The sequence below is a fragment of the Pedobacter ginsengisoli genome (genome assembly GCF_002736205.1).
Lineage (GTDB): Bacteria > Bacteroidota > Bacteroidia > Sphingobacteriales > Sphingobacteriaceae > Pedobacter > Pedobacter ginsengisoli_A.
This window is the reverse complement of the sequence record NZ_CP024091.1, coordinates 5189950-5247620: the sequence shown is the minus strand read 5'-3', so window position 1 is coordinate 5247620 and position 57671 is coordinate 5189950. Positions and strand designations below refer to the sequence as shown.

General features: G+C 36.7%; 54 protein-coding genes and 5 tRNA genes (2 of these 59 only partly in view). 22 read left to right on the top strand and 37 right to left on the bottom strand.

Features of this window, described 5'->3' with window-relative positions:
- A protein-coding gene (dnaE, locus tag CPT03_RS22270) for a DNA polymerase III subunit alpha (protein ID WP_099440872.1) crosses the window boundary here: on the bottom strand, positions 1 to 1452 show its 5' portion. It extends 2976 nt beyond the left edge of the window; only the first 1452 of its 4428 coding nucleotides appear in the window; its start codon is at positions 1450 to 1452; the stop codon falls past the left edge of the window.
- 94 nt (positions 1453 to 1546) lie between these two features.
- Positions 1547 to 2077: a lipocalin family protein gene (locus CPT03_RS22265; RefSeq protein WP_245869917.1), complete on the bottom strand. Its 531-nt coding sequence runs from the start codon at positions 2075 to 2077 to the stop codon at positions 1547 to 1549.
- A gap of 99 nt (positions 2078 to 2176) precedes the next feature.
- On the opposite strand from CPT03_RS22265, the gene mdh reads away from it, so the two are divergent.
- Together mdh and CPT03_RS22255 are read left to right on the top strand one after the other, a co-directional pair.
- Positions 2177 to 3115 carry a malate dehydrogenase gene (gene mdh / locus CPT03_RS22260; RefSeq protein WP_099440871.1) on the top strand — a complete coding sequence of 313 codons (939 nt, stop codon included), beginning with the start codon at positions 2177 to 2179 and terminating at the stop codon, positions 3113 to 3115.
- A 23-nt stretch (positions 3116 to 3138) separates the two neighbouring features.
- The gene (locus tag CPT03_RS22255; protein WP_099440870.1) at positions 3139 to 3561 is read left to right on the top strand and encodes a retropepsin-like aspartic protease; all 423 of its coding nucleotides are present in this window, start codon (positions 3139 to 3141) and stop codon (positions 3559 to 3561) included.
- Between the two features lie 240 nt (positions 3562 to 3801).
- On the opposite strand, the gene gyrB is transcribed toward CPT03_RS22255, so the two are convergent.
- Entirely contained in the window at positions 3802 to 5760 is a 1959-nt protein-coding gene (gyrB, locus tag CPT03_RS22250) for a DNA topoisomerase (ATP-hydrolyzing) subunit B (RefSeq protein ID WP_099441222.1), read from the bottom strand.
- Between the two features lie 213 nt (positions 5761 to 5973).
- On the opposite strand from gyrB, the gene CPT03_RS22245 reads away from it, so the two are divergent.
- The 3 genes from CPT03_RS22245 to CPT03_RS22235 all read left to right on the top strand — a co-directional run bounded on the left by CPT03_RS22245 (position 5974) and on the right by CPT03_RS22235 (position 7902).
- A complete protein-coding gene (locus tag CPT03_RS22245) occupies positions 5974 to 6570 on the top strand; it encodes an OmpH family outer membrane protein (protein WP_099440869.1) in 597 nt (198 codons plus the stop codon).
- A 65-nt stretch (positions 6571 to 6635) separates the two neighbouring features.
- A complete protein-coding gene (locus CPT03_RS22240; RefSeq protein WP_099440868.1) occupies positions 6636 to 7118 on the top strand; it encodes a nucleoside deaminase in 483 nt (160 codons plus the stop codon).
- 58 nt (positions 7119 to 7176) lie between these two features.
- Positions 7177 to 7902 carry an EcsC family protein gene (locus tag CPT03_RS22235; protein WP_099440867.1) on the top strand — a complete coding sequence of 242 codons (726 nt, stop codon included), beginning with the start codon at positions 7177 to 7179 and terminating at the stop codon, positions 7900 to 7902.
- Here the strand turns inward: CPT03_RS22235 and CPT03_RS22230 are convergent, their stop codons facing one another.
- Positions 7903 to 8304, bottom strand: coding sequence for an RNA-binding S4 domain-containing protein (locus CPT03_RS22230; protein WP_099440866.1), 402 nt, complete (start codon positions 8302 to 8304; stop codon positions 7903 to 7905).
- Between the two features lie 128 nt (positions 8305 to 8432).
- Between CPT03_RS22230 and CPT03_RS22225 the strand changes: the two genes are divergently transcribed.
- On the top strand, positions 8433 to 9251 hold the full coding sequence (locus CPT03_RS22225) for a 2,3,4,5-tetrahydropyridine-2,6-dicarboxylate N-succinyltransferase (RefSeq protein ID WP_099440865.1): 819 nt from the start codon (positions 8433 to 8435) through the stop codon (positions 9249 to 9251).
- Between the two features lie 42 nt (positions 9252 to 9293).
- Here the strand turns inward: CPT03_RS22225 and CPT03_RS22220 are convergent, their stop codons facing one another.
- Positions 9294 to 10436 carry a glycosyltransferase family 4 protein gene (locus tag CPT03_RS22220; protein WP_099440864.1) on the bottom strand — a complete coding sequence of 381 codons (1143 nt, stop codon included), beginning with the start codon at positions 10434 to 10436 and terminating at the stop codon, positions 9294 to 9296.
- Between the two features lie 152 nt (positions 10437 to 10588).
- On the opposite strand from CPT03_RS22220, the gene CPT03_RS22215 reads away from it, so the two are divergent.
- Genes CPT03_RS22215 through miaA form a run of 4 tightly spaced genes read left to right on the top strand, consistent with a single transcriptional unit; the run spans position 10589 to position 14216 of the window.
- Positions 10589 to 11155, top strand: coding sequence for an L-threonylcarbamoyladenylate synthase (locus tag CPT03_RS22215; protein WP_099440863.1), 567 nt, complete (start codon positions 10589 to 10591; stop codon positions 11153 to 11155).
- Positions 11156 to 11181: 26 nt separating this feature from the next.
- Entirely contained in the window at positions 11182 to 12588 is a 1407-nt protein-coding gene (locus CPT03_RS22210) for a CCA tRNA nucleotidyltransferase (protein ID WP_099440862.1), read from the top strand.
- Between the two features lie 57 nt (positions 12589 to 12645).
- Entirely contained in the window at positions 12646 to 13299 is a 654-nt protein-coding gene (locus CPT03_RS22205) for an IS1096 element passenger TnpR family protein (RefSeq protein ID WP_099440861.1), read from the top strand.
- Positions 13300 to 13307: 8 nt separating this feature from the next.
- On the top strand, positions 13308 to 14216 hold the full coding sequence (gene miaA / locus CPT03_RS22200) for a tRNA (adenosine(37)-N6)-dimethylallyltransferase MiaA (protein WP_410522617.1): 909 nt from the start codon (positions 13308 to 13310) through the stop codon (positions 14214 to 14216).
- On the opposite strand, the gene CPT03_RS22195 is transcribed toward miaA, so the two are convergent.
- From CPT03_RS22195 to rpsU, 18 genes are all read right to left on the bottom strand, one after another.
- On the bottom strand, positions 14213 to 14527 hold the full coding sequence (locus CPT03_RS22195; protein WP_099440859.1) for a DUF3467 domain-containing protein: 315 nt from the start codon (positions 14525 to 14527) through the stop codon (positions 14213 to 14215). The two genes, miaA and CPT03_RS22195, sit on opposite strands and share 4 nt — an antisense overlap.
- An 85-nt stretch (positions 14528 to 14612) precedes the next feature.
- Positions 14613 to 18899 carry a DNA-directed RNA polymerase subunit beta' gene (gene rpoC / locus CPT03_RS22190; protein ID WP_099440858.1) on the bottom strand — a complete coding sequence of 1429 codons (4287 nt, stop codon included), beginning with the start codon at positions 18897 to 18899 and terminating at the stop codon, positions 14613 to 14615.
- A 94-nt stretch (positions 18900 to 18993) separates the two neighbouring features.
- The gene (gene rpoB, locus CPT03_RS22185; protein WP_099440857.1) at positions 18994 to 22797 is read right to left on the bottom strand and encodes a DNA-directed RNA polymerase subunit beta; all 3804 of its coding nucleotides are present in this window, start codon (positions 22795 to 22797) and stop codon (positions 18994 to 18996) included.
- A gap of 154 nt (positions 22798 to 22951) precedes the next feature.
- The gene (gene rplL / locus CPT03_RS22180) at positions 22952 to 23326 is read right to left on the bottom strand and encodes a 50S ribosomal protein L7/L12 (RefSeq protein WP_008243131.1); all 375 of its coding nucleotides are present in this window, start codon (positions 23324 to 23326) and stop codon (positions 22952 to 22954) included.
- A gap of 62 nt (positions 23327 to 23388) precedes the next feature.
- Entirely contained in the window at positions 23389 to 23910 is a 522-nt protein-coding gene (rplJ, locus tag CPT03_RS22175; protein ID WP_099440856.1) for a 50S ribosomal protein L10, read from the bottom strand.
- A 2-nt stretch (positions 23911 to 23912) separates the two neighbouring features.
- Complete coding sequence (rplA, locus tag CPT03_RS22170) at positions 23913 to 24611, bottom strand: 50S ribosomal protein L1 (RefSeq protein ID WP_084291015.1); 699 nt, start codon at positions 24609 to 24611, stop codon at positions 23913 to 23915.
- Between the two features lie 23 nt (positions 24612 to 24634).
- A complete protein-coding gene (gene rplK / locus CPT03_RS22165) occupies positions 24635 to 25078 on the bottom strand; it encodes a 50S ribosomal protein L11 (protein WP_008243137.1) in 444 nt (147 codons plus the stop codon).
- A 71-nt stretch (positions 25079 to 25149) separates the two neighbouring features.
- Positions 25150 to 25692, bottom strand: a complete 543-nt coding sequence (gene nusG, locus CPT03_RS22160; RefSeq protein ID WP_099440855.1) for a transcription termination/antitermination protein NusG — start codon at positions 25690 to 25692, stop codon at positions 25150 to 25152.
- A gap of 9 nt (positions 25693 to 25701) precedes the next feature.
- Positions 25702 to 25899, bottom strand: coding sequence for a preprotein translocase subunit SecE (secE, locus tag CPT03_RS22155; protein WP_099440854.1), 198 nt, complete (start codon positions 25897 to 25899; stop codon positions 25702 to 25704).
- 13 nt (positions 25900 to 25912) lie between these two features.
- Positions 25913 to 25983: transfer RNA gene (locus CPT03_RS22150), tRNA-Trp, on the bottom strand.
- 117 nt (positions 25984 to 26100) lie between these two features.
- Entirely contained in the window at positions 26101 to 27288 is a 1188-nt protein-coding gene (gene tuf, locus CPT03_RS22145) for an elongation factor Tu (protein WP_099440853.1), read from the bottom strand.
- A 120-nt stretch (positions 27289 to 27408) separates the two neighbouring features.
- A tRNA-Thr gene (locus CPT03_RS22140) sits at positions 27409 to 27480 on the bottom strand.
- 87 nt (positions 27481 to 27567) lie between these two features.
- A tRNA-Gly gene (locus tag CPT03_RS22135) sits at positions 27568 to 27640 on the bottom strand.
- A 10-nt stretch (positions 27641 to 27650) separates the two neighbouring features.
- Positions 27651 to 27733 (bottom strand) — tRNA-Tyr (locus tag CPT03_RS22130).
- Positions 27734 to 27741: 8 nt separating this feature from the next.
- Positions 27742 to 27814 (bottom strand) — tRNA-Thr (locus tag CPT03_RS22125).
- Between the two features lie 209 nt (positions 27815 to 28023).
- Entirely contained in the window at positions 28024 to 28371 is a 348-nt protein-coding gene (gene hpf / locus CPT03_RS22120; protein ID WP_048907302.1) for a ribosome hibernation-promoting factor, HPF/YfiA family, read from the bottom strand.
- 16 nt (positions 28372 to 28387) lie between these two features.
- Complete coding sequence (locus tag CPT03_RS22115) at positions 28388 to 29272, bottom strand: tyrosine-type recombinase/integrase (RefSeq protein ID WP_099440852.1); 885 nt, start codon at positions 29270 to 29272, stop codon at positions 28388 to 28390.
- Between the two features lie 129 nt (positions 29273 to 29401).
- Positions 29402 to 29596 carry a 30S ribosomal protein S21 gene (rpsU, locus tag CPT03_RS22110; protein WP_008243148.1) on the bottom strand — a complete coding sequence of 65 codons (195 nt, stop codon included), beginning with the start codon at positions 29594 to 29596 and terminating at the stop codon, positions 29402 to 29404.
- A 155-nt stretch (positions 29597 to 29751) separates the two neighbouring features.
- Between rpsU and CPT03_RS22105 the strand changes: the two genes are divergently transcribed.
- Positions 29752 to 30123: a hypothetical protein gene (locus tag CPT03_RS22105; protein WP_099440851.1), complete on the top strand. Its 372-nt coding sequence runs from the start codon at positions 29752 to 29754 to the stop codon at positions 30121 to 30123.
- A gap of 102 nt (positions 30124 to 30225) precedes the next feature.
- Here CPT03_RS22105 and CPT03_RS22100 read toward each other — a convergent pair whose 3' ends face one another.
- On the bottom strand, positions 30226 to 31398 hold the full coding sequence (locus tag CPT03_RS22100) for an acyl-CoA dehydrogenase family protein (RefSeq protein WP_099440850.1): 1173 nt from the start codon (positions 31396 to 31398) through the stop codon (positions 30226 to 30228).
- Positions 31399 to 31593: 195 nt separating this feature from the next.
- Between CPT03_RS22100 and CPT03_RS22095 the strand changes: the two genes are divergently transcribed.
- Entirely contained in the window at positions 31594 to 32643 is a 1050-nt protein-coding gene (locus CPT03_RS22095; RefSeq protein ID WP_099440849.1) for an ATP-binding protein, read from the top strand.
- Here the strand turns inward: CPT03_RS22095 and CPT03_RS22090 are convergent, their stop codons facing one another.
- From CPT03_RS22090 to CPT03_RS22080, 3 genes are all read right to left on the bottom strand, one after another.
- A complete protein-coding gene (locus CPT03_RS22090; protein WP_099440848.1) occupies positions 32644 to 33381 on the bottom strand; it encodes a LuxR C-terminal-related transcriptional regulator in 738 nt (245 codons plus the stop codon). It lies immediately after the preceding gene.
- A gap of 207 nt (positions 33382 to 33588) precedes the next feature.
- On the bottom strand, positions 33589 to 34116 hold the full coding sequence (locus CPT03_RS22085) for an adenine phosphoribosyltransferase (RefSeq protein WP_099440847.1): 528 nt from the start codon (positions 34114 to 34116) through the stop codon (positions 33589 to 33591).
- Between the two features lie 2 nt (positions 34117 to 34118).
- Positions 34119 to 35006: a ComEA family DNA-binding protein gene (locus CPT03_RS22080; RefSeq protein WP_099440846.1), complete on the bottom strand. Its 888-nt coding sequence runs from the start codon at positions 35004 to 35006 to the stop codon at positions 34119 to 34121.
- Positions 35007 to 35139: 133 nt separating this feature from the next.
- Between CPT03_RS22080 and CPT03_RS22075 the strand changes: the two genes are divergently transcribed.
- Entirely contained in the window at positions 35140 to 36891 is a 1752-nt protein-coding gene (locus CPT03_RS22075) for a lysophospholipid acyltransferase family protein (RefSeq protein WP_099440845.1), read from the top strand.
- Between the two features lie 264 nt (positions 36892 to 37155).
- Positions 37156 to 38316 (top strand): hypothetical protein, encoded by a 1161-nt coding sequence (locus CPT03_RS22070; RefSeq protein WP_172954209.1) that lies wholly within the window; start codon positions 37156 to 37158, stop codon positions 38314 to 38316.
- 3 nt (positions 38317 to 38319) lie between these two features.
- On the opposite strand, the gene CPT03_RS22065 is transcribed toward CPT03_RS22070, so the two are convergent.
- The 10 genes from CPT03_RS22065 to rpsT form a co-directional block, all read right to left on the bottom strand.
- Positions 38320 to 38856, bottom strand: a complete 537-nt coding sequence (locus CPT03_RS22065; protein ID WP_099440843.1) for a hypothetical protein — start codon at positions 38854 to 38856, stop codon at positions 38320 to 38322.
- A gap of 128 nt (positions 38857 to 38984) precedes the next feature.
- Complete coding sequence (locus tag CPT03_RS22060; RefSeq protein WP_099440842.1) at positions 38985 to 40418, bottom strand: hypothetical protein; 1434 nt, start codon at positions 40416 to 40418, stop codon at positions 38985 to 38987.
- A 113-nt stretch (positions 40419 to 40531) separates the two neighbouring features.
- The gene (locus tag CPT03_RS22055; protein ID WP_099440841.1) at positions 40532 to 43327 is read right to left on the bottom strand and encodes a TonB-dependent receptor; all 2796 of its coding nucleotides are present in this window, start codon (positions 43325 to 43327) and stop codon (positions 40532 to 40534) included.
- A 112-nt stretch (positions 43328 to 43439) separates the two neighbouring features.
- Positions 43440 to 43940: a DUF962 domain-containing protein gene (locus tag CPT03_RS22050; RefSeq protein ID WP_099440840.1), complete on the bottom strand. Its 501-nt coding sequence runs from the start codon at positions 43938 to 43940 to the stop codon at positions 43440 to 43442.
- Between the two features lie 103 nt (positions 43941 to 44043).
- A complete protein-coding gene (rny, locus tag CPT03_RS22045; protein ID WP_099440839.1) occupies positions 44044 to 45597 on the bottom strand; it encodes a ribonuclease Y in 1554 nt (517 codons plus the stop codon).
- A 276-nt stretch (positions 45598 to 45873) separates the two neighbouring features.
- Positions 45874 to 46164, bottom strand: a complete 291-nt coding sequence (locus CPT03_RS22040; RefSeq protein WP_068891351.1) for a cell division protein ZapA — start codon at positions 46162 to 46164, stop codon at positions 45874 to 45876.
- A 32-nt stretch (positions 46165 to 46196) separates the two neighbouring features.
- Complete coding sequence (locus CPT03_RS22035; RefSeq protein WP_099440838.1) at positions 46197 to 46487, bottom strand: hypothetical protein; 291 nt, start codon at positions 46485 to 46487, stop codon at positions 46197 to 46199.
- A 52-nt stretch (positions 46488 to 46539) separates the two neighbouring features.
- Positions 46540 to 48939, bottom strand: a complete 2400-nt coding sequence (pheT, locus tag CPT03_RS22030; protein WP_099440837.1) for a phenylalanine--tRNA ligase subunit beta — start codon at positions 48937 to 48939, stop codon at positions 46540 to 46542.
- An 81-nt stretch (positions 48940 to 49020) separates the two neighbouring features.
- Positions 49021 to 49719 carry a RadC family protein gene (radC, locus tag CPT03_RS22025; protein ID WP_099440836.1) on the bottom strand — a complete coding sequence of 233 codons (699 nt, stop codon included), beginning with the start codon at positions 49717 to 49719 and terminating at the stop codon, positions 49021 to 49023.
- A gap of 70 nt (positions 49720 to 49789) precedes the next feature.
- The gene (gene rpsT / locus CPT03_RS22020) at positions 49790 to 50044 is read right to left on the bottom strand and encodes a 30S ribosomal protein S20 (RefSeq protein ID WP_099440835.1); all 255 of its coding nucleotides are present in this window, start codon (positions 50042 to 50044) and stop codon (positions 49790 to 49792) included.
- A gap of 427 nt (positions 50045 to 50471) precedes the next feature.
- Here rpsT and CPT03_RS22010 point away from each other — a divergent pair, with 427 nt between their 5' ends.
- From CPT03_RS22010 to rodA, 8 genes are all read left to right on the top strand, one after another.
- On the top strand, positions 50472 to 51050 hold the full coding sequence (locus CPT03_RS22010; protein WP_099440833.1) for a phosphoribosylglycinamide formyltransferase: 579 nt from the start codon (positions 50472 to 50474) through the stop codon (positions 51048 to 51050).
- 14 nt (positions 51051 to 51064) lie between these two features.
- Positions 51065 to 51490 (top strand): c-type cytochrome, encoded by a 426-nt coding sequence (locus tag CPT03_RS22005; protein WP_099440832.1) that lies wholly within the window; start codon positions 51065 to 51067, stop codon positions 51488 to 51490.
- A gap of 124 nt (positions 51491 to 51614) precedes the next feature.
- Positions 51615 to 53141 (top strand): bifunctional phosphoribosylaminoimidazolecarboxamide formyltransferase/IMP cyclohydrolase, encoded by a 1527-nt coding sequence (gene purH, locus CPT03_RS22000; RefSeq protein WP_099440831.1) that lies wholly within the window; start codon positions 51615 to 51617, stop codon positions 53139 to 53141.
- Between the two features lie 89 nt (positions 53142 to 53230).
- The gene (locus tag CPT03_RS21995; RefSeq protein ID WP_084291510.1) at positions 53231 to 54253 is read left to right on the top strand and encodes a rod shape-determining protein; all 1023 of its coding nucleotides are present in this window, start codon (positions 53231 to 53233) and stop codon (positions 54251 to 54253) included.
- 43 nt (positions 54254 to 54296) lie between these two features.
- A complete protein-coding gene (gene mreC, locus CPT03_RS21990) occupies positions 54297 to 55136 on the top strand; it encodes a rod shape-determining protein MreC (RefSeq protein ID WP_099440830.1) in 840 nt (279 codons plus the stop codon).
- 82 nt (positions 55137 to 55218) lie between these two features.
- Positions 55219 to 55641: a rod shape-determining protein MreD gene (locus tag CPT03_RS21985; protein WP_317044320.1), complete on the top strand. Its 423-nt coding sequence runs from the start codon at positions 55219 to 55221 to the stop codon at positions 55639 to 55641.
- Complete coding sequence (mrdA, locus tag CPT03_RS21980; protein WP_099440828.1) at positions 55641 to 57587, top strand: penicillin-binding protein 2; 1947 nt, start codon at positions 55641 to 55643, stop codon at positions 57585 to 57587. Before CPT03_RS21985 ends, mrdA begins: the two co-directional genes overlap by 1 nt.
- A protein-coding gene (rodA, locus tag CPT03_RS21975) for a rod shape-determining protein RodA (protein ID WP_099440827.1) crosses the window boundary here: on the top strand, positions 57580 to 57671 show its 5' end (the start). Its footprint extends 1183 nt past the window's final position; only the first 92 of its 1275 coding nucleotides appear in the window; its start codon is at positions 57580 to 57582; its stop codon lies beyond the right edge, outside the window. The genes mrdA and rodA overlap by 8 nt, the downstream gene beginning before the upstream one ends.

Below are 57671 nucleotides of genomic sequence, written 5' to 3'. Positions count from 1 at the left end.
ACCTATGTAATAAGTGTTATTGGTAGCAACCATTTTCACGTTGTGTTTACGTGCTAGCGAGACAAGAGAAACATTTACAATGTTCTCATCATCTTGATTATGGCGCATCAGCTCGATATAAAAATCGTCGCCAAATTGCTCTTTCCACCATAGCAAAGCCTCTTCTGCCTGGCGCTCTCCAATATTCAGCAATTTGCTCGAAATCTCTCCATACAAATTACCAGACAACACAATGATATCTTCTTTATACTGCTCAATAACAGCCCTGTCTATCCTTGGGACATAGTAAAATCCTTTGGTATAAGCAATGGACGACATTTTTGCCAAATTATGGTAGCCGTTTTTATTTTTAGCAAGCAATACAATCTGGTAACCATCATCTTTACGCTTTTTGTCTTCATGGTTTTCGCATACAAAAAACTCACAGCCAACAATCGGTTTCAAAATTACCTCAGATGCCTCTTCTCCCTTTTCCAGAGCAGCAGCGTTTTTAGCTTCCGCGGCCTTGTTATGATTAAGCACCTGGCTTACAAAATGAAAGGCCCCCATCATATTTGCATGATCAGTCATTGCCACAGCAGGCATTTTCTCGGCCGCAGCAGCCTTTATAAGCGCGGGGATATTAATAGTAGATTGTAGAACAGAAAACTGCGTATGGTTATGCAAATGCGCAAATGAGGCATTTTTAAGTTCTTCCTTATTACCGGCAAGCTCTTGTTTAGAAGGCCCACCACTAGTTTTTTGTAATCTTTTTCTGATATCATCAGAAGCTGATTTAAGGTTTATATGTGTTAAACCAATCCGGTTAATTACTCCCGGGTTCTTTTCTTTAAAAAGACGTAAATAATTTTGATCGGCCTGCAACTGTTCCGGTTTAAAAGCATCTACTTTCAATAGCTGAAAAAAACAGCGTGTAGTTGCCTCAACATCGGCGGTAGCATTATGCGCTTCCGAAAATGGCTCACCAAAAAGGTATTCGTGTAATTCTGTTAAATTAGGCAACTTAAACCTGCCCCCCCTACCACCGGGTAGGCGTAAAAGCTCGGCTGTTGTTTCTGTACAGGTATCAAGAACGGGCATTTGCGCCATGGGGCTTTCAACCCCCATTCTATGAAACTCGCAGCCCATAATATTAACGTCGAAACCTATATTCTGACCAACAATAAATTTAGCTTTTGAAAGTGCTATATTAAATTTCTCTAAAACTTCTTGTAGCTCAATCCCTTGCTCCTGAGCAAGCTCAGTTGATATACCGTGTATCCGCTCAGCATCATAAGGGATGTTAAATCCATTAGGATTTACAAGATAATCCTGGTTTTCGATAAGATTGCCAAACTCATCATGAAGTTGCCATGCAATTTGGATACACCTTGGCCAGTTATCTGTATCAGTAATAGGGGCATTCCAATTGCGCGGTAAACCTGTAGTTTCGGTGTCAAAAATCAAATACATAGTGCAATTAAATTACTCGTTTCGGAAATCAAGAATGGAAGTCCAAAAATACGTATTTTTTGCCTGTGATATAAGTGGTTTATAAATTTAAAGATCAGGCCAGGGCTGTCTCAGCAGAAGGAAGAATGTGATGTTCCTGAGACACAAGCTTTGACGTATCGTAACCGCGTTTTTTGCATCTTTCAATAATTTCTGCAAGCAGGCTATCAGCCATGCCAGGCTTACGCGACAAAATAGAAAGATGCCTGTGCTTAGGATGCCCAACTACCGCATACGAATAATCGTCGGCCAGTTCAACAACCCAGTAATAAACTTTAAAAGGCCATACATACTGCGCTTTTAAAATAGCATTATTACTCCCTCTGGTTACAAAAAGTTTTGATCTGGTATATCTTTGTTCATCAGTTCCTACAATTTTATAGGTGGTAAACACAGCATAATAACCATCAGGATGTATTACATAAGTTTCAGTTGTTTGATACCAGTCTTTATCCATAATAGTAGGTATAGAACATAGTGAATACCACTTGCCTGCATACGACATTATATCAACTTTTTGTACCGGTATATTTTCCATAAGCCCCCCTATTTTTCCATCGATAAGCAAATGTAAATTCTTTATCATAAAACCAGTAATAAAGAATAAAGTTTTAAAAACCATTTTTTAAACTCATGTATTTTTCTAACTTCGAAAAGAAGGTAACTAATGTAAAAAACTATATTTATGAAGATAACGGTTGTAGGTGCAGGTGCCGTTGGCGCTACCTGTGCAGATAATATTGCCAGAAAAGAATTAGCTGAAGAGCTGATTTTACTGGACATTAAAGAAGGTTTTGCAGAAGGCAAGGCAATTGATATGATGCAAACGGCCGCTTTATTAGGCTTTGACACAAAAATTACCGGTGTTACCAACGACTATGCCAGTACCGCAGGTTCTGAAGTTGTGGTAATAACCTCGGGCCTACCCCGTAAACCCGGAATGACCCGCGAGGAGCTAATTGGCATTAACGCTGGCATTGTAAAAGGTGTTGCCGAAAATATCTTAAAGCACTCACCAAACACAATTATCATTGTAGTTTCGAACCCAATGGACACCATGAATTACCTGGCGCTAAAAACCTCAGGTTTACCTAAAAACCGCGTAATAGGAATGGGTGGTGCCTTAGATTCATCGAGGTTTAAATATTACCTTAGCCAGGAATTAGACTGTTCGCCGGCTGATCTTAACGCTATGGTTATTGGCGGACATGGCGATACCACTATGATCCCTTTAATTAACCATGCTACCTGGAATAGCATCCCTGTTACTCAATTTTTAAGTAAAGAACAACAAGATAAAGTTGTTGCCAGCACAATGGTTGGTGGCGCTACTTTAACTAAACTGATTGGCACATCGGCCTGGTACGCACCTGGTGCCGGTACAGCCTCAATGGTTGAAAGCATTGTTCGTGACCAGAAAAAACTAATCTCGTCTGGGGTATTTTTAGATGGCGAATACGGACAGAAAGACATTTCATTAGTTGTTCCGGTTATTCTTGGTAAAAACGGTGCGGAAAAAATACTTGACATTAAATTAAATGATACGGAACAAGCCACTTTTAATAAAAGTGCTGATGCTGTTCGTAGTATGAATGATGTACTTCATGATATGAAACTCGTTTAAAAAGGGCATACAGATTTGATTAAATGAGACCAATCTCAATACCCTTAATATTAATAAGCTTACAAGACGACGGTTTCCACCTACTGGTGGAAATTGTTGTTTTTGGACAAAAGTTATTTGCCGTTGTTGATACGGGTGCATCAAGATCTGTTTTTGACAAAACTTTTGTTAAAGAACATCTTAAAGAGCTGGAACATAGCGAAGAAACACAAGCCACAACATTATTTTCAACCTCCAGCACATTACAGGCAGTTATTCCATCAGTAAAAATTGGCAGCTTGGTATTAAAAGATTATGAAACCGTAGCCCTTGATCTGGAAACTGTAAATCAGGCCTACGAAAACCTGGGCCACCCTCCTATTATCGGCATTTTAGGCAGTGATTTGCTATTGAAATACCAGGCAGTAATAAACTATAAAAAAATGAAACTTTATTTATATAAATAATTTTTTTGTTTTTTTATATAGGGATCAAATAGGGAGTTGATAGGGACTTAACAGGGATAAGAAAGGGAAAATTCCCTATTAAGTCTTTTTAAGATCCGTACTAAAACCTTTTATAAATTTTATATACAAGTTAATTTTCAGATTTTCTGAGCTTACCACAAATCAGCACTAAATATTGATTGCATAAAAAAAGAGCCCCTTAAACAGGAGCCCTTTTTTGTATTTATGAATGTTTAAAAGCTAAGCATCAATTTTAGCATATTTTGCATTTCTTTCAATAAACTCTCTTCTAGGAGCAACATCATCACCCATAAGCATAGAGAAAGTATGATCGCACTCTGCTGCATTTTCTATAGTGGCCTGCATTAAAGTACGTGTTGCAGGGTTTAGTGTAGTATCCCATAATTGTTCGGCGTTCATCTCACCCAAACCTTTATAACGCTGGATATGTACACTTTCTTCTTTACCTGCACCTTTTAATCGCTGTACGGCAGCATCGCGTTGCTGATCGTTCCAGCAATATTCAAATTCTTTCCCTTTTTTAACCTGATACAAAGGTGGAGCTGCAATATATACATAACCAGCCTCTATCAGCGCTTTCATATATCTGAAGAAGAATGTAAGAATTAAAGTAGTGATGTGAGATCCGTCGATATCAGCATCCGTCATGATTACAATTTTATGGTAACGAAGTTTAGTAAGGTTTAATGCTTTGTCATCTTCAGGAGTACCAATACTTACACCAAGTGCGGTAAACATATTTTTGATCTCATCATTCTCATAGATCTTATGTTCCATCGCTTTTTCAACGTTAAGGATCTTACCTTTTAGCGGAAGAATAGCCTGAAAGTTACGATCTCTGCCTTGTTTAGCAGTTCCACCTGCGGAGTCTCCCTCCACCAGGTATAGCTCGCATTTTTCCGGATCGCTATCTGAACAATCGGCAAGTTTACCCGGAAGGCCTGAGCCTCCCATAACACTCTTGCGTTGTACCATTTCGCGAGCTTTACGCGCCGCAGCACGGGCAGTAGCCGCAAGAATTACTTTGTTAACAATTGATTTGGCTTCTCTCGGATATTCTTCCAGGTAAATACCAAGGGCCTCACCCACAGCAATATCAACCGCACCCATAACCTCAGAGTTACCTAATTTGGTTTTGGTTTGACCTTCAAACTGAGGTTCCTGAACCTTAACAGAAATTACTGCAGTTAAGCCTTCTCTAAAGTCATCACCTGTAATTTCAAATTTAACACCTTTAAGCAATCCTGATTTATCAGCATATGCTTTTAAGGTTCTGGTTAAACCTCTTCTAAAACCGGCAATGTGTGTACCACCCTCATGAGTATTAATGTTGTTTACATACGAGTGAACGTTTTCTGCATAGCTGTCGTTGTATTGCAAAGCAAGTTCAACCGGAATGCCATTTTTAATTCCCTCAACATAAATTGGCTCAGCAATTAATGAAGGTCTGTTACCATCAAGGAATTGAACAAACTCTTTTAATCCTCCTTCAGAATGGAACAGCTCTGTACGGAAAGTTCCGTCGTTATTTAACTCGCGTTCATCTGTTAGTGTTAAACTGATACCTTTATTCAGGAAAGATAATTCTCTTAATCTAGAAGCCAGGGTATCATAACGATACTCAGTTGTTTGGGTAAAAATGGTTGCATCAGGAGTAAACGTAACTATTGTACCACGTTTATCGGTATCGCCAATAGATTTTACATCATACAACGGTTTACCAATGTTGTATTCCTGAACCCATATTTTTCCTTCTCTATGAACTTCTGCCCTTAAATGAGTTGACAATGCGTTTACGCAACTTACCCCCACACCATGTAAACCTCCCGATACTTTATAAGTATCTTTATCGAATTTACCGCCGGCGTGTAGCACCGTCATTACAATTTCAAGTGCCGATTTTTGCTCTTTTGTGTTAATTCCTGTCGGAATACCACGTCCGTTATCTTCAACCCTTATCGAGTTGTCTTTAAGAATATTTACATAAATGGTATCGGCATGTCCTGCCAATGCCTCATCAATCGAGTTATCTACAACCTCATACACCAAGTGGTGTAAACCTTTTACTCCTGTATCGCCTATATACATCGAAGGGCGCTTCCGCACCGCTTCTAAACCTTCTAAAACCTGTATATTATCTGCCGAATAATTTGAATTAGGATCCTTTTCTTCGCTCATATTTTTTAATAAAACAATTAGACTCAAATTTAACCATTTATGGCCAATTAACCGCAAATGTGGATAACTATTTGACATAAAACAGGTCAAAAACCTCCGAAAAAAAACAGTTCTTTAGGATACTAAATTTGAAATTTTATATTTGTTGAAATTTATAGCTCAGAAATGAGCAGGAGGATAGTTTATAACCCGGAAAAAACAAATTAAATATTAATGAAAACAAAATCAACATTAGGCAGTATAGCTACTGCTGTAGCCATAGTTTCTTTAATGGCATCATGTCAGAACAAAGAAGAAAAGGCCGGCGCAGCTGCGAAATCTGAGCCAACTACTGTTTCAAATAACGAGAAAATTGTTTACGTGAATTCAGATTCACTATTAACAAAATATCAGTATTTTAAAGACATTAAAGTAAAATTAGAAGCAAAATCTAAAACTGCACAAGCCGATCTGGGTGCTAAACAACAGGCATTTCAACGCGAGGTTGCTGCTTACCAACAACAAGCAAATACTTTACCTGCCGACCAAAGAGCTAAAACTGAAGAAAGATTAGCACGTAAACAACAGGAATTACAGGCTTATCAGCAAAATGCAGGTGCTGCGCTTCAAAATGAGCAGGCTTCTGAAAACGAAAAGCTATACGATAAAGTTGCTGATTACCTGAAAGGTTATGCAAAAAAGAAAGGCTACAAAATGGTGTTGACTTATTCTAAAGGAAACAGTGCAATTCTATTTGCTGATGAGAGTTTGGATGTAACCAGCGAAGTTATTATTGGCTTAAATGACACTTACAAACCAGCTGCAAAATAATGCAGGTTTATTAAAATTTAAGATGCCCCGAATTATCGGGGCATTTTTTTTGCATAACAATTATCATGGACAAATTAAAAGAGCACGAGAAATTCATGAAGCTGGCGATTCAGCTTTCTGAAGAAAATGTTTTAGAAAAATTGGGTGGCCCCTTTGGTGCAGTTGTAGTAAAAAATGGAAAAGTTATAGCCAAAAGTGCCAACATGGTTACCACTAATAATGACCCTACTGCGCATGCCGAGGTAACTGCTATAAGGCTGGCCTGCAAAAAACTAAAAACTTTTGATTTAAGCGGATGCGTAATTTATACCAGTTGTGAGCCATGCCCTATGTGCCTGAGTGCAATTTATTGGGCCAGAATTGATACAATTTACTATGCCAATACTAAAATAGATGCGGCAGATATAGGTTTTAGTGATAAGTTTATTTACGACGAAATCCATAAATCTATGGCTGAAAGGACGCTTCCTTTTAAACAATTACTTAGAGATGAAGCACAGAAGGCGTTTAAACTTTGGAGTAAATCACCAGAAAAAACAGAATACTAGTGTAACTTGTAGCTGTTTTGGCGTGTCTAACTTACAATAATGCTCAAAATGTGGCAGAATGGACAATTACAAGCAAAAGATAGAAATTGAACTGGAGTTTTGGAAAAGAGATATTCTAAAAAAACCATCTGTTCTGAGTAAGGTTACTGATGGCATTCAGAAAAAGATTAACAATTATATTCCTGACAAGGTTCATAACGCCATTACTACAGCAATAAAGGCTATGACCAAGGCTGTCCTTTTCGGGTCAACCTACACTACTTCCGCAATGCCTTCAACAGGAATGAGTTTGATACATAGGGAGGCGCTGATCCGCGAAAAAATTGACAGTTACTGCAAAACGGGTGCAGCCGAAGGTGGCATAACTGGTGCCGGCGGCTTTTTGATGAGCATGGCCGATTTTCCGATACTTATTGGCATAAAGATGAAAATGCTTTTCGAAATTGCTGCTTTATACGGCTTTGATGTAAAGGATTTTAGAGAGCGTCTATATATTCTTCATATTTTTCAGCTTGCTTTTTCGAGTAAGGAGGGGGCCGCCAAGGTATTTATTCAGATGCAGAACTGGGATCAAAAATTATTAGTACTGCCCGAAAGTTCAGAAAATTTTGACTGGAAAACTTTTCAGCAAGAGTATCGCGATTATATTGATATTGCTAAACTGGCGCAATTACTTCCGGTTATTGGGGCTGCAGTTGGTGCGGTTGCCAATTACCAGTTAATTAAAAAACTTGGAAAAACGGCTACACAGGCTTATCGGATGCGACTGATTAATAAAGAGTAGTTATTCATTATCGTCAAACATCCCCCCTATCAGCTCGTCGGTTTCGCGCCTGTCCTTTTTAGTTGGCCTGCCAGATCCTCTGTCTCTTTTTAATGCCGGGGCATGAAATACGGATTTAAAAGCATGAGTTTCTTCAACGGGGGTAATGTCGTTGTATTTAGTTACCGCAATTTTAGATTCAACCCTGTTGTACAACAGTTCTACAACCTCTATTACTTTTTTTTCAATCCCTTTTGATACCTGATAAACATCGCCGGGTTTTACAATAGCAGATGGTTTCAGATTTTGGCCATTAAATTTAACACGTCCAGCCTTACAGGCCTCTGTAGCTAAACTTCTGGTCTTAAATAATCTTATTGCCCATAAGTATTTATCAATCCGTAATTTTTCCTTCTCAGTCATAAAAAATCAAAAATACGCAAGAAACGCCATGAATTTATAATTGGGAATAAAAAAACAATAATTATATGGCAAAAAACAATGTTCGATACATAAAATTCGTTTATTTTGTCAAAAAATAAACAAACAACATGATAGCAGAATTAAAAAAGTTAGTAGAAGCCGCTTGGGAGGATAGAACTTTATTAGAATATACGGAGCATTGTGAAGCAATTGAAACCGTAGTTATGCAGTTAGATAAAGGTGAATTGCGCGTTGCTGAACCTATTCTAAATTCATGGGGTGTAAATGAATGGATCAAAAAAGCTGTTATTCTTTACTTCCCTATCAGACAGATGAAAGTAACTGAAACAGGACCTTTTGTGTTTCATGATAAAATGAAACTAAAAACCAATTATAAAGAGCTTGGAGTAAGAGTAGTGCCTGGTGCAAGTGCACGTTATGGTGCTTATTTGGCTAAAGGTGTAATTATGATGCCTTCTTATGTAAATATTGGTGCTTATGTTGATGAAGGTACAATGGTTGACACCTGGGCTACTGTTGGCTCATGTGCACAAATTGGAAAACATGTTCACTTAAGTGGTGGGGTTGGTATTGGTGGTGTTTTAGAGCCTATTCAGGCTGCACCGGTTATTATTGAAGACAACTGCTTCTTAGGATCAAGAGCAATAGTTGTTGAAGGTGTTCGTGTTGAGAAGGAAGCTGTATTAGGAGCTAACGTTGTATTAACGGCATCAACAAAAATTATTGACGTTACCGGAAGTACTCCTGTTGAGCATAGAGGTATTGTACCTGCACGCTCTGTAGTTATACCGGGAACTTATGCAAAGAAATTCCCTGCCGGAGAGTACCATGTTCCATGTGCTTTAATTATTGGCAAACGTAAAGAATCAACTGACAAAAAGACTTCACTTAACGACGCATTAAGAGAAAATAATGTTTCTGTATAGGAAACTGAAATCATTTTAAATTTATATAAAGAGCCTGGTTGATCAATTTTGACCAGGCTTTTTCATTACAGCCTGATAGGTTTTCATTATCTGTGCTGCACAATTTCTGTTACTGAACTTTTCGGCATGAACAAACCCCTTTTTAATCATATCCTGCACATCTGCCCCACCTTTTAAAATTTTTATCATGGCATCTGCAATTTCCGAATAGCTATCAGGATTAACATATGATGCAGCATTCCCCCCTGCTTCTGGCAAGCAACTAACAGAAGATGTAATAACAGGTGTACCTACACTTAAAGCTTCCAGAACGGGAATACCAAAACCTTCAAAATAAGAGGGGTAAATTAGTGCTTCTGAAAGGCTGTATATGGCTGGCAAATCTGCAGAGTCTACATCGGCAAGAAAAGTGATTTTACCGGTCAGGTTGTTTTTTTCTATAAAACTGTCAACCTCGCTTTTATATTTACCACTCCCCTTTCCGATAACAATTAAATTAACGTCATTATTACTTTCTAACATCTGAACCGCCTTACAGATATTTAGCAGGTTCTTTCTTTCTATTATTGATCCAATGGAAAGGAAAAACTTTTCTGGCAGACTAAACCTGGCAGCTATTGAACGTTTCTGGTCTTCAGATATTGATGGGTTAAAACTACTATCGCAACTTTGATAGCATACGTCTATTTTATCGGGGTCTGTTTGATAAAAATCAATAATATCCCTTTTGGTTTGCTCACTGATAGCTACAATACGATCGGCATGCTGGCAGGCATATGTGAATTTTTTTCGGTAGACTTTAACATCTAATGGGTTGTGCTGTTCCGGGAAATGCTCAAAAATAAGATCGTGTATGGTAACCACTGTTTTAATGCCGGTTTTATTAATGCTTACCGGAATTTCATGGCTTAACCCATGATATAGTTCAATTCCAAGATCCAACAAATCACTTACCACCCATTTACTTCTCCATAAGGATGAAAATTTACGAGCAAAAAATCCTTGTGGTAAAACCTGATGTATATTATTACCAGCTAACGAGTATTCTTTTGATGGTTTAGGGTTAAACAAAAAGTATTCATTATCCGGGTAAAACCCAGCCAGGTCTTTTATCAGCGTTCGGCTATAATTTCCTAACCCGGTATTGTTATGATAAGCTCTCTTTGCATCGAAGGCAATTTTCATCAGAGAATAATTTGTTTGCACCAGTGATGAAGCCTATCAAGTGTGGGGCTTCATGCACATTTTAAAATTGAGGCGAAATATACAACAAATTAAAAACTGAGGTCAATAAAAAACGAAATTTACCTACTTTTATAGGCTAAAAGAAATTCTATATGTTGAGTGATCAGATTAAACAGGCGCTAACTGTATTAAAGGATGGCGGCGTAATTCTATATCCTACAGACACCGTATGGGGTTTAGGCTGTGATGCCACCAATGAGCAGGCTGTAGAAAAAATAAATGCCATTAAAGGACGTAGCAGTGATAAAAGTTTTATCATTTTATTGGATACTGAAGCTAAGTTACAAAGCTATGTTACCGAAATACCTGATGTGGCCTACGATTTGATTGAATATGCAGAAAGCCCACTTACTATTATTTTTTCGGGAGCAAAAAACCTTGCAAAAAATGTAATAAATAGTGATGGAAGTGTTGGTGTAAGAGTGGTAAAGCATGACTTTTGTGAGCAGTTAGTACAGCGTTTCAGGAAACCAATTACATCAACCTCGGCCAATTTATCAGGCCAGCCTACACCAGCTTCTTTTGATCAGATAAGCGATGAGATTAAGGATGCTGTTGACTATATTGTTGATTGGGAACAAGATTTAAATACGGAAAAGAAACCATCGACCATAATGAAATTAGCTGCCAGCGGACAGTTTTCCTTTATTAGAAGGTAAGTTTTAGTACTTTTGCAAACTCAATAATGGAAAAACATCTACAACATCCTGTTTTTAAAGTTCTTGCGGGAATAGCAGCGAAACATAATATTGAAGCCTATGTTATAGGTGGTTATGTACGTGATATTTTTTTGCAAAGACCATCAAAAGACATTGATATTGTAGTACTTGGAAACGGAATCGGTTTTGCAGAATTAGTTGGTGCCCAACTGAAAACCAAAGTAGCCGTTTTTAAGAATTTTGGTACGGCAATGCTCAAATTCCAAGATCTGGAAATAGAATTTGTAGGTGCCAGAAAGGAATCTTATCGCGCTAATTCGCGTAAGCCGATAGTAGAAAATGGTACAATTGAAGATGATCAGCTCAGGAGAGATTTTACTATAAATGCACTGGCAATTTCGCTAAATAAAGATAGTTACGCAAAGCTTGTTGATCCTTTTGGCGGAACAGAAGATCTTAAGAATAAATTAATCAGAACTCCACTGGACCCTGAACTTACTTTTTCTGATGATCCTTTGCGTATGATGCGTGCTATTCGCTTTGCCAGTCAGCTGGGCTTTACCATTGATGAGGCAGCAATAAATGCGATCAAAAAACAAAAAGAACGCATTTCTATTGTTTCAAAAGAACGAATTACTGATGAACTAAATAAGATTATTCTTTCTCCACTCCCATCAATAGGATTTAAATATTTATTTGACACTGGTCTTTTGCATCTGATATTTCCTCAAATGGCCAACCTCTATGGTGTTGATATCATTAAGGGAAAAGGACATAAAGATAATTTTTACCATACCTTACAGGTGCTCGATAATATTTGTACGGCAACGGATGATTTGTGGTTACGCTGGGCGGCTATTTTACACGATATTGCCAAACCGGCAACCAAGCGTTTTGAGGATGGGCATGGCTGGACTTTTCATGGTCATGAAGATAAAGGCGCGCGCATGGTACCTCAAATTTTTGCACAGCTTAAACTTCCGCTTAATGAAAAAATGAAGTATGTTCAGAAGCTGGTTCAACTACACCTTCGCCCTATTGTACTGGCCCAGGAGGTAGTAACCGACTCAGCAGTTAGAAGACTTCTTTTTGATGCAGGCGAGGATATTGAGAGTTTAATGTTGCTTTGCAATGCCGATGTAACCACTAAAAACGAATACAAAGTAAAAAAATACAGAAACAACTTTGAACTGGTTAAACAAAAGCTCAGAGATGTTGAAGAACGCGATAAGATCAGAAACTGGCAACCACCTATTACAGGCAACGATATTATGGAAGTATTTGGTTTGGGAGCAGGGAAAGAAGTAGGTATCATCAAAAATGCCATTCGTGAGGCTATCTTAGAAGGTGAGATAAGCAACACTTATGATGAAGCATTACAGTTTATGCTTAAAAAAGCACACGAACTGGGGCTTTTACCGGTAACTCGTTAATACAATTATATAAAGTATATTTTATTTTTTAATTTTATAGCTAGAAAATAAGCTCAAATGGCAATTTATAGATTTAGAATAAGTTTCGAAGATTTCGATGAAGTAGTAAGGGAAATAGATATTAAATCGACCCAAACATTTGAAGATTTACATAAAGCAGTACACCGCTCAACCGGTTACTCTGCCGAAAAATCTTCTTCCTTCTTTGTGAGTACAGACAATTGGATAAAAGGTGATGAAATAGCCTATTTACCTAATCAGCGCAAAATTGACAGGGGCATCGCTTTAATGGAAACTTCTAAGCTAAGCAGCTTTATTGAAGACCCACATCAAAAATTCTATTATATATATAATTTTGACCGTCCTTTTGATTTCCATGTTGAGTTAATTAAAATTGTTCTGGAAACTGATCCCAACATCGAATACCCATATCTTGTTAAAAGTACCGGAGAAGCCCCTAAAATTATTGACAAGAGTAATTTTGGAGCTGTTGCTGTTTCATCAAATCCTGTCTCTACAGATTTCGATTTCTTAAATGAAATGGATTTTGTTCCTGAAGATACCGATGAACTTGAGGCTATGGGTGGCAGAGGTATCAATACTGAAGAGAAAGATGAGGACACTGAAGATGAATCTGAAGACGAAGCAGATGAGTTTTCTGACAATGACAATTACGAAGATGAAGAATACAATAACAAAGAGGATTATTAATGCCAGCTATGGCTTCAGATAAAACTTTAATTGTTATTGTAGGCCCAACAGCAATAGGAAAAACTGCTTTAGCGATAGAAATAGCTAAGCAGTTTTTTACTGAAATTATCTCTGCAGATTCCAGGCAATTCTTTAAGGAAATGGAAATTGGTACCGCCAAACCTTCTGCCGAAGAATTGGCTGCCGCTCCTCATCATTTCATTAATTCTCATAGTGTAAGCACATTATTTAGTACTGGCGATTTTGAAGTACAAGCCCTGAAACTAATAGACGAATTGTTTAAAAAACATAATGTTCTGGTAATGGTGGGTGGCTCTGGTCTTTATATTGACGCGGTGTGTAAAGGGCTTGATGACCTTCCTGCCACAGATATTAATATTCGTGAACAGCTCAATCAGCAGCTTGCAACAGAAGGGCTTGAACCAATAAAAGATCGGTTAAGTAAGAGTGATCCTGAGTATTATGCTAAAGTAGACCAGAATAATCCGCAACGACTGATTAGAGGATTGGAATTTTTCCTTTCAACGGGGATGAAACTATCTTCATTTCTTACGAACAGTCAAAAAGCAAGGCCTTTTAATATTATTAAAATTGGCTTAAATACAGACCGGGCTGTACTTTATAATAGAATCAATTTGAGGGTAGACCAAATGATAGATTCAGGCTTATTGGAGGAAGTACAATCCTTAAAAGATTATAAGGGCTATAACGCCTTAAATACAGTAGGCTATTCAGAACTCTTTGCTTATCTTGATGGAGAGATTGATCTGGAACAAGCAATAGATATGATAAAACAAAATACACGTCGCTTTGCCAAAAGGCAGCTAACATGGTTTAGAAGAGATGACCACACCATCTGGTTTGAGCCAAACCAGGTTGATGAAGTCATCACTTACATTAAGCAATCTTTAGTTTAGGCCTGAGCGGTTGGACCACCAAAGTTCATTGGAAAACCGGGAGGCTCTTCCTGTGTTTTAATACGCCCATTTATCGCTTCATATTTTTCTATATTATCTTGCATTGCCGCTAACAACCTTTTAGCATGTTCCGGGGTAAGAATAATACGCGACTTTACTCTTGCCTTAGGCACGCCAGGCATTACCCTTATAAAATCAAGTACAAATTCTGTATTTGAATGAGTGATAATGGCAAGGTTCGAAAATATCCCCTCAGCAACTTCTTCAGAGAGTTCAATGTTTAACTGGTTCTCGTTATTTTGTTCTTCCATATAACAAACTTAGATATTTTTTATAGTATAAAAAAAGTCCCCCGACTTTTAAAGAAGGGGGACTTGTAGAAAAATGTATTTAAAATTAGGCTTCTATTTCTTCTTGTTTAGAAGCTAATAATTTATCGTATTCTTCTTGAGATCCAACAATGATACGCTCATATCCACGTACACCAGTACCAGAAGGAATTAAGTGTCCAACAATTACGTTTTCTTTCAATCCTAACATACTATCGCGTTTACCAGCAATAGCTGCTTCATTTAATACTTTAGTAGTTTCCTGGAACGATGCTGCTGAGATAAATGATTTTGTACCTAGTGATGCACGGGTAATACCTTGCAGTACTGAACTAGCTGTTGCAGGTCTTGCATCACGAACTTCAACTTGTTTCAAATCTTTACGTTTCAATTGAGAATTTTCGTCTCTTAATTTACGTAATGAAAGAATCTGACCAGGTTTAACTGTATTTGAATCACCAGCATCTACTACAACTTTTTTGTCGTAGATCTCATCATTCTCAATCATAAAGTCCCAACGATCTACAGAGTTATTTTCTAAGAAACTGGTATCCCCAGGATCTTCGATATGTACTTTCTGCATCATTTGGTGTACAATAACCTCAAAGTGTTTATCATTGATTTTCACACCTTGTAAACGATAAACCTCCTGGATACCATTAACAAGATATTCTTGTACAGCCGCAGGGCCTTTAATTGCAAGGATATCAGCAGGTGAAATAGAACCATCAGATAATGGCATACCAGCTTTCACAAAGTCATTATCCTGTACAAGGATGTGTTTAGACAATGGAACAAGGTATTTTTTAACCTCACCATCTTTAGATTCGATAGTCATCTCACGATTACCACGTTTCACACCACCTAAAGTTACCACACCATCAATCTCTGTTACTACAGCAGGGTTAGATGGATTACGTGCTTCGAACAACTCGGTTACACGTGGTAAACCACCTGTAATATCCCTTGTTTTTCCAGTTGCACGAGGTATTTTAACTAAAATCTGACCAGTTTTAACTGTATCTCCTTCATCGATTGCAATGTGGGCACCTACAGGGATGTTATATCCTCTGATCAGTTCACCTTTTTTGTCAACAACTTTAACCGAAGGATTCTTAGTTTTATCACGTGTATCAATAATTACTTTTTCACGGTGACCAGTCTGCTCATCTGATTCTTCACGGAAGGTAACTCCCTCAATGATCGCCTCAAATTCAATTTTACCTGCAAATTCAGAGATAATTACAGCGTTGTAAGGATCCCATGAACAAATTCTGTCTCCTTTAGCTATTTTCGCTCCATCCTCAACGTACAAGAATGCACCGTAAGGGATATTGCTGGTCATGATGATTTTGTTTGTTTCCGGCTCAACAATTTTAAACTCTCCTGAACGACCTAAAACAATTTGTTTTACGCCTTCTTCCGTATCGTTTTCAACTGTACGAACGTTTTCAAATTCAATAACACCATCAAATTTAGCAGTGATCTGTGATTCTGCAGCAATGTTAGATGCAGTACCACCCACGTGGAATGTACGTAGTGTTAACTGTGTACCCGGCTCACCGATTGACTGTGCAGCAATTACACCTACAGCCTCGCCTTTTTGAACACGTTTACCAGTTGCTAAGTTACGTCCATAACAAAGGGCACAAACACCTCTTTGATTTTCGCAAGTTAATACAGAACGAATTTCAATACCTTCAAGTGGAGATTCCTCAATTGCTTTAGCAATATCTTCATCAATATCTTGTCCGGCTGCCACTAATAATGATCCATCTAATGGATTGAATACATCATGTAGTGAGATACGGCCTAAAACTCTATCGAATAATGGCTCAACGATATCCTCATTATCTTTCAATGCTGTAGTATACATACCTCTCAATGTACCGCAATCTTCAGAATTAACGATCATATCCTGTGCAACATCATGTAAACGACGTGTTAAGTAACCAGCATCGGCAGTTTTTAATGCCGTATCCGCCAAACCTTTACGAGCACCGTGAGTAGAGATAAAGTATTCTAATACCGATAATCCTTCTTTAAAGTTAGATAAGATCGGGTTTTCGATAATCTCACCACCAGAACCTGATTTTTGAGGTTTCGCCATCAAACCACGCATACCGCATAACTGACGGATCTGCTCTTTCGAACCACGGGCACCAGAATCCAACATCATATATACTGAGTTAAATCCTTGGTTATCGCTCGATAACTGATTCATCACGAATGATGTTAAACGGTTATTGATACGAGTCCAGATATCGATAATTTGGTTGTAACGCTCATTGTTGGTAATGAATCCCATGTTATAGTTATTCCTTACCTCCTCAACCTCTGCAGAAGCCTGTTCTAATAAAGTATGTTTTTCAACCGGAATGTTTACGTCTTGCAAGTTAAACGATAAACCTCCTCTGAATGCCATTTGGAAACCTAATTCTTTAATGTCATCAAGGAATCTTGATGCACGAGCCATACCGGTAATTTTAACAACCTCACCGATAATATCTCTTAAAGATTTTTTAGTTAATAATTCATTGATATAACCAACTTCTTCAGGAACCATTTGATTAAATAGTACACGTCCAACAGTTGTTTCTGTTAATTTATTAACTATAGATCCATCTTCAATTTTAACATTTACTTTAACTTTAATAAATGCGTGAAGATCAATTCTTTTCTCATTGTAAGCAATGATTACTTCTTCAGGAGAATAGAATACTGAATCTTGTCCTTTAACTACACGTTTTTCGTCAGTTCTACGGCCTTTAGTAATATAATAAAGACCCAAAACCATATCCTGAGAAGGTACAGTAATAGGAGTACCATTTGCAGGGTTTAGAATGTTGTGTGCAGCAAGCATTAATACTTGTGCTTCTAATATTGCGGCGTGCCCTAATGGTAAATGTACTGCCATCTGGTCACCGTCAAAATCCGCGTTAAATGCAGTACAAACTAACGGGTGTAATTGAATTGCTTTACCTTCAACCAACTTAGGTTGGAAAGATTGTATACCCAATCTGTGCAATGTAGGCGCACGATTCAGTAATACAGGATGTCCTTTTAAAACATTTTCAAGAATATCCCAAACTAGTGGATCTTTTCTGTCTACAATTTTCTTAGCAGATTTTACTGTTTTAACGATACCTCTTTCTATCATCTTACGGATGATAAATGGTTTGAATAGCTCAGCAGCCATATCTTTAGGTAAACCACATTCATGTAATTTAAGGTTAGGCCCTACAACAATTACAGAACGAGCAGAATAATCCACACGTTTACCTAATAAGTTCTGACGGAAACGACCTTGTTTACCTTTCAGGATATCTGAAAGAGATTTTAAAGCACGATTACCTTCAGTTTTTACAGCGTTTACCTTACGTGAGTTATCAAATAACGAATCAACAGCTTCCTGTAACATACGCTTTTCGTTACGTAAAATTACTTCCGGAGCTTTGATCTCGATCAAACGTTTCAAACGATTGTTACGGATAATAACACGACGATAAAGATCATTTAAATCAGAAGTCGCGAAACGACCGCCTTCAAGAGGTACTAATGGACGCAATTCTGGTGGAATAACCGGAACGATCTTAATGATCATCCACTCTGGATTATTCTCAATACGTGATCTTGAGCCACGGAATGCTTCAACAACCTGTAAACGTTTTAATGCTTCGTTTTTACGTTGTTGAGAAGTTTCATTAGCAGCCTGGTGACGTAAGTTATATGATAATGTATCTAAATCAATACGTTTTAATAAATCCTCTAATGCTTCAGCACCCATTTTGGCTACGAATTTATTAGGATCTTTATCATCCAGGTATTGGTTCTCTTTAGGTAATTTATCAAGAATATCTAAATATTCTTCCTCAGTAAGGAAATCCATATACTGAATACCTTCCTCAGCCATTAAACCTGGTTGAATTACTACATAACGTTCGTAGTAAATGATCAGATCTAATCTTTTAGTAGGCAAACCTAATAAGTAACCGATTTTATTTGGTAATGAACGGAAATACCAGATATGCGCAACAGGAACTACCAGATTGATATGTCCCATACGCTCTCTACGCACTTTCTTTTCAGTTACCTCAACACCACAACGATCACAAACAATACCCTTATAACGGATACGTTTGTATTTACCGCAATGACATTCGTAATCTTTTACGGGACCAAAAATACGTTCGCAAAACAAACCATCACGTTCAGGTTTGTAAGTACGATAATTGATGGTCTCAGGTTTCAACACCTCACCACTTGAGCGCTCTAAAATAGCCTCAGGCGATGCCAAACTAATGGTTATCGATGTGAAATTGCTTTTTAATTTATTATCCTTTTTGTAAGACATAGCTCTTTTGTTTTTGCAGATAGTTGTTAGTATCTAGTATTTAGTATTTAGACAAGACATCTAATTACTAAATACTAATTACTAATACTGTCTACTAGTCTAACGTAATATCTAAACCTAATCCACGTAACTCATGTACCAATACGTTGAACGATTCTGGTACACCTGGTGTAGGAAGGTTTTCGCCTTTTACAATCGCTTCGTAAGTTTTAGCTCTACCGATAACATCATCCGACTTAACAGTTAATATCTCTTGTAGAATGTTGGCAGCACCAAATGCTTCCAATGCCCAAACCTCCATCTCACCAAAACGCTGACCACCAAATTGAGCTTTACCACCCAATGGTTGTTGTGTAATTAATGAGTATGGTCCGATAGAACGTGCGTGCATCTTATCATCAACCATGTGTCCTAGTTTCAACATGTAGATAATACCTACAGTTGTTGGCTGATCAAATTTCTCACCAGTTAAACCGTTATTTAAGTAAGTTCTTCCAGAAGCAGGCAATCCGGCTTTAGCAATCCACTCTTCCACTTCATCATGCTTAGCACCATCAAAAATTGGAGTTGCAAATTTAACACCCAATTCTTTACCGGCCCATGCCAATACAGTTTCGTAGATCTGACCAAGGTTCATACGTGAAGGTACACCAAGTGGGTTCAACACAATATCAACAGGAGTTCCATCTTCTAAGAACGGCATATCTTCATCACGTACAATACGAGCAACAATACCCTTATTACCGTGACGACCAGCCATCTTATCACCTACCTTTAACTTACGTTTTTTAGCTACATAAACCTTAGCCATCTGAACAATACCTGAAGGCAGCTCATCACCCACACTAATCGCAAACTTATCACGTTTGTAAGCACCTAGCTCTTCGTTTACACGAATACCATAGTTGTGCAATAACAATTTAATCTGCTCATTCTTGTCGTCATCAGTAGTCCATTTGTATGGATTAATGTGCGCATATTCTAAATCAGCTAAACTCTTTTGAGTAAACTTAGCTCCTTTAGGGAATAATAATTCCTTGTAAACATTATATACACCCTGAGATGTTTTACCGTTCACAATCTGGAACAATTTATCTACAAGCTCATTTTTAAGATTTGTAGTAGCAAGTTCATATCTCTTGTCTAATTTATCTATTGCTGATTTTTCTTCAGCTTTAGTAGTTTTCTTAGCTCTAGAGAATAACTTAGTATCAATTACAACACCTTTAATAGAAGGCGGAGTTTTTAGAGATGCATCTTTAACATCACCTGCTTTATCTCCAAATATTGCACGTAGTAACTTCTCTTCTGGTGAAGGATCAGACTCACCTTTAGGAGTGATCTTACCTATAAGGATATCGCCTTCTTTAACTTCAGCACCAATACGGATAATACCGTTCTCATCTAAATCTTTAGTAGCTTCTTCAGAAACGTTAGGGATATCTGGTGTTAATTCCTCTTCTCCACGTTTTGTATCACGTACTTCCAATTCAAATTCTTCGATGTGTAATGAAGTAAAGATATCTTCACGAACAATACGCTCGTTAATTACAATCGCATCCTCAAAGTTATATCCTTGCCAAGGCATGAAAGCAACTTTTAAGTTTCTTCCTAATGCCAACTCACCATTTTCAGTAGCGTAACCTTCACAAAGTACTTGTCCTTTTACAACTTTCTGACCTTTCTTAACAATTGGTTTTAAGTTGATACAAGTATTCTGGTTGGTTTTCTTGAATTTGATTAATTTATAAGTTTTGCTATCACCTTCAAAAGATACCAAACGATCTCCATCGTTTCTCACATATTTAATAGTGATTTCATTTGCATCAACATATTCAACAACACCATCGCCTTCAGCATTGATCAGTGTTCTTGAATCACGTGCTACGCGACCTTCCAAACCTGTACCAACAATTGGAGCTTCAGGACGTAACAAAGGTACGGCCTGACGTTGCATGTTTGACCCCATCAAAGCCCTGTTCGCATCATCATGCTCAAGGAAAGGGATCAATGAAGCAGCAATGGAAGTAATCTGATTAGGCGCCACGTCCATTAAATCTAATTTCTCAGGCTCAATGATCGGGAAGTCACCCTCATAACGTGCTTTTACACGAGGGGTACTGAAATTACCTTTATCGTCATACTCAGCATTTGCTTGTGCAATTGTTTTACCATCTTCATCCTCAGCAGAAAGGTAGATAACAGGTTCGTCAACAGACACAACACCATTATCAACTTTTTTATAAGGAGTTTCAATGAAACCTAAGTTGTTTATTTTCGCATGAACACAAAGAGACGAAATCAAACCGATGTTTGGTCCCTCTGGAGTTTCAATTGTACATAAACGACCGTAGTGAGTATAGTGAACGTCACGTACCTCGAATCCGGCACGCTCACGTGAAAGACCACCTGGGCCTAAGGCTGACAAACGACGTTTGTGCGTAATCTCTGCCAAAGGATTTGTTTGGTCCATGAACTGAGACAACTGGTTTGTACCAAAGAAAGAGTTAATAACCGACGATAAGGTACGGGCATTAATTAAGTCTGTTGGAGTAAATACCTCGTTGTCGCGAATGTTCATACGCTCGCGGATAGTACGTGCCATACGTGCTAAACCAACACCAAATTGGGCGTATAATTGCTCACCTACTGTACGAACACGACGATTCGACAAGTGATCAATATCATCCACTTCTTCTTTAGAGTTGATCAATTTGATCAGGTATTTAACAATAGCAATAATATCAGCTTTTGTTAAAACCTTTACATGATCAGGAGTATCCATTTTCAACTTACGGTTGATACGGTATCTACCTACATCACCTAAATCATAACGTTTATCTGAGAAGAACAAACGCTCAATAATACCTCTTGCAGTTTCCTCATCAGGTGGTTCTGCATTACGCAAAGCACGATAGATATTTTCTACAGCCTCTTTTTCAGAGTTAGAAGTATCTTTTTGTAATGTATTATATATAATGGTATAATCAGCCTGGCTTGCCCCATCATCTTTAGATAAGATAATAGTTTTAACACCAGCATCAATGATCATATCAATATGGTCATCTTCTAAAACAGTATCCCTGTCTAAGATCACTTCGTTACGATCTATAGAAACCACCTCACCAGTATCTTCATCAACAAAATCTTCAACCCATTTTCTTAATACTCTTGCCGCAAGCTTACGACCGATATATTTCTTTAATCCAGATTTGCTAACTTTAACTTCATCAGCTAAGTCAAACAATTCAAGGATATCTTTATCAGAATCATAACCAATAGCACGCAATAAGGTGGTAACCGGGAACTTTTTCTTACGATCGATGTAAGCATACATGACGTTATTTACGTCGGTAGCAAACTCAATCCAAGATCCTTTGAAAGGAATTACACGGGCAGAATAAAGTTTAGTTCCGTTAGTGTGACGGCTTTGACCGAAGAACACACCCGGAGATCTATGTAATTGCGAAACAATTACACGCTCAGCGCCGTTAATCACAAAAGTACCTTTAGGAGTCATATAAGGTATGGTTCCTAAATACACATCTTGAATGATCGTTTCAAAATCTTCGTGTTCAGCATCATTACAAGAAAGCTTAAGCTTCGCCTTTAATGGAACACTATAAGTTAACCCACGGTCAATACACTCAGGTATATCATAACGTGGTGGGTCAATAAAATAATCAAGGAACTCAAGAACAAAGATGTTTCTTGAATCGGTGATTGGGAAATTTTCAGCAAACACCTTAAATAAACCCTCAGTATGACGGTTATCTGAAGTTGTCTCGATCTGAAAAAATTCTCTGAATGATTGCAACTGCACATCTAGAAAATCTGGGTAATCTATAATATGCTTACTACGTGCAAAATTTACTCTTTGGTCGACTTTATTTGCCAATGGACTAAAGTTAATTTACTTTAAGAATAAACTATTTGTTTGGTTAGCCGTTAAACAATTTCACCAACCAAACAAGATGAAATGTTTATAAACAGGTATAGACTCCGACTATACAGTCGGAGTCTATGGTTAAAGTTATATTAAAATTAAGTGATTACTTAATTTCAACTACAGCTCCAGCTTCTTCTAATTGTTTTTTCAAAGCTTCTGCTTCGTCTTTAGCAACACCAGCTTTTAATTCTTTAGGTGCACCGTCAACTAAGTCTTTAGCTTCTTTCAAACCTAAACCAGTTAAGTCTTTTACCAATTTAACAACTGCTAATTTCTGACCACCAGCTTCTTTCAAAATTACATCGAAAGTTGATTTTTCTTCAGCTGCAGGAGCAGCATCACCAGCAGGACCTGCAACAGCAACTGCAGCAGCAGCTGGTTCAATACCGTACTCGTCTTTTAATATTTGAGCTAATTCGTTAACTTCTTTAACTGTTAAGTTTACCAATTGCTCAGCAAACGCTTTTAAATCTGCCATTTTTATAGATTTTAAAAATTTACGTAATAATAATTTGTTTAATATGAACTTTTAAGGTGTTCTTAACCTTCTCTTTCTTGAAGAGTTTTAACAATTCCTGCAATTTTGTTACCGCCAGACTGTAAAGCCGAAATAACGTTTTTAGCTGGTGATTGTAATAATCCAATGATATCTCCAATAAGCTCTTCTCTTGATTTCAAGCTTACTAAAGTATCTAATTGGTTATCACCAATAAATACTGTTGAATCGATATATGCTGCTTTAAGCTGAGGCTTGTCAGATCCTTTTCTCAAGGCTTTGATCAGCTTAGCTGGACCATTACCTACAGTAGAGAATAATAATGCTGACTGGCCTTTAAGGGCAACAAAGATTTCTGATGCATCGCCTTCTAATCCTTCAATCGCTTTTTTGATTAAAGTATTTTTAGCAACCTGCATTTCAATCCCGCTTTCGAAACATTTGCGACGGATACTGTTTACTTTCTCAACAGATAAGCTTGATGTATCGGTAATATAAAAATTACCGTATTCCTGCATCTTCCCTTGAAGAGCCGAAACAACTTCGTTTTTTTCTTCTCTGTTCATAATTAGATCCCCGCTACTGATTTAGTTTCAATTGCAATTCCAGGACTCATTGTTGAAGAAACATGAATGCTCTTAAAATAAGTTCCTTTTGCAGCAGATGGTTTTAACTTAGAAATTACCTGAAGTACTTCTAAAGCATTTTCATATATTTTTTCTGCTGGGAATGATACTTTTCCTACTGAAGCGTGTATAATACCACTTTTGTCAACTTTAAAATCAATCTTACCGCCTTTTACATCAGTAACTGCTTTACCAACTTCGTTAGTTACAGTACCTGATTTAGGGTTTGGCATAAGGTTACGTGGACCTAAAACGCGGCCCAGTTTACCTACTTTTGCCATACAAGCAGGAGTAGTGATAATAATGTCAACATCAGTCCATCCACCTTCAATCTTGGCTACATATTCGTCTAAACCTACAAAATCTGCGCCTGCCGCTTTAGCTTCTTCTTCCTTATCAGGAGTACAAAGAACTAAAACACGAACAGTTTTACCTGTACCGTGTGGTAAAGTTGCAATACCACGTACCATTTGATTGGCTTTACGTGGATCTACACCTAAACTAACATCGATATCAACCGATGCATCAAATTTAGTAGTAGTTATTTCTTTAACCAAAGCAGCCGCATCCTTTAAAGAATACGTTTTACCAGATTCTAGTTTAGCATGTGCCTTTTTTTGATTTTTTGTTAATTTAGCCACTGTTGTAAACTGTTTTTTGTTAATTAATTTGTCCAAGGTGCATCACCGCTAACGGTGATTCCCATACTGCGTGCTGTACCGGCAACCATACTCATTGCCGATTCGATAGTGAAAGCATTTAAATCAGTCATTTTATCTTCAGCAATTGACTTAACCTGATCCCAAGTCACCGAACCAACTTTCTTACGGTTGGGCTCAGCAGAACCACTCTGTAATTTAGTAGCATCCTTTAACTGGATAGCAACCGGAGGGGTTTTGATGATAAATTCGAAAGACTTGTCAGCATAAACAGTAATTACAACAGGTAATACTTTACCAGGCTTATCTTGGGTACGAGCATTGAATTGTTTGCAAAACTCCATGATGTTCACCCCTTTAGCACCTAAAGCAGGTCCTACTGGTGGCGATGGATTTGCAGCTCCGCCCTTGATCTGTAATTTAACAAGTGCACTGACTTCTTTTGCCATTTTCTGTTTTTGTTAATTTGTAATACTCAATGTTAAAATGTTGGAAGCATGTAACAATTAAGATCTTTATTCTATTCCTTTTCTACTTGCATATAGTTAAGTTCTAACGGAGTTTTTCTTCCGAAGATCTTAACCATAACCTTTAGTTTCTTTTTCTCTTCGTTAACCTCTTCAATAACGCCTGTAAAACCATTAAATGGTCCATCCATTACTTTAACGTTCTCTCCAACATAATAAGCAACGTTCATGATTTCGCTTTGCTGGCTCATCTCATCAACTTTACCTAAAATACGATTAACTTCCGCCTGGCGCATAGGAACAGGGTTTCCTCCCTTATCTCCTAAGAAACCAATAACGCTATTAATATTTTTAATTATATGCTCTAATTCACCGTCTAAAATCGCTTCAATTAAAACATAGCCAGGATAAAAATTGCGCTCTTTTGCAATCTTTTTCCCGTCTTTCATCTGGTAATATTTTTCCATCGGTATTAAAACCTGAGGAACCAAATGAGAAAATCCTAAACGGCTAATTTCAGAATCAATATACTGTTTTACTTTCTTCTCTTTTCCGCTAACAGCCCTAACTACATACCATTTCAACTGATCGTTCATTTAGCTATATTAATTAGAAAGTGATTTATAAAAAGTATCCAAAATAAAAGTAGAACCCTTATCCATTGCAAAAATAACACATGCAATAATAAGTGAAGCAACCAAAACCAACACTGCAGAATTTTGCAATTCTCCCCATGTAGGCCAGGTAACCTTCTGGGTCATTTCTTCATATGATTCTTTAACAAATTGAACTACTTTAGCCATAATTAATTTTTTGCACGGGAACAAGGATTCGAACCCTGATCAAAGGTTTTGGAGACCTCTATTCTACCGTTGAACTATTCCCGTGTATAATTTCCGTTCTTCTGAACGAATTGATTTGCTATTAGGACAAAGTACTCAGGCTATTAAAGCCCAAGTACTTTGCTTTATAAATTTGTCCGGTATCACTAAGATACCAAAGAACTATTTTACAATTTCAGTTACCTGACCAGCACCTACTGTTCTACCACCTTCACGGATAGCGAAACGTAGACCTTTTTCCATTGCGATTGCGTTGATCAATTTAACATTGATAGTAACGTTATCACCTGGCATAACCATTTCAGTTCCTTCAGCTAGTGTAATCTCACCAGTTACGTCTGTGGTACGGAAATAGAATTGTGGACGGTATTTGTTAAAGAATGGAGTGTGACGTCCACCTTCAGCTTTTGATAATACATAGATCTCAGCTTTGAAATCAGTATGAGGAGTTACTGAACCTGGTTTACAGATAACCATACCACGACGGATATCAGTTTTCTCAATACCACGTAACAATAAACCTACGTTATCACCAGCCTCACCATAATCAAGGATTTTACGGAACATCTCAACACCTGTTACAGTTGATTTAAGATTTTCTGCACCCATACCCAAGATCTCAACTGGATCTCCAGAGTTGATTACACCACGCTCAATACGTCCAGTTGCAACAGTACCACGACCAGTGATCGAGAATACGTCCTCAACAGGCATTAAGAATGGAAGGTCAGTTAAACGTGGAGGAATTGGAATATAGCTATCAACAGCATCCATTAATTCCATGATTTTAGCTACCCATTTTGGATCTCCGTTCAAACCACCAAGAGCTGAACCTTGAATAACAGGGATATCATCACCAGGGAATTCATAGAATGATAATAATTCACGAACTTCCATCTCTACTAATTCTAATAACTCAGGATCGTCAACCATATCCACTTTATTCATGAATACTACTAACGAAGGAACACCTACCTGACGAGCTAATAGAATGTGCTCACGAGTTTGTGGCATCGGACCATCTGTAGCAGCTACAACAATGATAGCTCCATCCATTTGTGCAGCTCCAGTTACCATGTTCTTCACATAATCCGCGTGACCTGGACAGTCAACGTGTGCGTAGTGACGGTTACCTGTTGAATACTCAACGTGTGCTGTATTAATGGTGATACCTCTTTCTTTTTCCTCAGGAGCTGAGTCAATTGAATCAAATGAACGCGCCTCAGATAAACCAGCATCAGATAACACTTTAGTGATAGCTGCTGTTAAGGTTGTTTTACCGTGGTCAACGTGACCGATTGTGCCGATGTTTAAGTGCGGCTTGCTGCGGTCAAACTTTTCTTTTGCCATGTTTTTATACTTATTAGTAGGTTATAACTTTTTATTTATTTATTGTTTTGATACAATTCAATACAAAAAACCTTGTTCACCCTGCTTTCAACAGATTCAACAAAGTTTATTTATTTTTTGAGCCAAAGATGGGACTTGAACCCACGACCTCTTCCTTACCAAGGAAGTGCTCTACCGCTGAGCTACTTCGGCTTTTCATCTCTAGCAGCTTATTCTTATTATTCCTTTCGGAATCAATTTTCACAATCCCTGCCGACTGCCCACCTTTTTCCATTTAAGAGCGGAAGACGAGGTTCGAACTCGCGACCTATAGCTTGGAAGGCTATCGCTCTACCAACTGAGCTACTTCCGCTTCTTTATTGTGGGGAGAGAAGGATTCGAACCTTCGAAGTCTTGCGACAACAGAGTTACAGTCTGTCCCATTTGGCCACTCTGGTATCTCCCCAAAAAAAGAGCCTCCTATCGGGATCGAACCAATGACCTACTGATTACAAGTCAGTTGCTCTACCAGCTGAGCTAAGGAGGCTTATATCATATGCCACTTCAAATCAAAGCAACAAATTTTATAATATTAATCTTTCATAGAACATTCCATTTTAGTTGTTGAGGTAACGCCCTCTCTGAAATGGAATGCAAATCTACAAGAATTTATGATAGACGCAAAATTATTTTTAAAAAAAAATTGGCGAAAGTGACTCCGCCAATTCAATATTAAAATATCGCCAAAATATGTATCTAATAATCAGATACTTCATTCGCATTTAAAATTGCTTTATGTTCGCTTAATTTTATTCTCGTCTTGTCTTTATGTTTCGTAATTTGCTTTCTTAAGGATTCAATTGCTAAATCTGTTGCCTCTTCAAATGATTTACATTGTTCTTTTGCGAACATTGTTCCGCCAGGTACGATCAATTTAATCTCACTTATTTTATTGGCTTCATCATCTACATTCTCTAATTTTAAATAAACTTCCCCACTAATAATCTGATCAAAAAACTGATCTAGTTTATCTACTTTCTTTTGAATGAAATCTAATAACTTCTGGTCTGCATTGAAATGGATCGATTGAACTGTAATTTTCATATTTTCCTCCTCTTTTTTATGCCTTTGGATGGGCTTGTTTATATATTGATTTTAATCTCTCTACTGAATTGTGGGTATAAACCTGGGTTGCAGCCAGACTTGCATGCCCCAACAACTCTTTTATCGCATTTAAATCCGCTCCTCTATTCAACAAACTTGTAGCATAAGAATGTCGTAATACGTGCGGGCTTTTCTTATCTTGTGTGGAAACGAAACTTAAATAACGTTGCACTATTCTGTATATCAACTTAGGATAGGCCGCTTCTCCTTTATCTGTAACGAATAAGCTCTCCGTTTTGTTATCAAAATTTTGTAATGTTTTTAGCGCAATGTAATTTCTTAACTGATCTTCAAGGGGTTTACTTATTGGAACTATTCGTTCTTTATTCCTTTTACCCAAAACCCTGATATTTGAATCGTAGAAATTAACATCAGACTCCTTTAATGTCAGCAATTCCGAAAGTCGTATACCAGTTCCAAATAAAGCTTCAATAACCAGCCTGTCTCTTACAGAAGAAAAGCCCTCATTAAAAAAAACTTCAGAATCAAGTAACATATCCAGCTTTTCATCATCAACAAATACAGGAAGTCTTTTGGGGGCTTTAGGGGCTTTTACAAGCGCCATTGGACTCGATTGAACTACGCCCTCACGAACAAGATATTTACAAAAACTGCGCAGGGCGGAAAGCTTTCTTCCAATCGAACTCTCAGCAGTACCTTCTTCCATCAGCCAAACCATATAATCTCTTATATGAACATATGCTGCATCATTTATTTGGAGTTCAAATGTCTGGAGCATAAAATCCCCAAACTGAATCAGGTCGGTTCTGTAGGACTGTACTGTGTGTGGAGAATATCGCTTCTCGTGCTGGAGATATGTTAAAAAATGGTCAACAGTCATAGAAACTATTTGTATTGCTCGATAGAGTGAATATACAAAACATTATCTTAACAATTCCTTTTTATTTGCATAAAAAAAGCCATCAAATTATTGATGGCTTCGAATACTATTATGTTTAAACTACAAGAACTATATTGTTCCTTCTAGTTGCATATTTTGCTTATAAATAGCGTGTTTCACTAACGTACGACGTGCTACAGACTTTTTCTCGTAAGCTTGGCGGCTACGTAATTCTCTTAACACTCCTGTTTTTTCAAATTTCTTTTTGAAACGTTTTAACGCTTTATCTAGTGATTCACCGTCTTTAATATTAATAATGATCATAACGTAAAATACCTCCTCTCGTTGTTTTTAGGACTGCAAAGATAGGTATTTCATTTGATAATCAAAACAGTATGTCGAATTTAATTAATAATATTGAACTCGAAAGTACGTGGTACACTTTTTATACTTATTTTTAATATAAAAACAAATCCATCATGAAATCTAAAAAGCCTCTGTTTATTACTCTTGCTATAATCATCCTGGTCCTTACAGGGTTCATTTATTACCGCTATTATTTTGTATTTGGCGATGGCGTTAAAGCCGGTGAGTTAAACTATGTTGTTAGAAAAGGTTATGTATTTAAAACCTACGAAGGCAAACTGATCCAAACAGGACTTAAATCTAAGCAAACAGGTACTATTCAATCAAATGAATTTGAATTCTCAGTTGATGACAAAGCCATTGCCGAAAAAATGATGATGAACAGTGGAAAAACATTCGAACTTCACTACAAGGAATATATCAGCGCTCTTCCATGGAGGGGTTACAGCCAATTTGTGGTCGATCGGATCATATCTATAAAGTAACCCATATGTATCAAAAAAACAAAAATCCGGCATATGCAAATAAGCCGGATTAATTGGTTTTATATTTGGTTAGAATATTCTGTTTTATTTAGTTACACTAATCTAATGTTTTAAAACTTCTCTTGCAATAACTATTTTCTGAATTTCTGAAGTTCCTTCTCCAATGGTACATAATTTACTATCTCTGTAAAACTTTTCTACCGGAAAATCTTTAGTATAACCATATCCTCCAAAAATCTGCACTGCCTCCGTTGCTGTTCTCACGGCAACTTCAGACGCAAAGTACTTGGCCATGGCTGATTCTTTACTCATAGGTAAGCCACGATTCTTTAAATCAGCAGCCTGCCTTATCAGCAACTCAGAAGCTTCAATTTCAGTAGCCATATCAGCAAGCTTAAAACTAATCCCCTGAAAATTTGCAATTGGCTGTCCAAATTGATGCCTTTGTTTAGCGTAAGCCACTGCTGCCTCATAAGCTCCTTTAGCAATTCCTAATGCCAATGCTGCAATTGAAATCCGTCCACCATCTAAGACTTTCATCGCCTGTTTAAAGCCTTCCCCTATATTTCCCAAAAGATTTTCCTTGGCGATACGGCAATTATCAAATATCATTTCAGTGGTTTCTGAAGCCCTCATTCCTAATTTGTTCTCCTTTTTGCCGGCTGCAAACCCTGGTGTTCCCCGTTCAACAACAAAAGCAGAAATCCCATTAGAATCGCCTTTCTCGCCTGTCCTGGCCATAACTACAGCTATATCTCCTGTTTTTCCATGAGTAATCCAGTTTTTAGATCCATTAATCACATATTCATCTCCTTCAAGAGTAGCCACCGTTAGCATCCTTAAAGCATCAGAACCTGTATTCGCTTCTGTTAAACCCCATGCTCCTATCCATTCGGCCGATGCCAATTTAGGTAGCCATCTCATTTTTTGCTCTTCATTGGCAAAAGCAAGAATATGACCGGTACACAAAGAATTATGCGCAGCCAATGAGAGACCAATAGAACCACAAACTCTGGAAATTCCTACAATCACATCCACATACTCCTGATAGCCCAAACCAGACCCACCATAAGTTTCGGGAACCAAAACACCCATTAAACCCAACTCACCAAGTTTCTTAAAAACCTCTACCGGAAAATACTGTGCCTCATCCCACTCCATTACATTTGCACGAATATTTTTCTCTGCAAAATCATGTACCATCGCTCTTATCATTTCCTGACTCTCTGAGATACTAAAATTATATCCTACAGAATTATCCATTGTTTCTAACATAATTATCTATTTGAATCCCGACAATTATAAACAAATAAAACAACAGAAACACGGGTTTAAATTTGCTTGAAACTAGAACGAAATGGTATTTAGTCCATTAACCTTACCTCTTGATTTTAAGTAAATAAATACGCAGAAAACTTTTTTTTATTTTTTTAGCTTTACCATCTTAGAACTATCTAAATAAAGCATCTCATGAAGTTTGTTACTGCAAAAGACCTTATAGCTCAATTAAAAAACGACCTTATAGGCAAAGATTCATACAGAGGGGTAACACTTACCTACTCCTGGCTGGCTAATCAGTTTGGCCATTTTTCATTAGGTTTTATTCCTACAATACTTATTTACACTTTGCTAAAAGCAAAAACCAGCGTTTCTAGTCCAGAGCTATGGGCAGCATTTGGTGTTTGGGGGGGCTGGATCTTATTTGAGTTATTTAATTTCCTATGGCCCCTACTATTTAAATCAGAATCGAAACGCAAGGCACTGGGAAGCGGAAAGTACACATTTCAACCTGCCTGGTTAAATGTTACGTTCGATACCATTACAGACCTCCTATATTTTGGCATAGGAGCACTCTCTGCAAGTTTGATCTGCGAGTTTCATCAAGGAATTCTTATCACTCTTATTGTGTTGGTAATATTAATTAGCTATCCCTTCTATTACTGGTATAGTACAAAAATGTTTATCCAGAATGCTGGCTATCCTTTTCAGTTACGGTTAAGTCAATGGAACCAGCAAATAAAAGAAGAAAACAAAGCGTTGATTTTAAACTTTTTACAGCATAATGAACCCGGAAAACATATGTTGCTATTCGGTTCCAGAGGAAGTGGCAAAACAATGCTATCTGTTGGAATAGCAACAGAATCATCTATTAAAAATAACAGCTGTAGTTACGTTACAGCAGTAAAATTATTATGCCTGTTTTTTGAGAATGAAGATAATCCTCCAATTACAAAGCCTGGAGCCTGGTCGTGGAGGAACTCATCATTATTGGTTATTGATGATATTAATCCGGGGGGAAATGTACAAGATGATATTTTAAGTGCTGCCCAATTCTACACCATCCTTGATAATTTGAGTTGCGGCGAAATAAATAAAAAGGCCATTAAAGAAAAAAGTATAATCTGGGTTATGGGAAATGAAGACCCAGATAGGCATGCTGAAGAACGCTGGGAAACATTATTAGAAAAAATAGGCGTTGAAAAATCGAATATTACAACCGTAAATCTTGATGCAATTTAATTAAGGAAGTATATTATTATCGTATGCAAAACTAACCAGGTGGGTTAAACTTTTAACATCAAACCGCTTATAAAGGGGGATAATTCTTTTTTCTATAGCTGAGTGAGAAACCCCCAACTCATGGGCAATTTCTTTAAAAGAATACCCTTTTGCAACAAGTGAAAGGGCTTCTTTCTCCTTATTAGATATCGCTAAGTGGTAAAATAATATTTTATTTAATTCCTCTTCAAACTTTTCTTTATCCGGACCGTAAGCTGCGTATCGCATTATTTTCCCAAATATTAGGCTCCTATTGATTTGAAAGCGCCCTATAATGGATTCAATCTTACCATTTTCAGAACTAAAAACGCCCACCCTTGCCGAGATAGGGACTTCGCTCCCATTTTTATGAATCTTTTTAAGTTCAATAGTAAAACTATACTTCTCAAGATCTTCGGTTTTGTTATGAATAAACTGGAGGGCCTTATCATTAAGATCGTGCGAGAAAGGAGCAAATTCAGGTGCTGACATATTTACTATAGCCAACATATTTATTTCATCATCCCTATACCCAACAACTTCCTCCCAGCCGCTGGCAAATATCATTCGGTTTTCTTTAAATGAATAGATATAGATAGCTTCTTCGGCAAATCTGGGAATGGTTTGCTCAAAAAATAATGACTGTTCATCTTTTAAGTCAGCCGGAACATCTGTTATAAAGTTCCTTGAATAGTCTCCAAAATTCCCTTTCGATTTCATTTTATATCCATTTAGAGAAATCTTCCTAGTAAAACCTGTGTATTTACTCAGTTGATTTTAATTAGAATCACTGCTAATTTCGCAACAAGTTTAAAAAAAATAATGCTCATTCTGGCATCACTTTTTATTTTTCTATTCTTATTTTAAACTAACCGTGTTTCCCCAAGTCTTATGTTAATTACTCATGTAATTAATTGATTAACAAAGTTAGTAAGAGGCCAAAGAAAAAACCTCATTCCCATAAGGCTTCAATCGTGTTCTACCGTTCAGAAAATCCAGAGATATAATAAAAGAATATGCTGCAACAGTTGCTTCCATATGCATAATAAGTTTAGATGCTGCAACAACGGTTCCACCGGTAGCGAGTAAATCGTCATGAATTAGAACCCTTTGTCCTTTAAGCAAAGCATCCTGATGACATTCAATTGTAGCACTTCCATATTCCAGATCATAAGATTCCTGTATAGTTTTATAAGGCAACTTTCCTGCCTTTCTAATAGGAATAAAGGGAACATTTAACAGCTGGGCTAGTGATGGTCCAAATAAAAAACCCCTGCTTTCTATACCTGCAACTACATCAATCTCTACATTAGAGAGCTGCCTGGCTAATGCGGCTGTAATATCAATACACAAGGCCGGATCCTTTAATATTGGGGTTATATCTTTAAAAATAATCCCTGGCGTTGGAAAATCATGTACATCACGTACAGTTTGTTTTATTCTTGATTCTATCATGACTAAAAAGTAAGGTAAGGTGCCAAACGTCCAATCGTTTCAGGGTCTAAAATAGCTACCTTATTTAAGTCAGCAATATTACTATAATTTCCGTGTTGTTTTCTATATTCAAGAATAGCATTTATCTGCTTATACCTTATATATGGATGTCCCTTAAAATCTTCTAGCCGGGCAGTGTTGATATTAATTTTTTTTATCTTTTGATCATCTACAGAAATTTGATTCCTGATCTCATCATACTTTATCGAATCTAATCCAAATACTTCAAGTAATTGTTCTTTCCTATAAAAACCTCCAATCCGCGCTCTATACTTTATTATCCTGTTAGCAAAGGCAGGACCAATACCTTTTATCTCAATAAGTGCTGCACTATCTGCCTCATTTATCTCAATTATCTTTGCCTCTTTGGGCACAAAAGTTTTGGCGTTAATATTCCCGGCATGTTTATCTTCAATTTTTACGTAAGGAGATATCCTTTTATATATTTCCGGAGTAATCGTATACATTTTCTGCAAGTCTTCGGTTTTCCTAAATCTCCCACCCTTTTCTAAATACTTTATAATAGCTGCAGATTGTTTAAAAGACAGTCCAAGCCTTTGCCAACCATCAATATTAATAGTATTAGGGTCAAACGGAAATAATGAGTAACTGCGTTCCTTTTTAGGATTTTCTTTTGTTACTCTTCTGTCATTAAACCTCCTTGGTTGTTTAACCGCAAACTCCAATCTTTTTATTGCTAACTGTTCAATCACCGGATCTTCCGGCTCTGGCATTATAAATCTATAAACATCCGGAGTAATGGCTATTAACACCACAAGCACTATTAAAGCTATAAGTCCGTTAAATTCTCCCTTACTAAAATCAAAATAAGCATTCAACAATTTTCTCATTGCCTAATCTATAGCACATTATTATAAATATCAACCTCAACAGCTTTAGTATTATATTTTAGTCTGTGGACAATGATTAAAAATATAAATCTTACTTTTGAAGTTGGATAATGTTTCACAAACTGGAATTTAAATGAAGATCATAACTACCCAAGAGTTTGCAAAAGCTACTAAAATAGATAAACTGGGTGTACCCGGACTTGCAGCTTTACTCATGGAGATGATGAAACTTAATGACATTAATAAAGTTTTTTCACAGAATGAACACTTTAACGGATTAGAATTTGTTGACAAGATTTTAGAAACCATAGGCGTTAGTATCGACTTTGATGAAGACGATCTTAAGAGTATACCCAAAACCGGAGGTTTTATTGCAATAGCTAACCATCCGTATGGAGGTGTTGAGGGGCTTGCACTAGTAAAGTTACTTTGCACAGTAAGGCCCGAAGCAAAGGTGATGGTTAATTTTATCCTTAAAAAAATCCCTAACCTAAGTGAATTCTTTGTAGCAGTAAATCCATTTGAAAATGTACAGCACTCATCTAGCATAAGTGGCTTAAAGGCTACTTTTGATCTTCTTCAAAGTGGCACACCAATAGGAATATTTCCGGCAGGTGAGGTTTCAACATTTAGTGTAGATAAACAGGAAATTACAGATAGAATATGGCACCCTGTAGTGGGCAAATTAATTGCCAGGGCTAAATTACCAGTAGTACCTATCTATTTCCACGGCAATAATGGGGTTTTATTCAATATCCTTAGCTTTATCCACCCTACATTAAGGACAGCTAAATTACCATCAGAATTTTTAAATAAACAAGGTTTAAAAATAAAAGTAAGAATTGGCAAGCCAATTAATATAGAAGATGTTTCTTACAGAAATAACACCAATAAACTACTGGATTTTCTTAGGGCGCGAACTTATGCCCTTGGAACTGGTTTAGAGCAAGAAAAGAAATTGTTCAATCCTATTAATCTATTCAAAATAAAGAAAAAGCCTGAAGAGGTTATTGCTGAAACAGACCGTAATAAAATTGTAGAAGAGGTTGATCAGCTTGAGAATTTCAGAGTGTGGCAAGAAAAGAATTACGAAGTATATATTGCCCCTACAACTGCAATTCCAAATATTTTAAGAGAAATTGGCCGTTTAAGGGAAATAACCTTTAGAGAAGTTGGAGAAGGAACAAATAAAAAGATTGATCTTGATAACTACGATATTTATTACAACCATCTTTTCATCTGGGATAAAGACCTGCAAAATATCGTAGGTGCTTATCGTATCGGTAAAGGAGATGAGATTTTAAATACTATGGGCCGTCGCGGGTTCTACCTATCTGAGCTCTTCAAAATTAAAGAGCCTTTTTATCCAATCTTAAGACGCGGAATTGAACTCGGCAGATCGTGGATTAGAAAAGAGTACCAGCAAAAACCACTTCCTTTATTCTTATTGTGGAAAGGTATTTTAAAATATCTGCTAGATAACCCTCATTATCGCTATATGTTTGGCCCGGTAAGTATCAGTAATAACTTTTCAAAGTTTTCTAAGTCATTAATTGTCGACTATATTACCAAGAACCACTTTGATTACGAACTGGCGCATTATGTAAAGCCTAAAAACAAATTTAAAGCAGATCTTTCAGCAATTGATAAAGATCTTTTAATTGAAAGCAGCGATTCTTTAAAAGACCTTGACAGCTTGATATCTGACATTGAGAATTCGCACATTAAGATACCGGTATTGCTTAGACAGTATATGAACCTTAATGCCAAAATCATCTGTTTCAATATTGACCCTAAATTTTCTGATTGCCTTGATGGCTTTCTGGTGGTTGACATGCAAAACATTCCACCTGAAATGCTGGAGAAGATTGGCAAGAATTTTTAACAACAAAAGCCCTGACATCCATCGGGGCTTTTTGTATCAACTAAACCTAAACGTATATAAATACTAACCAAATATTTATGCCACAAAAGTACAGGCATGATGTTAAGTACTTGTTAACTATCGGTTACTATAAAATTTTTTGACGCCAAAAACTTAATATACAAATACTGTTAATTCTGTGTATATTTAATATTATCATAATGTTAATTAATCTACAGAGCAATGGGCCGTTTGCTAAAAATATTCGGTACAGTAATTTTACTTTTGACTACACAACTTGTGTATAGTCAAGGTAATAGCTATAATATTAGTTTTGAGTTTTATAATGATACTTTCAACATTGAAGTTGATTCCTCTATTATTGTAAATACTCCAACCGAACTCTCAGAGCAGTACATCAAATCGAGCTACAATAAAATAAATGCCGGTAAATACTTATCAATTATAAAAACTCTTACTGCTTACAAAGAAAAGAATCAGCTAAACGACTGGCTATACTATCAACTCATTAGAAAAACAGCCCAGCAGATTAGTCCTAAAAAGGAAAATTATGAGCGTTATACTTTTTACAAATGGTTTCTTTTAGGTAAATCGGGTTATGATGCCAGGCTTACCATTGCCGATAATCGTATCATATTTTATGTTTTTAACGATGAGGATATTTCTGATATACCTTTCATCATGTTCAAAAACAAAAAATATATGTGCTTAAATCACCATGATTATGCATATGCTGACCTGAATAAAGTACCTCCACACGACATGATCAGTATGCCGGAAGCTAAAGAGGCCTTTTCCTATAAAGTAACCAGGATGCCAGATTTTAAACCTGAAGACTATTACGAAAAACAGATCCAATTCAGTTATAAACATAAAACCTATCATTTCAACATTAAGCTTAACCCTGATGTAGAAACAATTTTTGCCAATTATCCGGTTGTTGACTTTGAATCGTATTTTAATATCCCTCTAAGTAAAGAAACTTATGGTTCTTTAATTCCACTCCTCAAAAAAAATGTGAGCGGGATGAAACAAAAAAAAGGAATTGATTACCTGATGCGTTTTACCAGGTATGCATTTTTATATGAAAATGATGAAGATAACTTTGGAAAAGAAAAGCGTCTCTCTCCTGAAGAAACGCTCTTCTCTAAATATAGCGATTGCGATGATAGAGCAGCCTTATTTTTTTATCTCGTAAAGGAGATTTATAATGTGCCAATGATAGCGTTGCTGTACCCTACCCATATCACAATGGCGGTTCAGTTTGATACACCTGTAGGTGGCGATCCTATAGTTTATAAAGGCAAAACCTATTCCATTTGCGAGCCTACACCACAGAAAGAAGATCTTGGCATCGGAAAAATGTCCGCTGATTTAAAAAAGATACCCTATCAGGTCGTGTATGCTTACGAGCCGAAGCACTAGAGCTTAATTAAAAACAAAATTTGGATCGAAGTATTGTTTTACGGTTATCGTATCTCTTTGAGCAGGTCCAGCTACAGCTTCTAAAATAATCTTTGCTTCCAACAGCCATTTAGTTTGATCTGCTCGTTTATCTGGCGTTAGATTTTTTCCTTTTACATATCCATCAACAGGCTTATAAGCAACCATGAGGCAATTGGGGCAGCCATAGATCAACTGTACCTTTCCGTCTAAGATAGCCTGCTTATTTAAGGTAAAATTATTTCCTTTCATAGGCGCCTTAACGTAAATTACTCTTCTAAAACCCCCATTTCTAAATTCTGCCCAAAATAGTCTGTAAGGACCTCCTACCAATAAAGAACCTGCTTCATTTATATCCGCATTTTCAGTAAAAAGATATTGGCAATTTAAATTTTCAGGACAGGGAGTTAGATTCTTTTCATCTAATTCTTCTTTATCAATTTTTTCATTGTTCTTAGAGCATGAAGTACTGGTCAAAATGGCCATCATTACCAATAGCAGCTGAATAGTTATTTTTCTCATAATCATATTGTTTACAACTATACGTCAGTTTGTTTTTCACTGCTACAAAAGTCATATTAAGTTTATGTTAACAAAAAAGGTCTTTTTGCAATGCAAAAAGACCTTTCAAAGATTTTGTTATTTATAACCTATTTTACAGCTCCTGGAGTTGTGTAAGGTAATACCTGAGGATTATAATTAGCCCAACCAGCAGTCCAGTCAGTAGTACCAAAAGCACCTTTGTAAGCTACTTTCTCAAAGAAAGCATCAGCAACCTTAGCATTAGTAAATAATGCTCCTGTTGCAGCAACAGAACCAGCAATTACAGTGAAATTTGGAGTCCCTTGCTTAGCTGCAGCTACTAAATCAGGTGAAAACTTGTAAGGATCAGTGATAACCGATGAAGCGTAAGCATCAGGAGTAAAAGTATTATTTGCAGTTAAAGAAGTAGTTAATGCAGCTAATATACCCGCAGCACCTTTTATTTGATTTGATTTACTATTACTTCCTAAAACAAGATTGTTAGCAAATACAGATTTTCCTGCAACAAAATTGGCATAAGTAGCACCAGCTGTTGTAACCTTTGTATCATCATAATAAACACCTTCCGTATATCCAGCAAGTACAGAATTAAAGATGCTTATTGCTGAATTGCGACGAATTTGAGCAGCATGCTGATAGTTAGCATTTATATTTCCAGCACCGGCTACGTCAACAGGACCTAATATTGTTACGTTAGAAAAAATAGCAGATGTCTGAGGAACATTATTTGAACCATTACCATCGTTATCAGACTCAAAACCATTTGAGCCAGAAAAGTCAGCAATTGTAGCAACACGTTGAGCTAAAGCAAATTGAACCTTTCCAGAATATCCATTATCTGTATCGAAATCATCATCCCAGGTCCCCACTGAAAGTAAGTGTTTTGCATTTACCGATCCACCGAACCATTCAAATGCATCATCTCCCGAACGATAAACCTGAATATAATCAATAGTAGTACCAGAACCAACACTTCCAAAAGTAAGACCGTTGATTTCATTATCAGGGCCTAAAGCAATCCCCGCATATTCAATACGAATATATTTCAGAGTTCCTGAGTTATCTGCATCATCAGTGCCACCGTGTAAAGCCTTATCAGTAGCATCAGCAATACCTTCTATTTTAACACCAGTCCCAATATTATTTTTAGCTTTTCCTAATAAAACTAATCCTCCCCAATCACCTTGAGCGCGACCGCCTGCAGGTTGGTTTGAAGTAAATACAATTGGTTTATCAACTGTACCTACAGCTTCGATTTTAGAACCACGGGTAATAACTAATGAACCTTTAGAGGCTTTATCACCTTTAATGATTGTTCCTGGTTGAATAGTAAGGGTAGCATTTCCAGTCACATAAACATTGCCTTTTAAAAGATATATTTTATCAGCAGTCCATGTAGTGCTAGTAGAAATATCTCCTGATACCGCAACAACCCCTTCCGTAGTAGGAGGATTTATGATTCCTTCATCTGAGTCGCTTTTTGAACAGCTTGCAAAAAAAACAAGCACACTTAAAGCTGATATTAATAACTGTTTTTTCATTTCTTTATTTTTAATTTGTTGTTTCAAAGATATTAAGCGCGATTTACCTGTATATTACTATACGTTTAAATAAACATTAAGCATTATTGAAGTCAGTTAACAATAATTTAATATTAAAGGGTGTAAGAGAAAGACAAAGAGTAATTGCTACCCAATTTGTATCTATTGATTGTTTCATCCTCTCCGTTCATTTCATACTTCTTGTTCATGTTATTATCGTAGTATAAAATATTATTGTTGTTTAGGATATCCCCGGCATTGATTTTAAATTCACCTTTATTCTTAAATACTTTCATCCCCAATTGTAGATCTAAAACGTTTCTTGGCGCTTCCCAAATACTAGGGAATCTTGAACCTCCTGCCGCAATAATTCTACGACCTACCTTATTATATAAAATATTGAAGTTCATTTTATTATCAAGAAAAGCATGTTGTAAGCCAGCATTTATTGTATAAGGGGCCTGACCTACCATTTGGCGACTTTTTTCCAGATAAACAACTCCTGTATTTGCCGGATTGGTTACTTTAGATTTAATCAACGCCAAATTAGCATAGGCAGTAGTGTTTTTCATAAATTCATTCTCTGCTATAAAATCAAGAGACTTTCTAACCTCAAACTCTAATCCATAAACATCTGCTTTATCAGAGTTGAAATAGGTAATTGTTCTTGTAGAATTATAATCCTCATTTAAAGATTCAATAGCATTATTGAATTGTTTATAGAATGCTGAAACAGAAATGATCTGACCTGCCGAAGGATATAGTTCAAAACGAACATCTGCATTATTAATCTGGGCACGCTTCAGAGCTGGATTTCCTTGTTGAAAAGCGAGCTGTTCATAATCGTAGTATTGAAACGGTGCAAGCTCTCTAAATTCTGGACGAGCCAATGTACGGTAATATGACGCTCTTAGATTTATTTTTTCAGTTAAACTATAAGTAAAATTTAATGAAGGTAACACGTCAAAATAATCTTGTTTAACTGGCTTATTACTCGCATCTAATGTTTTTAAGTTCACATTGAACATCTCAGTTCTTACTCCCCAAACTAACCTTGCCTTATCTCCAAATTTATTATCCAACATCGCGTAACCTGCATTGGTAAGCGAATTAGCTGTATAGATATCTCCAGAATTTGGAATCTCACTTAATGTATAAGCTCCACTTTCAATTAAATCCTTACCGAATAATGTTTTTAAAGGTCTTGCTCTGATAGCCTCTACATTTTCGTTGTTGAACCCTAACTGCAATCCAAGGAAACGAACATCAAAATTACGATCACGATAAGATGAAGCAAGTCCTACTTTAAGTGTCGATGTCTCTTTAAATAAATTAACTGGTAAAGAGTAATTTACTGAACCAGTATATCCATTCTCTTTTAGGGTAGAAAATAGCCTTGTGTTTTCTTTACCAATATTTAGAACATTAGCAGTGTAAGCAACTTCTGGTTTATCTAAATCGGAAATATTTTTAGAATAGTTAATCTTACGTTGATCAGGCTGATCATTTAGTACATTACTAAAACCTACTGACCAATTAATTTTTGCATTTCGAGCGCCTAACTGGTGGTTACCTTCTAGTGTCGATTTAAATAAAGATTTCTGAATTAGATCAAAAGCAAAAAATTTATTATCCGTTCCAGAACTTCCATTTGTTCCCGTTCTGTTAGTATATTGGTCGTCAAATATTCTATTATAAATATTTTTAAAGGTAATCTTACTTTTGCCATAAGTGTATGCAAAATTAGCAAGTGCACCTACGTTTGTAGAGAATTTATAAGAGTTATCTATATAATTATACTCGTAAAATTCACGTACAGCATCTCTGGTTATGCTTTGCGCATTTCGATAAGTTAATGAAACTATAGCTCCAAACTTTTTATTGTCCTTTAAATCCTTAACCCTACCCAAGGTAAACTGATAATTTTGCGTTGGCAATGCGGTCATATTATAGATCGACCAATCTTGAGGAAGCGTTCTTATAGCTTTTATATTTTGTTCATAAGTAAGGCCTGCTGCCAATCTACTTGTAGAAGGGAAACTTGGTTGAAGCTTTCTTTTACCATCATCAAAACCAAAATAGTCAGTTGTATTTCTAGAGCCACTAAAGAAGTCTTTAAAAGTAGACGCAGTATTATAACCTACACCGCCGCTTAATGTAATATAATTCTGATCGGGAATATCTTTAGTAGTTATCTGAACAGCCCCACCAGTAAAATCTCCTGGAAGATCTGGTGTAGCAGTTTTACTAATAATCAAGTTATCTACTAAATTCGAAGGAACTATATCAAAAGAAAAAGCTTTTCTATTTGGCTCGGTACTTGGCAACGATGCTCCATCTAGCATTGCTGTATTATATCTATCACTTAATCCGCGAATAACAACAAATTTATTGTCCTGAATTGTAGCACCACTTACTCTCTTTAAAACATCAGAGGTATTTTTATCTGGTGATCGCTTAATTAATTCTGAGGAGATACCATCAGAAATTACTGCACTATTCTTTTGCTGAGCATATAGCGCATTCACACTTTCCTTTTTAAAACTCCCTTGAATAACAACTTCATTCAGGTTTTGTCCACCTGCCTCATCAAGGATGATATCAAATATTGTGTTTTTTCCGGAGGTTACTTCAACATCACTGATTTCTTTTCCATTGTAACCAACATATTGAAATATTAAAGTATATTTTCCAGTTGCCAACCCTGTTAATGAATATTTACCATCAACATCTGTAGCCATACCTTTGGCGGTATTTTTTATCTTAACCGTAACACCAATAAGTGTTTCACCGGTTTTCTTATCAGATACCTTTCCTGAAATTTTGCCCGTTTGTGCAAATACTGCTGTGCCGATAATTACAAATAAGGCTGTAATTATTGCCTTTTTAAGATTTAGTTGTGATTTCAATTTGCCGTATATTAATTTTCAGCAAAGCTATTACCACAATGTTAGGTATATGTTAGATGTAAATTACCATTCGTTTATCAGAATGTTAACTAGATGTTAAGTGCCATTAGGCTCAGTATCTTAGCCCTACTTTTTTACAAATAAAGTGCAATAACCAAATTGGTCCGATTAATAGAAACTTAACATCATCTAAAAATGAAGGTTTCTTTCCTTCAATTTTATGGCCTATAAACTGTCCTATCCATGCAATTACAAAAATCACCAGACAAACCAGCCACAAAGCAGGGCCACCACTGGCTTCCCATTTCTCTAGCTGAACAATGATCATACTCATTGCAAAAATAAGCAACAGCATCAGATACGACAATACTGGCGAAAGTTTTAAATAGTAATAAACAGAAAATGCAATTAAGAACGAAGCCCAGTTTAGGTATCCATTGTACTTGCCCAAAAATCCAATATGTGGAAAAGGAATGGCCCAAACCAAACCTAATAAACTAAACACAATTAGCGGAACACAAATCCAGTGAATAATTTCATTTGAAGGGTTTTGATGGCTTTCCGCATATTTATCAAAAAGGACATCTACCTCACTTCTTTGCTCCGTTTTCATATCATTATAAGTTTACTGAGTAAAAATAAAAAAAGCGACAGAATAAACCGTCGCTTTTATAAAATATTAATTGCCTGCAACAATAATTACAGGCTTAGTTATGTTATTTCGCAAAAGAAACCGATCTGGTTTCTCTAATCACTGTTACCTTGATCTGACCTGGATAAGTCATTTCTGTTTGAATACGATTCGAAATATCAGCTGCTAACAATTCCGCTTGCTGATCAGTTACCCTTTCACTTTCAACCACAACTCTAAGTTCTCTACCTGCTTGTATCGCAAATGTTTTCTCCACGCCTGGATAAGACAACGCAAGTTCTTCTAATTCTTTTAATCGTTTAATGTAGCTTTCAACCACCTCACGTCTAGCACCTGGTCGTGCTCCTGATATAGCATCACAAGCCTGTACAATAGGCGAGATCATAGATGTCATTTCTATCTCGTCGTGGTGAGCTCCAATAGCATTACAAATTTCAGGATGTTCTTTATACTTCTCAGCCAGTTGCATACCTAAAATAGCGTGAGGTAATTCTGGATTATCATCAGGCACCTTACCTATATCGTGCAATAGACCAGCACGTTTAGCCATCTTCGCATTTAAGCCAAGCTCCGCCGCCATAGTAGCACAGAAATTAGCAACCTCACGAGAGTGATGTAATAAGTTTTGTCCGTAAGATGAACGGTAACGCATACGTCCAACCATTCTGATCAATTCAGGGTGCAATCCATGAATACCCAAATCAATTACAGTACGCTCTCCAATTTCTACAATTTCATCCTCAATCTGTTTCTTGGTTTTAGCAACAACTTCTTCAATACGTGCAGGGTGAATCCTGCCATCTGTAACCAAACGATGTAATGCTAAACGCGCAATCTCTCTCCTTACCGGATCAAAGCCTGATAAAATAATTGCTTCAGGTGTATCATCTACAATAATCTCAATACCTGTTGCTGCTTCTAAAGCACGGATATTACGACCTTCGCGCCCGATAACGCGACCTTTAATTTCATCACTTTCAATATGAAAAATAGAAACAGTATTTTCTATAGCAGCCTCAACAGCAGTACGCTGTATTGTCTGTATTACAACTTTTTTCGCTTCTTTTGTTGCAGTTAGTTTAGCCTCATCAACAATATCCTTTACCTGAATCATTGCCTGGGTACGTGCCTCCTGCTTCATTGTTTCAACCAATTGGCTTTTAGCCTCATCAGCACTTAGGCCCGCAATGGTTTCTAATTGCTTTACATGTTGATTTTTCAGCAATTCAACTTCTTCCTGTTTCTTTAATGCAATTTCGGTTTGCTTCTCCAGGTTCTTTTTATGATTATCCAGTTCCTGATCTTTACGATTTGCATTTTCAAGTTTCTGGTTTAAAGATTGCTCTTTTTGTTTTATTGAATTCTCTCGCTGATTAATCTGATTATTTCTGTTGTTTACTTCTTGCTCGTGTTCAGATTTCATCTGCAAAAACTTCTCTTTTGCTTCAAGCAATCTATCTTTTTTCAAGATTTCAGCATTGCTTTCAGCGTCCTTAAGTATTTTCTTCACTTTACTCTGAACTGCAATTTCCTGCTTTTTGAGCAAGCTACGCAGCAGATATCTGCCTATCAAGATGCCGATTACTAAGCCGGCAAGTACGTATCCTATTATTTCCATTCTATTTTTCTATATAAATCAGCTCATATAAGCTGCATGATTGTTAAAAATTCCCTCTTAAAAAAAAACCGCAACTATGTTTAATGAGCCCCAAAGTTTTAAAAACCTCAACTAATTATAATTAGGATTTAAGTCATTTTCAGGTACATAAATGTAAATGAAATACACCCTCTTAATCCTATAAATATTGAAGTGTTAAGTTTTAAAAATAAATGAAACTCAAAAACCTAGCTGCGGCTAATATCTTTGTTGTTTTAACTAATATAAAGAACGATCTTATTTCGAAAAAAAATCATTTAATAAACTATCCAGTTCTTCCACCTTCTCGGCAACAGCAGTATCCTGATCCTGAACTTTGTTTTCTACCCTCAGTACCGCCGTTGCATAATGCAGTACTGCCATAGAAAGCAAATCCTGTTTATCACGAACGGCATAATTTTCCTGATAATCTTTTATGCGCTCGTTAATAATCTTGGCTGCTCGCCTTACAATTTCTTCCTCTTCCGTATTAACCTTTAGCGGGTAAATACGATCGGAAATAGTTATTTTTATAGAGATTTCTCCCATTTCTTAGCTTTGTTTCACTTTTCAGGTATTCCTTATTTTTTAAGCAATACAACACACTTATCTATTTCACGCACAAAATCGTTAATTTTTTGCTTTATATCAAGTGTCTTTTCACTTGTGCCTTCAATACTTTTTGCAAGTTTCAAAACTCTTAACTTTTCTTCGAGCTCTACGTTCTTGCTTTTTGATGTATCAAGAGCAACTTTTACTGACTGGTTTTCAAGCTTTAATAAATCATTTTCTTCTTGTAAAGCATTACAAAGCTCTATTAAACGAGTTGTTTTTTGCAATACTGAATTTAACTGATCTGCTACAGAAGACATGCTATTAAAGTTGATTTTTATTTAAAAATTTCATTTTTCAGAAAATCCTTACCTATTTTCTGATTTCTGCTTTTGCTGTTTGCGCTAAGTTAGATATAATCTTTTGCATAACAGAATCAATCTGTTTATCGGTCAATGTTTGCTCTTCATCCTGAAGGGTAAAATTAAGTGCATAAGATTTTTTTCCGGCAGGTAATTTATCTCCTACATATACATCAAACACCTGTACATTCTTAATCAGTTTCTTTTCCGTTTTAAATGCAATAGCTTTTAAATCATCAAAAGTTACATTCGTATCAACCAGCATCGATAAATCCCTTCTTACTGATGGGTACTTAGGAACCTCTTTATTTATAATTCTATTTTTCTTTACAATATCTAAAAGCTGTGCCCAGTCAAAATCGGCATAATAAACATCCTTATCAATATCAGCCTTCTTTTTATCTGCAGCTGTTACAGCTCCAAAAGTTACAATTGCTTTATCACCTCTAAAGTATTTTAAACCAAAAGCAAAACTTTCATTCTTTACCTCTTCGGTTTGATAATTCGTTATACCAAGACGACCAATAACTGCATCAACTGCAGCTTTTAAATTATAGAAACTTACCGGATTGGCCTTATGGTTCCATTGCTCAGATTGGTTAGCACCCGATAATAAAATTAACAACCTTGGGCGCTCTACATACTTATCATTTATTAAATGGTAGGTTTTACCAAATTCATAAAATTTAATATCAGCAGTTTTTCTGTTCTGATTATAAGCGACACTCTCTAATGCAGGCAACAATAATTCCTGACGCATTACATTTAAATCTGAACTTAATGGATTTAAGATCTGTACTGCTTCTTCAGGAACTTTTGAATAAGCGCCCTTAGTTAATGAATTACACCAGATCTCTAAAAAGCCATTTGCAGTTAACATATCAGCAATAACATGCTGCGTTTGCTCTCTGTCTGGCTTAGCACCATAAGATAATGATGCATTTATTTTACTAGGTATCTCAATATTATTATAGCCGTAAATTCTTAAAACCTCTTCAGTGATATCGCATTCCCGGGTTACATCAACTTTAAAACTAGGTACTTTAAGCTCCAAACTTTCTGCCGTTTCTTTAGCCACTTCAATACCTAATGCTGTAATTATACTTTTAATTTCTGCATCAGGAATATTGGCCCCTATTAATTTATTGATGTTCTTATAGCTTACCTCAACATCAAAAGACCTTATAGGATTACCGTAAATATCCGAAACTGATGAAGCGATTTCGCCACCTGCCAATTCCTGAATTAACAATGCTGCACGTTTTAAAGCAAAGGTTGTTATCTCCGGATCAGCACCTCGCTCATACCTGAACGAAGCATCCGTTTTTAAGCCATGGCGTTTAGCTGTTTTACGCACAGAAACAGAGTCGAAATAAGCACTTTCCAGGAAAACATTTTTAGTATCTTCAGTTATTCCTGAACTTTTACCTCCAAAAACTCCAGCTATACACATTGGTTCTTCGGCATTACAGATCATCAAATCGTCTGCAGAAAGCTTACGTTCAACTCCATCAAGCGTTACAAAAGGTGTTCCCTCAGCACATTTCTTAACAAAAACTTTAGCCCCTTTTATCTGATCAGCATCAAAAGCATGAAGTGGCAAACCCAGATCGTGTAAAACATAGTTGGTTATATCAACTATGTTATTGATTGGTCTGATACCAATTACTTTTAATTTATCCTGAAGCCACTCCGGCGATGTTGTAACTGTAACACCACTTATGGTAACACTGCTATAGCGCGGACAAGCATTTGTATCTTCAACCTTAACTTCGATCTTAAGATTTTCGTTATTGGTTTTAAAACCAGAAACATCAGGCATTTGAATACTGCTACGGAAATATGCAGCTAAATCTCTTGCTACACCTAAATGAGAGGCAGCATCGGCCCTGTTAGGGGTTAAACCTATCTCAAAAAGGTAATCATCTTCCAATTTAAAATATTCCTTAGCCGAAATACCTATTGTCGTGTCTGCCGGTAAAACAAGAATTCCGTCATGAGAAACCCCCAAACCAATCTCGTCCTCGGCACAGATCATCCCCTCTGATACCTCTCCTCTTATTTTTGATTTATTAATTTTAAAAGGCTCCCCTTCATTTGGATAAACTGTAGTGCCAACGGTAGCCACCACAACCTTTTGGCCCTGGGCTACATTTGGAGCACCACATACAATCTGTAAAATATCAGGTCCGCCAACATCAACTGTTGTTACACGAAGGCGATCTGCATTAGGGTGTTGTACACAAGTTAATACATGACCTATAACCAATCCGGCTAAACCACCAGCAACAGGCTGTACGGTTTCTAAGCTTTCTACTTCCAGCCCAATATTTGTTAATATAAGAGAAAGTTCCTGAGGTGTTTTATCAGTTTGTATGAATTGTTTAAGCCAATTGTATGATATTTTCATTATCTGGTGTCTAGTATGAAATACTGGGAAAAATGCAAAGATAATATTTTAAAGGGGAATGATAAAAGGGAAATACCATTATCAGATTAAGCCCTCATCACCAAAGCTATAATATGCCCTATCGGTTACAATGATATGGTCTAACACCTGTAATTCAAGCATCTTTCCTCCTTCAACCAACTTTCTGGTAATGCTTAAATCCTGCACGCTTGGCTTTAAATTTCCTGAAGGATGGTTGTGGGCAAGAATAATAAAAGCTGCATTATGCTCAATTGCAGTTTTAAAAATAATTTTAGGGTCAGCTACAGTACCAGACAGCCCTCCTTTGCTCACCAGCTGCTTACCGATTACTCTATTTGCGTGATTTAAGATCAGTATCCAAAACTCTTCATGGTTTAGATCGGCAAACACAGGAAGCAATACTTCAAATGCATCCCTTGATGTTCTTATATTAACCACATCTGTGGCTTCACTATTCTTTCTCCTTCTGCCAAGTTCCAATGCTGCAATTATGGATATGGCTTTTGCTTCCCCAATTCCTTTAAATTTCGAAAGATGTTTAACAGAAACCTTCCCCAATGCATCCAAATCATTCTCATACTCTGCAAGTATGCGCTTACTTAAATCAACCGCACTCTCATTTCGGCTGCCCGATCCAATTAAAATGGCAATAAGTTCGGCATCCGTTAAATGCCTGCGGCCATGAAGCAATAGCTTTTCGCGAGGCCTATCGGCCTCTGCCCACAATTTTATACCCAATTTTGGTTGATATGGTTTCATTGGAATATTTTTTAAAACAAAAAAAGGGATATGCAATGCATATCCCTTTTACAATATTGTAAAGCTATATTTATTTTAAGCCATTAACAAACTTAGTTAATTTAGATTTGTTGTTAGCTGCTTTATTTTTGTGAATAACGTTCTTTTTGGCTAAACGATCTAACATAGAAACAACTTTAGGAAGCAATTCTAGTCCTGTTTTTTTATCTTCAGCAGCACGTAGTCTTTTAATAAACGTACGAGTGGTTTTTGCTTGATATCTATTACGTAAACGTTTAGTTGCGTTTGCTCTAATTCTTTTTATTGAAGATTTATGATTTGCCATTTTTTGTTATTAAAATATTTTATGTTGAGACCAGCTCTTTTTATTTCTTCTTATTTTTCGGACTGCAAATATAGAACTAATGTTTTTAAAATACAAAATCAGAACATAAATATTTTTTTTAATCTTCTCCAACATAAGAGTATAGGCAGATTTAAACAAGTACCTGACAAACATATACCTCCGAGCACACTGGGTGCACACCGCCTGCACACTTCTTCGGAAAAAGGCACCTGTTTTCCGAAGCAATCCTATCTCAATCCTTATTCTGTACTGATTCAGTCCAAGCCCAGGTGGCTCTTAGCACCGTTAATAAATCAAAAAACCTATAATAAAGACTTCCATTAAAGGCTTAAAATGCTATTTTTGGACATAATGATAACATTGTTACCTTTGAAAACAAATAAATAGCCTCAATTTACATTGCCCCATGAAAAAACGTATAGCCATATTTGCCTCAGGGTCAGGATCTAACGCTCAAAAATTAATGGAGCATTTTAAAAACAACCCTGAAGTAGAAATCGCATTGGTGCTGACAAACAACCCTGACGCCTACGTATTACAGCGCTCGGATAACTTTGAAATCCCTTCTCATATTTTTGACAGGCATGAATTTTATCAAACTGATAATATCATAGACCTGTTAAAAAATCTGGATGTAGATTTGATTGTATTAGCCGGATTTTTATGGCTGATCCCCAAAAACTTAATTAATGAGTACCCTGGCCGTATTGTAAATATACACCCTGCTATTTTACCTAAGTTTGGCGGAAAAGGAATGTATGGAGATCATGTACATAATGCTGTGATGGCAGCCAAAGAAACTGAGGGTGGTATAACAATACATTATGTTGATGAAAACTACGATGAAGGCGAATACATTTACCAGGCAAGATACCGTATTGATAAAGATGACAATCTGGAAATGATTAAGTTTAAAGGGCAGCAACTGGAACATCAGCATTATCCCCGCATTATAGATGGCATTATTAAAAAAATTAAAAAATAAGCTTCAATAACTTTATGCTTCAGGTAGGTCGGCTAAAAAAGTTGCATTTTTTGTACAACTGTGGCTTACTGTTAATAGTCACTTACCTGGTAGCCTGCAACAACTCTGAAGTTAAAACAATACAGCCAAAAACTGACTATATCCACGAAATACCAGGAAAAAACGACACCATTCCTGTTGCGATAGCTCAAAAAGGCGAAGTCCTTATTGCCTATTCGGATTGCTATACCTGTCATAAAGAAGAAAAAAGATCAGTAGGGCCTGCTTTTAAAGATATAGCCAAAAGATACCCCGTACAGCGTGTTTATATCGATATGCTTGCTCAAAAGGTGATTAGCGGTGGAAAAGGAGCTTGGGGAAGTGCAACAATGATCGATCACCCCAAGGTACCAATTGAGGAGGCTAAGCTAATGGTTAGCTACATTCTGTCTTTAAAATAAATACGACGGAACATGCCAATTATTAATTGCTGAACAAAAAGGTTATAGCAGTATATGCTACAATAAATAACCATTTGACATTAAAAGAAAAATAGGTACTTTTGCGGCTCAAAATTTTTCTCTAATGAGTCAATCTATAAAGATCAAAAACGCTTTAATTTCAGTTTATTACAAAGATGGTTTAGAGCCTTTAGTTCGCCTATTGGCAAAACAAGGTGTTCAATTGTTTTCTACCGGAGGTACAGAACAATTTATTAAGGATTTAAATTTACCCGTTACCGCAGTTGAAGACCTTACTGGTTACCCTTCAATTTTAGGTGGACGTGTTAAAACCTTACACCCTAAAGTTTTTGGTGGTATTTTAAACCGCAGAGCTCTAAGTTCTGATCAGGAACAAATCTCTCAGTATGAGATTCCTGAAATAGATCTTGTTATTGTAGATTTATATCCTTTCGAAGAAACACTAAAAGCTGGTGGTACTGAAGAAGAAATTATTGAGAAAATAGACATCGGTGGTATCTCTCTGATCAGAGCTGCTGCTAAAAACTTTAATGATGTAGTAATTCTTGCTTCTAAAGATGATTATTCAACTTTACAGGAACAACTGGAAAACCAGAACGGAGAAACTACATTAGCTCAACGTAAAGCATACGCCAAAAAAGCATTCCATACTTCATCTAACTACGATACTGCTATCTTCAATTATTTCAATACCGAAGAGCCGCTTAGCGTATTTAAACAAAGCATTAGTAAAGCTCAAATCTTAAGATATGGCGAAAATCCACATCAGCAAGGGGTATTTTATGGCGATCTGGATGCTATGTTTACCAAATTAAATGGCAAAGAGCTTTCTTACAACAATCTTGTTGATGTTGACGCAGCTGTTGCATTAATTGACGAATTTGAAGAACCTACATTTGCTATTTTAAAACATACAAATGCTTGTGGTGTAGCATCAAGAACGAATCTTTTAGATGCCTGGAATGTAGCTTTAGCTTGTGACCCGGTTTCGGCATTTGGTGGTGTATTAATTGCCAACAGAGAAATTGACCTGGCTACAGCAACAGAAATTAATAAGTTGTTTTTTGAAGTATTAATCGCCCCTTCTTATCAGGCCGAAGCTGTTGAGCTTTTCCGTGCTAAAAAGAACAGGGTAATTTTACAAAGAAACGATATTGAATTGAGCAAAAAACAATTTAAAACATTGTTAAACGGAGTTATTGAGCAAGATAAAGACCTTGTTATTGAAGGTCCGGATCAAATGACTACTGTAACCGAAAAGGCACCTACTACCCAGGAGTTAATTGATCTGCATTTTGCAAATAAAATTGTTAAGCATACTAAATCAAATACCATAGTATTTGTTAAGAACGATCAGTTATTGTCAAGCGGTGTTGGTCAGACTTCAAGAGTTGACGCATTAAAACAGGCAATTGTTAAGGCTGAAGCTTTCAATTTTGACCTTAAAGGCTCTGTTATGGCTTCAGATGCTTTCTTTCCATTCCCTGATTGCGTAGAAATTGCTGCCGAAGCTGGTATCACTGCTGTTTTGCAACCAGGCGGGTCTATAAAAGACGCTGATTCTGTAAATATGGCTAATGAAAAAGGCATTGCAATGGTTACTACCGGTGTCAGACATTTCAAACACTAACTTTATTTGTCTCTCAATACAATAAAAAGACGTAGTTTTACATTACTATAAGTACACAGAATTTTTAATACTTAAATTATCACCTATAAATGGGTCTATTTAATTGGTTTACACAAGAGGTTGCTATCGATTTGGGTACTGCAAACACCTTGATTATACATAATGACAAAGTAGTAGTTGATGAACCTTCAATTGTTGCTTTTGACAGACAAACAAATAAAATTATAGCAATTGGCAGGCAGGCCATGCAAATGGAGGGTAAAACCCACGATAACATAAGAACAGTACGACCACTTAAAGATGGTGTTATTGCTGATTTCAATGCTGCGGAGGCCATGATCAAAGGTATGATCCGCATGTTAAATGGCGGTAAAGGCTGGATGTTCCCTTCGTTAAGGATGGTAATCTGTATCCCTTCTGGTATTACCGAGGTTGAAAAACGTGCCGTAAGAGACTCTGCAGAAATTGCAGGTGCTAAAGAGGTTTACCTGATTCATGAGCCAATGGCTGCTGCAGTAGGTATTGGTATCGATGTGGAAGAACCAATGGGTAACATGATCATTGATATAGGTGGTGGTACTACAGAAATTGCGGTTATTGCTTTATCTGGTATTGTATGTGACCAGTCTATCCGTGTCGCGGGAGACAACTTTGACTCTGACATTGTTAACTACATCCGTCGCCAGCATAATATTATGATTGGTGACCGTACTGCTGAAAAAATTAAAATTGAAGTTGGTGCGGCATTACCTGAATTGCAGGATCCACCTTCTGATTTTGCTGTACAAGGAAGAGATTTGATGACTGGTGTTCCAAAACAAATCACTGTTTCTTATACTGAAATTGCACACTGTTTAGATAAATCAATTTCAAAAATTGAAGAAGCTATCCTTAAGGCTTTAGAGATTACGCCACCAGAACTTTCGGCTGATATTTATCAAACAGGTATCTATTTAACCGGTGGTGGGGCATTGCTTCGTGGCCTGGATAAACGTGTTGCTGCCAAAACGAAATTACCGGTGCATGTTGCAGAGGATCCACTTCGTGCAGTTGTACGTGGTACAGGTATCGCCTTAAAAAACATCGGCGGTTTCAAATTTTTAATGCAATAATTAAATGAAGATAAACTAAGGGCTTCCCTCTTATATTTAGAATATGCGTAACCTTTGGATTTTTATAAGCAGATATAACGCATTTTTCTTCTTCATCATATTCTTTACTATTGGAGTTGTGCTTACTGTAAGAAACAACTCCTACCAACGTAGCGTAACCATTAACTCAACAAATAAAGTTGTTGGTGATGTTTATAACAACCTTAATGTATTAAAAAAATACATTAATCTGGGTTCTGTAAATGATAGCCTGGCAGTAGAGAATGCTAAACTGAAGACGGAGATACTTGCCCTTAAGAGTATAGATACGGCTAAAGATATTGTAGTTAGAGATACTTCCGGAGTACCTCAATACACCTATCTATCGGCCAGGGTTATTAAAAACTCTATTACAAACCGAAATAATTTCATTACCATTAACCGAGGTAAGGCCGATGGCATGGAAACTAACATGCCCGTTATTTCGCCTGGAAGAGGTGTGGTTGGCTTTGTACAGGATGTTTCTGAGCATTTGGCAACGGTGCGGTCCTTGCTACATAAGGATACTCATATTAGCGTAAGCTTAAAAAAAACCAACGCAGTTGGATCACTGGTTTGGGGAGATAGGAACTCCGATTACAGAAAAGCATTTATTAAAGACATTCCTAATCATTTTAAGGTGAATTTAAGGGATACAGTAGTTACATCTGGGTTTTCATTTTTCCCTTCTGGCATTCCGGTAGGCACCATTAGTAACACTGGTATTTCAACAGGAGATAACTTTAAGACTATTGAAATTAATCTGTTTAATGATTTTAGTACCTTACAGTATGTTTACGTCATTAAAAATAAACTGGCAAAGGAACAAACAGAATTAGAAGCGAAATTACCTAATGAGCAGTAAATTAGTATTAACAAACATAGTCAGGTGGTTTATACTACTTTTATTTCAAATTCTTTTACTAAGGAATTTAAGTTTTTACAATATGGCAACTCCCTTTGTTTACATATTGTTTTTGCTATTGCTCCCTTTTGGAATTCCTAATCTATTACTTTATTTAATTGCTTTTATTACCGGCTTAACTCTAGATGCGTTTTATGATACGTTGGGTGTACATACCGCAGCATGCGTAACCCTGGTTTTTGTAAGGATCCTATTCATTTCAGTAACGGTAAGCAGGGATGGTTTTGACGAACCGGAGCCTACTCTGGGAAACATGGGCATTAAATGGTTTCTTCTGTATGCCTTTCTATGTACTTTTGCGCATCACATTGTGTTGTTCTTTTTAGAAACATTTAGGTTAACAGAGTTTTCTTACACGTTACTTAAGTGCCTGCTAAGTGGAATTTTCACATTATTTCTTGTGACCTTAATTGAGTTTATATTTTATAACAGAAAGGTACGCTGATGGATAATCTGTTTAACCGGAAATACATTGTACAAGGATTATTCATTGTTGTTTCACTAATACTTTTAGGTACTCTTTTTTATATACAGGTATTTAGCGACAAGTACTTTCTTTCGGCAGAGAGTAATGTGCTGCGTAAGCTATACACTTTTCCTGCCCGGGGGGTAATTTTAGACAGGAATGAAAAGATTTTAGTGCAGAATGAACCAGTGTACGATTTAATGGTTATACCGAATGACGTAAAAGAATTTGACACTCTGGCTCTTTGTGAAATTATTGGTATTGACACCGTCAAATTCCGAAAAAACTTTAAAAAAGCTTTAAACCTGTCCAGATTCCAGCCAAGCATATTTGAAAAACAACTTCCCGTTAGTATTTATCAGTCTCTATCCGAAAAACTATATCGATTCCCTGGTTTTTTTGTACAAAGCAGAACTATAAGACAATATCCGGATAGCATAGCTGGTCACTTTTTAGGGTATATAAAAGAAGTAAGCCCAACGGATATTGAAAGATCTGAAGGTTATTACAGAATGGGTGACTATATTGGAAAAACCGGTGTAGAAAAATCTTACGAGACTGCCCTAAGGGGTGAAAGAGGTGTTGTAAATATGCTTTACGACGTTCATAATGTACCCAAAGGCAGTTATGCTGAAGGAAAATTTGATACCATGGCAGTATCGGGAGAGCAATTGGTATCATCCCTTGATATTAGGATACAGAAATTAGGTGAAGAACTGCTCAAAAACAAAGTTGGGAGTATAGTTGCAATTGAACCTGCCACAGGAGAAATTCTGGCCTTTGTTAGTAGCCCCGGTTATGACCCTAACTTAATGGTTGGCCGCCAGCAGGGTAATAATTATATGGATTTACTAAAAAATCCTAACCGTGTGTTTAACATTCGCCCAATACAGGGTTATTACTCACCAGGATCTTCTTTTAAGCCTCTGGATGCTTTAATTGGCCTACAGGAGGGAGTTATAGACGAAAACACCACATTTAATTGTCCTGGTTACTTTCGTGTTGGCAATCATACTACTAAATGTGAGCACGTGGACGGGAATATCGCTTTAAGAAGAGGTCTTGCCAGATCATGTAATACTTATGCATGTTATGTGTTTGAGAAATTACTAACCCAAAAAAAGTTTAAAAAACAAAAAATAGCAGCATACGAGTATTGGCAAAAGAAAGTAAAATTGTGGGGCCTTGGAGATACGCTTGGCATTGATTTGCCGGGAGAACGTAGAGGCCGACTTTACGATGCTTCTTATTACACAAAAAAATATGGCAAATATTGGGGCTATTCAACTGTAATTTCATTAGCTATTGGGCAGGGCGAGATGGATGCCACACCTTTACAAATGGCAAATATTATGGCGGCAATTGCCAACAAAGGTTATTACATAAAACCTCACTTGGTTAAATCAATAGGAAAAGACCATTTGATTAGAAAAGAATATGTTAGGAAAAACTATGTGGGTGTAGATGCAGCACATTTTGTACCTGTAATTGATGGAATGCAGGAAGCTGTAAATTCGCCATGGGGTACTGCTGTAGCTTCGAAAATTGATGGAATTATTATGTGCGGAAAAACAGGTACGGTACAAAATCCACGAGGAAAAAACCACTCTGTATTTATTGGCTTTGCTCCGCGGGATAATCCAAAAATTGCCATTGCGGTTATTGTTGAAAATGCTGGTTATGGAGGTACATACGCTGCACCAATTGCAAGTTTTATTACAGAGAAATACCTTAAAGATAGTATCCCCCCTTACAGGAGGGAAAGAGTGGAATGGATGAAAAATCAGGTAATTCTTCCGGCACCACCAAAGTCGAAAGTAAAACCTAAAGCAGCGGTTATTGATTCAGCCAAAAAAGCAGACTCTCTCAAAAAAATCATTCCAGCTATTGAGCCTAAGAAAATAACAGATAAAAAACATGATTAATCAGCAAAGCAATAGATTCTTCTTTAATGTAGATTGGATTACTATCCTAATCTATATTGCTTTGTGTACGGTTGGCTATGTAAA

Coding starts and splice junctions, on each gene's coding strand:
- CPT03_RS22265 (WP_245869917.1), bottom strand. CDS start 2,077: ATGATAAAGAATTTACATTTGCTTATCGATGGAAAAATAGGGGGGCTT.
- mdh (WP_099440871.1), top strand. CDS start 2,177: ATGAAGATAACGGTTGTAGGTGCAGGTGCCGTTGGCGCTACCTGTGCA.
- CPT03_RS22255 (WP_099440870.1), top strand. CDS start 3,139: ATGAGACCAATCTCAATACCCTTAATATTAATAAGCTTACAAGACGAC.
- gyrB (WP_099441222.1), bottom strand. CDS start 5,760: ATGAGCGAAGAAAAGGATCCTAATTCAAATTATTCGGCAGATAATATA.
- CPT03_RS22245 (WP_099440869.1), top strand. CDS start 5,974: ATGAAAACAAAATCAACATTAGGCAGTATAGCTACTGCTGTAGCCATA.
- CPT03_RS22240 (WP_099440868.1), top strand. CDS start 6,636: ATGGACAAATTAAAAGAGCACGAGAAATTCATGAAGCTGGCGATTCAG.
- CPT03_RS22235 (WP_099440867.1), top strand. CDS start 7,177: ATGGACAATTACAAGCAAAAGATAGAAATTGAACTGGAGTTTTGGAAA.
- CPT03_RS22230 (WP_099440866.1), bottom strand. CDS start 8,304: ATGACTGAGAAGGAAAAATTACGGATTGATAAATACTTATGGGCAATA.
- CPT03_RS22225 (WP_099440865.1), top strand. CDS start 8,433: ATGATAGCAGAATTAAAAAAGTTAGTAGAAGCCGCTTGGGAGGATAGA.
- CPT03_RS22220 (WP_099440864.1), bottom strand. CDS start 10,436: ATGAAAATTGCCTTCGATGCAAAGAGAGCTTATCATAACAATACCGGG.
- CPT03_RS22215 (WP_099440863.1), top strand. CDS start 10,589: ATGTTGAGTGATCAGATTAAACAGGCGCTAACTGTATTAAAGGATGGC.
- CPT03_RS22210 (WP_099440862.1), top strand. CDS start 11,182: ATGGAAAAACATCTACAACATCCTGTTTTTAAAGTTCTTGCGGGAATA.
- CPT03_RS22205 (WP_099440861.1), top strand. CDS start 12,646: ATGGCAATTTATAGATTTAGAATAAGTTTCGAAGATTTCGATGAAGTA.
- miaA (WP_410522617.1), top strand. CDS start 13,308: ATGGCTTCAGATAAAACTTTAATTGTTATTGTAGGCCCAACAGCAATA.
- CPT03_RS22195 (WP_099440859.1), bottom strand. CDS start 14,527: ATGGAAGAACAAAATAACGAGAACCAGTTAAACATTGAACTCTCTGAA.
- rpoC (WP_099440858.1), bottom strand. CDS start 18,899: ATGTCTTACAAAAAGGATAATAAATTAAAAAGCAATTTCACATCGATA.
- rplL (WP_008243131.1), bottom strand. CDS start 23,326: ATGGCAGATTTAAAAGCGTTTGCTGAGCAATTGGTAAACTTAACAGTT.
- rplJ (WP_099440856.1), bottom strand. CDS start 23,910: ATGAACAGAGAAGAAAAAAACGAAGTTGTTTCGGCTCTTCAAGGGAAG.
- rplK (WP_008243137.1), bottom strand. CDS start 25,078: ATGGCAAAAGAAGTCAGTGCACTTGTTAAATTACAGATCAAGGGCGGA.
- nusG (WP_099440855.1), bottom strand. CDS start 25,692: ATGAACGATCAGTTGAAATGGTATGTAGTTAGGGCTGTTAGCGGAAAA.
- secE (WP_099440854.1), bottom strand. CDS start 25,899: ATGGCTAAAGTAGTTCAATTTGTTAAAGAATCATATGAAGAAATGACC.
- tuf (WP_099440853.1), bottom strand. CDS start 27,288: ATGGCAAAAGAAAAGTTTGACCGCAGCAAGCCGCACTTAAACATCGGC.
- hpf (WP_048907302.1), bottom strand. CDS start 28,371: ATGAAAATTACAGTTCAATCGATCCATTTCAATGCAGACCAGAAGTTA.
- CPT03_RS22115 (WP_099440852.1), bottom strand. CDS start 29,272: ATGACTGTTGACCATTTTTTAACATATCTCCAGCACGAGAAGCGATAT.
- rpsU (WP_008243148.1), bottom strand. CDS start 29,596: ATGATCATTATTAATATTAAAGACGGTGAATCACTAGATAAAGCGTTA.
- CPT03_RS22105 (WP_099440851.1), top strand. CDS start 29,752: ATGAAATCTAAAAAGCCTCTGTTTATTACTCTTGCTATAATCATCCTG.
- CPT03_RS22100 (WP_099440850.1), bottom strand. CDS start 31,398: ATGTTAGAAACAATGGATAATTCTGTAGGATATAATTTTAGTATCTCA.
- CPT03_RS22095 (WP_099440849.1), top strand. CDS start 31,594: ATGAAGTTTGTTACTGCAAAAGACCTTATAGCTCAATTAAAAAACGAC.
- CPT03_RS22090 (WP_099440848.1), bottom strand. CDS start 33,381: ATGAAATCGAAAGGGAATTTTGGAGACTATTCAAGGAACTTTATAACA.
- CPT03_RS22085 (WP_099440847.1), bottom strand. CDS start 34,116: ATGATAGAATCAAGAATAAAACAAACTGTACGTGATGTACATGATTTT.
- CPT03_RS22080 (WP_099440846.1), bottom strand. CDS start 35,006: ATGAGAAAATTGTTGAATGCTTATTTTGATTTTAGTAAGGGAGAATTT.
- CPT03_RS22075 (WP_099440845.1), top strand. CDS start 35,140: ATGAAGATCATAACTACCCAAGAGTTTGCAAAAGCTACTAAAATAGAT.
- CPT03_RS22065 (WP_099440843.1), bottom strand. CDS start 38,856: ATGAGAAAAATAACTATTCAGCTGCTATTGGTAATGATGGCCATTTTG.
- CPT03_RS22060 (WP_099440842.1), bottom strand. CDS start 40,418: ATGAAAAAACAGTTATTAATATCAGCTTTAAGTGTGCTTGTTTTTTTT.
- CPT03_RS22050 (WP_099440840.1), bottom strand. CDS start 43,940: ATGAAAACGGAGCAAAGAAGTGAGGTAGATGTCCTTTTTGATAAATAT.
- rny (WP_099440839.1), bottom strand. CDS start 45,597: ATGGAAATAATAGGATACGTACTTGCCGGCTTAGTAATCGGCATCTTG.
- CPT03_RS22040 (WP_068891351.1), bottom strand. CDS start 46,164: ATGGGAGAAATCTCTATAAAAATAACTATTTCCGATCGTATTTACCCG.
- CPT03_RS22035 (WP_099440838.1), bottom strand. CDS start 46,487: ATGTCTTCTGTAGCAGATCAGTTAAATTCAGTATTGCAAAAAACAACT.
- pheT (WP_099440837.1), bottom strand. CDS start 48,939: ATGAAAATATCATACAATTGGCTTAAACAATTCATACAAACTGATAAA.
- radC (WP_099440836.1), bottom strand. CDS start 49,719: ATGAAACCATATCAACCAAAATTGGGTATAAAATTGTGGGCAGAGGCC.
- rpsT (WP_099440835.1), bottom strand. CDS start 50,044: ATGGCAAATCATAAATCTTCAATAAAAAGAATTAGAGCAAACGCAACT.
- CPT03_RS22010 (WP_099440833.1), top strand. CDS start 50,472: ATGAAAAAACGTATAGCCATATTTGCCTCAGGGTCAGGATCTAACGCT.
- CPT03_RS22005 (WP_099440832.1), top strand. CDS start 51,065: ATGCTTCAGGTAGGTCGGCTAAAAAAGTTGCATTTTTTGTACAACTGT.
- purH (WP_099440831.1), top strand. CDS start 51,615: ATGAGTCAATCTATAAAGATCAAAAACGCTTTAATTTCAGTTTATTAC.
- CPT03_RS21995 (WP_084291510.1), top strand. CDS start 53,231: ATGGGTCTATTTAATTGGTTTACACAAGAGGTTGCTATCGATTTGGGT.
- mreC (WP_099440830.1), top strand. CDS start 54,297: ATGCGTAACCTTTGGATTTTTATAAGCAGATATAACGCATTTTTCTTC.
- CPT03_RS21985 (WP_317044320.1), top strand. CDS start 55,219: ATGGCAACTCCCTTTGTTTACATATTGTTTTTGCTATTGCTCCCTTTT.
- mrdA (WP_099440828.1), top strand. CDS start 55,641: ATGGATAATCTGTTTAACCGGAAATACATTGTACAAGGATTATTCATT.